The organism is Streptomyces sp. AMJ-169 (assembly GCF_055597585.1).
In genome coordinates, this window is record NZ_JBVLTJ010000008.1 from 1 (window position 1) to 57671 (window position 57671).

General features: G+C 73.7%; 37 protein-coding genes and 1 pseudogene (1 of these 38 running past the window's edge). 11 read left to right on the forward strand and 27 right to left on the reverse strand.

Annotated features, from left to right (window positions below):
• Positions 1-76 precede the first annotated feature (76 nt).
• The 3 genes from ACYUD3_RS20730 to ACYUD3_RS20740 form a co-directional block, all read right to left on the reverse strand.
• The gene (locus tag ACYUD3_RS20730; protein WP_470971992.1) at positions 77-673 is read right to left on the reverse strand and encodes an Rv1733c family protein; all 597 of its coding nucleotides are present in this window, start codon (positions 671-673) and stop codon (positions 77-79) included.
• Positions 674-755: 82 nt separating this feature from the next.
• Complete coding sequence (locus tag ACYUD3_RS20735) at positions 756-1520, reverse strand: ferredoxin reductase (RefSeq protein WP_470971994.1); 765 nt, start codon at positions 1518-1520, stop codon at positions 756-758.
• Complete coding sequence (locus tag ACYUD3_RS20740; RefSeq protein ID WP_470971996.1) at positions 1513-2118, reverse strand: sulfite oxidase-like oxidoreductase; 606 nt, start codon at positions 2116-2118, stop codon at positions 1513-1515. Before ACYUD3_RS20740 ends, ACYUD3_RS20735 begins: the two co-directional genes overlap by 8 nt.
• A 195-nt stretch (positions 2119-2313) precedes the next feature.
• On the opposite strand from ACYUD3_RS20740, the gene ACYUD3_RS20745 reads away from it, so the two are divergent.
• The 4 genes from ACYUD3_RS20745 to ACYUD3_RS20760 all read left to right on the forward strand — a co-directional run bounded on the left by ACYUD3_RS20745 (position 2314) and on the right by ACYUD3_RS20760 (position 5704).
• Complete coding sequence (locus ACYUD3_RS20745; protein WP_470971998.1) at positions 2314-3225, forward strand: NADP-dependent oxidoreductase; 912 nt, start codon at positions 2314-2316, stop codon at positions 3223-3225.
• Entirely contained in the window at positions 3222-4019 is a 798-nt protein-coding gene (locus tag ACYUD3_RS20750; RefSeq protein WP_470972000.1) for a GNAT family N-acetyltransferase, read from the forward strand. The genes ACYUD3_RS20745 and ACYUD3_RS20750 overlap by 4 nt, the downstream gene beginning before the upstream one ends.
• A gap of 75 nt (positions 4020-4094) precedes the next feature.
• Complete coding sequence (locus tag ACYUD3_RS20755) at positions 4095-4928, forward strand: SDR family oxidoreductase (protein ID WP_470972001.1); 834 nt, start codon at positions 4095-4097, stop codon at positions 4926-4928.
• 110 nt (positions 4929-5038) lie between these two features.
• A complete protein-coding gene (locus ACYUD3_RS20760; RefSeq protein WP_470972003.1) occupies positions 5039-5704 on the forward strand; it encodes a phosphatase PAP2 family protein in 666 nt (221 codons plus the stop codon).
• A gap of 7 nt (positions 5705-5711) precedes the next feature.
• Here the strand turns inward: ACYUD3_RS20760 and ACYUD3_RS20765 are convergent, their stop codons facing one another.
• From ACYUD3_RS20765 to ACYUD3_RS20870, 22 genes are all read right to left on the reverse strand, one after another.
• Positions 5712-7016 carry a glutamate-1-semialdehyde 2,1-aminomutase gene (locus tag ACYUD3_RS20765; protein WP_470972005.1) on the reverse strand — a complete coding sequence of 435 codons (1305 nt, stop codon included), beginning with the start codon at positions 7014-7016 and terminating at the stop codon, positions 5712-5714.
• A gap of 1 nt (position 7017) precedes the next feature.
• Positions 7018-7569, reverse strand: coding sequence for a dTDP-4-dehydrorhamnose 3,5-epimerase (gene rfbC, locus ACYUD3_RS20770; RefSeq protein WP_470972007.1), 552 nt, complete (start codon positions 7567-7569; stop codon positions 7018-7020).
• Positions 7566-8774, reverse strand: coding sequence for a polysaccharide pyruvyl transferase family protein (locus ACYUD3_RS20775; RefSeq protein WP_470972008.1), 1209 nt, complete (start codon positions 8772-8774; stop codon positions 7566-7568). The genes rfbC and ACYUD3_RS20775 overlap by 4 nt, the downstream gene beginning before the upstream one ends.
• 313 nt (positions 8775-9087) lie before the next feature.
• Positions 9088-10029, reverse strand: coding sequence for a glycosyltransferase family 2 protein (locus ACYUD3_RS20780; protein ID WP_470972010.1), 942 nt, complete (start codon positions 10027-10029; stop codon positions 9088-9090).
• Positions 10026-11258, reverse strand: a complete 1233-nt coding sequence (locus ACYUD3_RS20785) for a hypothetical protein (protein ID WP_470972509.1) — start codon at positions 11256-11258, stop codon at positions 10026-10028. Before ACYUD3_RS20785 ends, ACYUD3_RS20780 begins: the two co-directional genes overlap by 4 nt.
• Positions 11259-11371: 113 nt before the next feature.
• Entirely contained in the window at positions 11372-12661 is a 1290-nt protein-coding gene (locus ACYUD3_RS20790; RefSeq protein ID WP_470972011.1) for a DUF4910 domain-containing protein, read from the reverse strand.
• On the reverse strand, positions 12649-13674 hold the full coding sequence (locus tag ACYUD3_RS20795; RefSeq protein ID WP_470972012.1) for an NAD-dependent epimerase/dehydratase family protein: 1026 nt from the start codon (positions 13672-13674) through the stop codon (positions 12649-12651). The genes ACYUD3_RS20790 and ACYUD3_RS20795 overlap by 13 nt, the downstream gene beginning before the upstream one ends.
• 3 nt (positions 13675-13677) lie before the next feature.
• Complete coding sequence (locus ACYUD3_RS20800) at positions 13678-14325, reverse strand: PIG-L deacetylase family protein (RefSeq protein ID WP_470972014.1); 648 nt, start codon at positions 14323-14325, stop codon at positions 13678-13680.
• Positions 14322-15098 (reverse strand): glycosyltransferase family protein, encoded by a 777-nt coding sequence (locus ACYUD3_RS20805; protein WP_470972016.1) that lies wholly within the window; start codon positions 15096-15098, stop codon positions 14322-14324. The genes ACYUD3_RS20800 and ACYUD3_RS20805 overlap by 4 nt, the downstream gene beginning before the upstream one ends.
• Positions 15095-16321, reverse strand: coding sequence for a class I SAM-dependent methyltransferase (locus tag ACYUD3_RS20810; protein ID WP_470972017.1), 1227 nt, complete (start codon positions 16319-16321; stop codon positions 15095-15097). Before ACYUD3_RS20810 ends, ACYUD3_RS20805 begins: the two co-directional genes overlap by 4 nt.
• The gene (locus ACYUD3_RS20815) at positions 16318-17520 is read right to left on the reverse strand and encodes a glycosyltransferase (RefSeq protein WP_470972019.1); all 1203 of its coding nucleotides are present in this window, start codon (positions 17518-17520) and stop codon (positions 16318-16320) included. Before ACYUD3_RS20815 ends, ACYUD3_RS20810 begins: the two co-directional genes overlap by 4 nt.
• 3 nt (positions 17521-17523) lie before the next feature.
• On the reverse strand, positions 17524-18708 hold the full coding sequence (locus ACYUD3_RS20820; protein ID WP_470972511.1) for an O-antigen ligase domain-containing protein: 1185 nt from the start codon (positions 18706-18708) through the stop codon (positions 17524-17526).
• 23 nt (positions 18709-18731) lie between these two features.
• A complete protein-coding gene (locus tag ACYUD3_RS20825) occupies positions 18732-20246 on the reverse strand; it encodes a right-handed parallel beta-helix repeat-containing protein (RefSeq protein WP_470972021.1) in 1515 nt (504 codons plus the stop codon).
• Positions 20247-20255: 9 nt separating this feature from the next.
• Entirely contained in the window at positions 20256-22169 is a 1914-nt protein-coding gene (locus ACYUD3_RS20830) for a heparinase II/III family protein (protein WP_470972023.1), read from the reverse strand.
• Positions 22166-24331: a bi-domain-containing oxidoreductase gene (locus tag ACYUD3_RS20835; RefSeq protein WP_470972025.1), complete on the reverse strand. Its 2166-nt coding sequence runs from the start codon at positions 24329-24331 to the stop codon at positions 22166-22168. The genes ACYUD3_RS20830 and ACYUD3_RS20835 overlap by 4 nt, the downstream gene beginning before the upstream one ends.
• Before the next feature lie 52 nt (positions 24332-24383).
• A complete protein-coding gene (asnB, locus tag ACYUD3_RS20840) occupies positions 24384-26282 on the reverse strand; it encodes an asparagine synthase (glutamine-hydrolyzing) (protein WP_470972027.1) in 1899 nt (632 codons plus the stop codon).
• Positions 26283-26285: 3 nt separating this feature from the next.
• Complete coding sequence (locus ACYUD3_RS20845) at positions 26286-27734, reverse strand: Wzz/FepE/Etk N-terminal domain-containing protein (RefSeq protein ID WP_470972029.1); 1449 nt, start codon at positions 27732-27734, stop codon at positions 26286-26288.
• Entirely contained in the window at positions 27731-29029 is a 1299-nt protein-coding gene (locus tag ACYUD3_RS20850; protein ID WP_470972031.1) for a Wzz/FepE/Etk N-terminal domain-containing protein, read from the reverse strand. Before ACYUD3_RS20850 ends, ACYUD3_RS20845 begins: the two co-directional genes overlap by 4 nt.
• Positions 29026-30243 (reverse strand): glycosyltransferase family 4 protein, encoded by a 1218-nt coding sequence (locus ACYUD3_RS20855; protein WP_470972033.1) that lies wholly within the window; start codon positions 30241-30243, stop codon positions 29026-29028. The genes ACYUD3_RS20850 and ACYUD3_RS20855 overlap by 4 nt, the downstream gene beginning before the upstream one ends.
• Positions 30233-31543 carry a nucleotide sugar dehydrogenase gene (locus ACYUD3_RS20860; RefSeq protein ID WP_470972035.1) on the reverse strand — a complete coding sequence of 437 codons (1311 nt, stop codon included), beginning with the start codon at positions 31541-31543 and terminating at the stop codon, positions 30233-30235. Before ACYUD3_RS20860 ends, ACYUD3_RS20855 begins: the two co-directional genes overlap by 11 nt.
• Before the next feature lie 31 nt (positions 31544-31574).
• Complete coding sequence (locus tag ACYUD3_RS20865) at positions 31575-33053, reverse strand: sugar transferase (RefSeq protein WP_470972037.1); 1479 nt, start codon at positions 33051-33053, stop codon at positions 31575-31577.
• A 282-nt stretch (positions 33054-33335) separates the two neighbouring features.
• Complete coding sequence (locus ACYUD3_RS20870) at positions 33336-33875, reverse strand: VOC family protein (RefSeq protein ID WP_470972039.1); 540 nt, start codon at positions 33873-33875, stop codon at positions 33336-33338.
• Between the two features lie 150 nt (positions 33876-34025).
• Here ACYUD3_RS20870 and ACYUD3_RS20875 point away from each other — a divergent pair, with 150 nt between their 5' ends.
• The 5 genes from ACYUD3_RS20875 (at position 34026) to ACYUD3_RS20895 (ending at position 38442) form a co-directional block, all read left to right on the forward strand.
• Positions 34026-34835 carry an IclR family transcriptional regulator domain-containing protein gene (locus tag ACYUD3_RS20875; protein ID WP_470972041.1) on the forward strand — a complete coding sequence of 270 codons (810 nt, stop codon included), beginning with the start codon at positions 34026-34028 and terminating at the stop codon, positions 34833-34835.
• A gap of 157 nt (positions 34836-34992) precedes the next feature.
• The gene (locus ACYUD3_RS20880) at positions 34993-36195 is read left to right on the forward strand and encodes a CaiB/BaiF CoA transferase family protein (protein WP_470972043.1); all 1203 of its coding nucleotides are present in this window, start codon (positions 34993-34995) and stop codon (positions 36193-36195) included.
• A 28-nt stretch (positions 36196-36223) separates the two neighbouring features.
• Entirely contained in the window at positions 36224-37072 is an 849-nt protein-coding gene (locus ACYUD3_RS20885; RefSeq protein ID WP_470972513.1) for a citryl-CoA lyase, read from the forward strand.
• Entirely contained in the window at positions 37069-37749 is a 681-nt protein-coding gene (locus tag ACYUD3_RS20890; protein ID WP_470972045.1) for an alpha/beta fold hydrolase, read from the forward strand. Before ACYUD3_RS20885 ends, ACYUD3_RS20890 begins: the two co-directional genes overlap by 4 nt.
• Before the next feature lie 60 nt (positions 37750-37809).
• Positions 37810-38442, forward strand: coding sequence for a nucleoside/nucleotide kinase family protein (locus ACYUD3_RS20895; RefSeq protein WP_470972047.1), 633 nt, complete (start codon positions 37810-37812; stop codon positions 38440-38442).
• Here ACYUD3_RS20895 and ACYUD3_RS20900 read toward each other — a convergent pair.
• Entirely contained in the window at positions 38411-39310 is a 900-nt protein-coding gene (locus ACYUD3_RS20900; protein ID WP_470972049.1) for a UTP--glucose-1-phosphate uridylyltransferase, read from the reverse strand. The two genes, ACYUD3_RS20895 and ACYUD3_RS20900, sit on opposite strands and share 32 nt — an antisense overlap.
• A 392-nt stretch (positions 39311-39702) precedes the next feature.
• Between ACYUD3_RS20900 and ACYUD3_RS20905 the strand changes: the two genes are divergently transcribed.
• Positions 39703-40479, forward strand: coding sequence for an MmyB family transcriptional regulator (locus ACYUD3_RS20905; protein ID WP_470972051.1), 777 nt, complete (start codon positions 39703-39705; stop codon positions 40477-40479).
• A 220-nt stretch (positions 40480-40699) separates the two neighbouring features.
• Entirely contained in the window at positions 40700-48481 is a 7782-nt protein-coding gene (locus ACYUD3_RS20910) for an amino acid adenylation domain-containing protein (protein WP_470972053.1), read from the forward strand.
• 83 nt (positions 48482-48564) lie between these two features.
• Here the strand turns inward: ACYUD3_RS20910 and ACYUD3_RS20915 are convergent.
• Positions 48565-57671, reverse strand: a pseudogene (locus tag ACYUD3_RS20915) (amino acid adenylation domain-containing protein) (its annotated part continues 778 nt past the right edge of the window); the annotation flags it as partial.

Below are 57671 nucleotides of genomic sequence, written 5' to 3' on the forward strand. Positions count from 1 at the left end.
TGACGGACGGTGCTACCAAAGCAACCTCCCCGTCACAACTGCCGCTTGACAACATCATTAGGAGGTGATACCGAGTTCACGTCCCCCCATGCGTCCACTCCGGCTCCGTCCGCGCCCAGTCCCGTTCCCACTCCGCGAGCCGGTGCCGCAGCGCCGTGCGCCGGAAGGCCGCGTACCCGAGGGCCGCCGCGCCCGCCGCGCCGCCCGCCCCGCACAGGCCCGCCGACAGGGCCTGCTGCCACACCATGGCCGGCGTCGGCGGCGCCGGGACGCCGAGGCCTGAGCGGTCCAGCCAGACCGTGAGCGTCGCACCGGTCCGCGTCCCCGCCGGGACCGGCGCGGTCGTCGTCCGGGGCGGCTCACCGGGCGGTGTCCAGCGCACGCTCACCCGGTACGACTGCTCGCTCCCGCTCTGTGACAGCGCCGAGCCCTTCGGCACCTGGCCCGTGACCTGGGCCCGCACCGCGTGCCGCTCCGCCCGCAGCCGCTGCGCCACCCCCTGCGCCTGCCCGTAGGACCACGCCCCCGCCAGCGCCCCGGCCAGCGGCGCCGCGATCAGCAGCAGCACCGCCAGAGCGAGCGCCGCCCACCCCTCGACGACGTCCGACCGGCGGCGCAGCGGATTGCGCCGCCAGCGCCAGCCGGGCACCCGGGTCCGTGTACGCGCGCCCATACCTTCCAGGTACCCCGTTCGGGGGAGCTTCCCGCACGAAACGCGTATCTCGGCCGGATCGGGACGGGGTCGCGCGGCCCTTTCAGCCGTACCGCTCGATCCGCACCCGCTCCACCGGCTGGCCCGCCTCCACCAGCAGCCGCGAGGCGTGCTCGGCGAACGCGTTCGAGCCGCACACGTACGCCTCCCAGCCGCCCTCCGGCAGCCCGGCCGGCGTGAACAGCGGGGCCAGGTGGCCGGCGTCCAGCCGGCCGACCGGGGTGCCCTCGGGCGCCGTGCGGGTGAAGACCGGGGTGGTCTCCGCGCCGTACTCCCGCGCGTAGATCAGCTCCTCGGGGCCGCGCGCCGAGACCAGCAGGTGAAGGGGGACGGAGAGGCCGCGCAGGCGGCGGTGGCGGAGCATCGACATCAGCGGGACGACGCCGGAGCCCGCGCCGATCAGGAGGGCCGGGCGGTCGCCTGGCCAGGCGAAGAAGCCGCTCAGCGGGCCGCGCACCTGGACCTCGTCGCCGGGGCGGGCGACGGTGTGGAACCAGCCGGACACCTCGCCGCCCTCGACGTGGTCCAAGGTCAGCTCGATGTGCCCGGGATCGTCCGGCGGGGAGGCGATCGAGTAGTGCCGCTGGGCGGTGTAGCCGTCACCGGCGGTCAGCCGCAGCATCAGGTGCTGGCCGGGGAGGTGGCCCGTCCAGCCGGGCACGGCGAAGCGGAACGTTGCCGCGTGCGGGGTCTCGCGGCGGATCTCGGTCAGCGTCGCCGTCTGCCACACGGCCGCCGCGCGGTTGGACACCGCGATCCGGCCGGGGACCGCGAACCGGGTCTCGGGGGCGAAGGCCGTCTCAGTCACCGGAGTACCTCTGCTCCTCCCACGGGTTGCCCCGCGCGTGGTACCCGTTCTGCTCCCAGAACCCCGGCTCGTCGTGGTCGAGCAGCCGGACGCCCGCGATCCACTTCGCGCTCTTCCAGAAGTACAGGTGCGGCACGAGCAGCCGCGCGGGACCGCCGTGCTCCGGCGCCAGCGGCTCGCCGCCGTAACGGAACGCGATCCACGCCTTGCCGCCGGTCAGGTCGGACAGCGGGAGGTTCGTGGTGTACCCGGTGTGCGAGTAGGCGACCGCGTGCGTGGCCGTGCTGTCCGGGCGGGAGGCGGCCAGGAACGTGTCCAGGGAGACGCCCCCGAAGCGGACGCCGAACTTCGACCAGCTGGTCACGCAGTGGATGTCGCCCCGGTACTCCGACTCCGGCAGCGCGTGCGCGTCCTGCCAGGTCCAGGTGCGCTCCTCGGCGACCAGCCCGTCGACGCGGAAGGTCCAGTCGGCGGGCGCGAGGTCCGGGGTGACCTCGGCGGACAGCACGGGCCAGTCGTCGCCCGCGTCGTACTGGCCGGGCGGCAGCCCCGGATTGTGGACGCGGGCGCGCCCGGTGAAGCCTCGGGTGACGTTCATGGCGGGGTGGTGCTCCAGGTGGTGCGGGGTGCGTACGTCAACCGTACGGGGTGCGTCTGTCCACCGTACGGGTCCACGGTACCGGCCCCGCGCGGCCGATCATTAACCGCGTATGAACTCTGCCCGGGCCCGGGAATACCTCCTCACCTGCGGTTCTTGGTGATGGATGCCGAACGCGTAAGGAGAGTGACCGCCATGTCCAAGGCATACGTCTTCACCCGCTACGGAGGCCCGGAGACCGAAGGCTTCGCGGAGATCGAGCCCCCGGTGCCCGGCCCCGGCGAGCTGCTGGTCGCGGTGCGCGCGGCCGGGGTGAACCCGGTCGACTGGAAGCTGCGCGGGGGCCTGCGCCTCTTCGCCGAGCCCGTCTTCCCCGTCGTCCTCGGCAGCGAGGCCGCCGGAGTGGTCGTCTCCGTCGGGGAAGGGGTCACGGACCTCGCGCCCGGCGACGAGGTCTTCGGCAACACCCTGACCGGCGGCTACGCCGAGCACACCCTGTTCCCCGCCGCCATCACGGCCCGCAAGCCCGCCGCCCTGTCCTTCACCGACGCGGCCACCCTCCCCGTCGCCGCCGCGACCGCCTACGACGGCGTCCGCCAGCTCGCCCTCCCCGCCGGCGCGACGCTCCTGATCACCGGCGCGGGCGGCGGGGTCGGCGTGGCCGCCGTACAGATCGCGCGGGCCGGGGGCCTGAACGTGATCGGGCTCGCGAGCGCCGCGAAGAAGGACTTCGTGGAGTCCCTCGGCGCGGTCCACGTCCCGTCAGGCCCCGACTGGACCTCCGCCGTCCCCGGCCCGGTCGACGCCGTGTACGACCTCGTCGGCGGCGAGGTCCTGGAACAGGCCGCCGGACTCCTGGCCGACCGCACCAAGCTGATCACCGCCGGGGCGGCGGAGGAGACGGCCGCCGCGCTCGGTGGCGCCAGGGTGGAGCGCAAGCGGAACACGGCCGTCCTGGAGGCGGTCGCCCAGCTCGCGGTGAGCGGCGCCCTGAATCCGTACGTGACGGCGGTCTTCCCGCTGGACCGCGCGGGCGAGGCGCTGCGCGCGGTGGAGGAAGGGCATGCGCGGGGGAAGGTCGTCATCGAGGTCGGGGAGGGGGAGTGAGGGGCGCGGATTCTTTTGCGGGGCGCTCCGGGGGCGCTCCGGGAGCGCCGCACGACTCCGCTCCGGGAACACGGCACGACAACTCCGCCCCGGAAACGCGGCACGTCCTCGACAACCCCGCCCTCGCCTCCCTCACCGGCCCCCACGCCCACTTCGCCGAGCGCCGAGGCCGCGTCCTGCGCTACCCGCTCGACGTCTCCCCGTGGCTGGCGCTCCCCGACGATCCCGACGCCGCCGACTGGGCGGACCTGGCCGCGCTCGCCGGGCCCGGCGAGGAGGTTCCGTTGTCCGGGTACGTAGGGGAGGTGCCGCCCGGCTGGGACCTGGTCTTCCAGGTGGAGGGCGTGCAACTCGTCGACGACTGCCTCGCCGCCGCCCCCGACTCCGAGGCCGTCCGGTTGGGCCCGGCGGACGTCCCCGAGATGATCGACCTCGTCGAGCGGACCCGCCCGGGTCCCTTCCTGCCACGCACGATCGAGCTGGGCACCTATCTCGGTGTCCGCCGGGGCGGCGCCCTGGTCGCCATGGCCGGCGAGCGGCTGCGCCCGCCTGGATACACCGAGATCAGCGCGGTCTGCACTGACCCGTCCGTACGTGGTCAGGGCCTCGCGAGCCGACTGATCCTCGCTGTGGCGCATGGCATCAGGGAGCGAGGGGAGGTGCCGTTCCTGCACACCGGAGCGGGGAACGTCAACGCGATCCGGCTGTACGAGTCGCTGGGATTCCGGTTGCGGAGGCACACGGCGTTCCTGGCGGCGAAGGCCCCGCAGGGGGTGGCCTCGCTGCGGGGCTGACCGGACTGTCTCTGTCCGTACGCGCCGCGGTCACCGTACGTTGAGGGGGCCATCCGTCCGGATCAGGGAGCCGTCATGGAACAGGACAGCAAGGACGTCGCGGTCGTCATCGGCACCGGCGGCATGGGCCGCGCCGTCGCCCGCCGGATCGGCGGCGGACGCCGGCTGCTGCTCGCCGACCACGACAAGGCGGGCCTCGACGCCTTCGCCGAGCAGTTGAGAGGGGAGGGGCACGAGGTCACCGTGCAGGGCGTCGACGTCGGCGACCCGGAGTCGGTGCGGGCGCTCGCCGCGACCGCCGCCGGGCTCGGGGCGGTGACCCGGGTCGTGCACACGGCGGGGCTGTCCGCCGTGCAGGCGCCCCCGGCGGCGGTCCTGCGCGTCGACCTGCTGGGGGTCGCCCTCGTGCTCGACGCGTTCGGGGCGGTCGTCGCGCCGGGCGGGTCCGCCGTCGTGATCGCCAGCATGGCCGGGCACCTGCTGCCGGCGCCGCTGTCGGCCGAGCAGGAACGGGCGCTCGCGGGTACGCCCGCCGCCGGGCTGCTGGAACTCCCCTTCGTCGCCGCGATCACCGACTCCGGCCTCGCGTACTCGGTCGCCAAGCGCGGCAACATCCTGCGGGTGGGGGCCGTCGCCGGTGCCTGGGGTGAACGCGGCGCCCGCGTCAACTCGTTGAGCCCCGGGATCATCTCGACGCCCATGGCGCAGCAGGAGTTGGCGGGGGAGAGCGGGGACCATATGCGGGGGATGCTCGCGGTGTCGCCCGTGCGGCGGGTGGGGACGCCTGACGACATCGCTGCCGCCGCCTGTTTCCTGCTGGGGGAGGGGGCGGCTTTCGTCACCGGGACGGATCTGCTGGTGGACGGGGGAGTGGTCGCGCGGTTGCGCAACTCGGCTGCGGCGGGCTGAAGTTCGCGGCGGGTGGCTGAGGTGTGCGGCAACTGCCCGTCTTGGCCGCCTTGTTGGTTAGGGTGAACGAGGACTGATTCGGGGCCGGACACGGGCCGGGGGGGCTTCGAGTGGGCGTGGAGCAAGAGGAACAGGCCGTCGCCGGACCGCTGTTGAGGAGCCGGGCGCTCGGGGCGGTCGCGGTGCTGGCCGCGCTCGTCGTCGTCCTCCTCGGTGTCCTGTTCGCCGGGGACAGCGGGCCCAGCGGCCTGGACGCGCGGATCGGGACGGCGGCCGTGGACGGGCTGGGGCCCGCCGGGCGGCACCTCGCCCTCGCCGTGGACTTCCTCGGGGAGCCCGCGGGGGCGGCGCCGCTGGTCGCCGTCGCCGTGGCGGGCTGTCTGCTGCTGCGGCTGCCCCGCGCGGCCGTGCTCCTCGTCGTCTCCGCCGCCGCGGCCGTGGGGGCGGCGACGCTGCTCAAGTCGCTGGTGGGGCGCACCATCCACGGCGACAACCTGTCCTACCCGAGCGGGCACACCGCCTTCCTCACCTCCCTCGCCCTCGTGGCGGCGCTGGCCACGGCCGGCCGGACCGGCCTCGGCAGGGCGGCCGGACCGGCCCTCGCGCTCGGCGCCGCGCTGGCCGCCGGGGCCGTCATGGGCTGGGCGCAGATCGCGCTGGGCGCGCACTACCCGACCGACGTCCTCGGCGGCTGGTGCACCGCGCTCGCGGTGGTCCCGGCGAGCGCGTGGGCGGTCGACCGGGCGGCGGACTCCGGTCTGCGGAAACGAAGTTGACGAAGCGTCAGGCCAGTTTCCGGAACACCGGCTTCACCGCCCGCCCGCCCAGCCACGGTGTCGGATCGCCCGCGTCCAGCGCCTTGCGGTACACCGCGCACGCCTGCGCCACCACGTCCACGGTGTGATCGATGTCGGCGCCGTCCAGCGCGCTGCTCACCACGAACGACGGCGCCAGCACCCCGCCCGCGAGCAGGCACCGCAGGAACAGCGTGCGGTAGGGCTGCGACGGGCGGCCGTCGCCGTCGAGGGTCGCGAAGACCAGGTTGCTGGCCCGGCCCCGGAGCAGGAGGTGGTCACCGACGCCCATACCGGCCGCCACGTCACGGACCCCGGCGGCCAACCGCTCGCCCAGCGCGTGCAGTTGGGCCGTCACCCCCTCCTCGGCGTACGTCGTCTGCACGGCCATCGCCGCCGCCAGCGAGTGCGTCTCCGCGCCGTGCGTCGTCGACAGCAGGAACACCCGCTCGCCCGCGTGCCGCAGCCCGCCCCGCTCCATCAGCTCGCGGCGCCCGGCCAGCGCGGCGACGGCGAACCCGTTGCCCAGCGCCTTGCCGAACGTCGACAGGTCCGGGACGACCCCGTACAGGCCCTGCGCGCCCGCCTCTGACCAGCGGAAACCCGTGATCATCTCGTCGAAGACCAGCACACAGCCGTGCCGGTCAGCGAGCGCGCGCAGGCCGGCGAGGTAGCCCGGCGGGGGCTCGGTGTGGGTGGCCGGTTCGAGGATCAGGCAGGCGATCTCGCCCGCGTGGCGGGCCAGCAGCTCCTCGGTGGCGGCCAGGTCGCCGTACGGGAACGTCACCGTCAGGTCCGTCGCCGGGATGCCCGCCGGCATCGGGGTGGTGCCGATGAACCAGTCGTCCACCGAGAAGAAGGGCTGGTCGGCGCAGAGGGCCACCAGCGGGCGGCCGGTGACCGCGCGGGCCAGGCGTACGGCGGCCGTGGTGGCGTCGGAGCCGTTCTTCGCGAACTTCACCATCTCGGCGGTCGGCACGGTGGCCAGGAAGCGTTCCGCCGCGTCGAGTTCGACGACGGACGGGCGGACGAAGTTGCTGCCGCGCTCCAACTCCCGCCGCACCGCCTCCAGTACCCGAGGATGGGCGTGGCCCAGGCTCACCGAGCGCAGGCCCGAGCCGTACTCGACGTACCGGTTGCCGTCGATGTCCCACACGTGGGCGCCCCGGCCGTAGCTGATGACCGGGGCCAGGTGCTCCGGGTACTGGTCGTCGCCCTTGGCGTAGGTGTGCGCGCCGCCCGGGATCAGGGCGTGCAGCCGCTCGTTCGCCTTCCGCGAGCGTTCGGTGCGCACCTCAGCCCTCCTCGCGCTTCAGGACCTCGGCGAGGCTCGGCGCCTGCCGGTCCCGGGCCGACATCAGCGTCACCGGCAGCGGCCAGGGGACGGCGAGTTCGGGGTCGTCGTAGCGGATCGTCACGTCCTCGGCCGGGTCGTGCGGGCGGTCGATGCGGTACGACACGTCGGCGGGGTCGGTCAGCGCCTGGAAGCCGTGCGCGCAGCCCGCCGGGACGTACAGGGTCACCTGCGTCTCGTCGGACAGCTCGAAGAACGCCCGGTTGAGGTAGGTCGGCGAGTGCGGGCGCAGGTCGACGACGGCGTCGAAGATCCGTCCGTACGAGCAGCGCACCAGCTTCGCCTCGCCCGCGCCGGAGCGCACGTGCAGGCCGCGCAGCACGCCGCGCGCCGAGCGGGAGAGGCTGTCCTGGACGAACGCGTGCGGGTCGAGGCCGGCCCCGCGCAGCACGTCGGCGTCGAAAGTACGGCTGAAGAAGCCGCGGTCGTCGGCGTACGGCGTCGGCTCGAACAGGTACGCGCCGGCTATGTCCTTGACTTCGGTCGCTTTCACGGAACCTCCCGGGGGAACAGGGCCGCGGTCAACGCGGTGAACTGGTCGTCGAGTTGGCGGGCGGCCAGGCGGTTGCGCCCGGCGAGGGTGCGGCGCAGTCCGGTCGAGTTCTTCTCCAACTCCCGGAACTGTCCGAGCAGTCGGGCCGGGTCGACCTCGCGGGCCGGGTGGCAGTACGCGGCAAGGCCCATCCGGGCCATCAGCGCCTCGGTCTTCGCCGCGTAACTGAGGGCGAGCGAGGGGGTGCCGGTCCGCAGCGCGCAGATCAGGTTGTGATACCGGGTCGCCACGACGGTCTCGGCGGCGGCGGTCTCCTTCATCAGGTCGGCGAGGGAGGTGGTCTCGGCGACGGTGACCAGGGGTGAGGCGACGGCGTCGAGAATCGCGTCGACGACCGGGGTGTCGACCCCGTCCCCGGTGAGCAGCCGCACCGGCCTGCCCTCCTCGACCAGGGCGCGGATGAAGGTGGTTGTCCCGTCGAGGTAGCGGCGGTGGATCTCTTCGGCCCGCGCGCGGTCGTCGTTCCCGCCGTGGAAAGCCATGACGCCTACGCAGACCAGGCCGGGGGGTTTCGAGGAGGGGGTGGGGTCCGCCTCCGGTGTCGGCAGTGCGAACGCCAGGTCCGGGTGGACCGTGTCCCCCGCCGTGTCCACTCCCATCGCCCGCATCGCGTCCCGCGACGGGGTGTCCCGGTACGAGCGGTACGTCGCCAGCCGCGCCGACCAGCTCACCAGGGTCCGCACCGGGCGGCTGCCGATCGGTGCGGCGCCGACGCCGACCAGTGCCACCGGCGTCCGCAGCACCCGCCCGCTCGCGCAGAGCAGGAACAGCGCGTACGGGAACCCCCACGGCCGCAGCGGCAGCGTCGCCTCCAGGACGCCCATGCCCGGCACGATCACCACGTCGTGCCGGCGGACCCACGCGGCGGTGCGGAAGGCGTCGACGAACTTGCCGGCGCCCTTCGCCACGACCGCGCGCGCCCGGGACGCGGTCCGGTACTCGCCCCGGTACCAGTGCAGCCGCGTCGCCGGAATCCCGAACCGCGCCGAGACCGCCTCCGGCCCACCGCACAACGCGTCCACCACCGCCTCCGGACGAGCGGAGCGAAGGTACCCGAGAACGGCCTCCAGGGACCCGTCGTTACCGAGATTCCCGGACCCGAGCAGCCCGAACACCCCGACGCGCACCGGCTGTTGGGGCGTCATACGGACCTCCCTCGGCGGCCGGAGCCGAACTGCCTGCCGCACGGCGGGGTTTGAGGCGTCATGCCGGTCGGCCTGCACAACGTCCCGCCGCGCGCCGGGTTTTGAAGCGTCACGCTGGCTAGACAGCCCAACTCCCCTATGCGCGCCGGATTGTGAGGCGTCATGCCGGTCAGCCCACGCAACTCCCTGCCGCGCGCCGGGGTTTGAGGCGTCATGCCGGTCGACCCGCGTAACTCCCCGCCCCGCGCCGGGTTCTGAGGCGGCGATCCGGTCAGCCCGCCCAACTCCCCGACACGCGCCGCCCTTTCAGCCCTCACGCCCGCCTCCCCTCCCGCCCCGCCACCAACGCGTCCACCGACACGCTCAGCGCCGACGGATCGACCGGCGTCCGGTCCTCCACCCGTTCCCCCACCCCCGGCCGCGCCCTGCTCCCCAGCCACGCCGAGAGATGGCCGTAGCACGCCCGCCGGTCCGCCGAGGACAGCGGTGCGCGGCGGATCGCGGCGACGAAACCCCATACGTACTCGGCGAGCAGCCGGGGCGTCGGATGCAGGGGGCCGGCGCGGCGGGGGTCGAGGTTGGCGCAGCGGGCCCGTTTGCCGGGGTTCGCGCGTTCGGCGCGGGTCGGGTGGTCGCGGCGGAAGTACAGGAGTTCCGGGACCTGGTGGAACGGGCCGTACAGGGCGATCTCGGCGACGTACGTGCGGTCCGCGTGGTGGTAGCTGTCCATCGGCTTCACCCGGCGCAGCACATCGGCGCGCAGCACCCCGTAGAAGTCGTCGCCGCCGGGCTCGAACAGCAGACTGCGGAAGCGCTCCGGCGCGCGCGGGGAGTCGGTGGCGAGGGTGTAGTCGTACGGGACCTTGACCCGCCCTTCGCCGTCGATGACCGCCTGGCCGCTGTGGGCGAGGATCATCTCCGGGTGCTCGTCCAGGGCGGCCACGCAGCGCTGGAGGAGGTCGCGGCCGTAGAGGTCGTCGTGCGAGGCCCACTTGAAGAGTTCGCCGCGGGACTCGGCGAGGACCAGGTTGTGGTTCGGGGTGGCGCCGATGTTGCGGGGGAGGCGGAGATAGCGGACACGGGAGTCCTTCGCGGCGTACCGGCGGCAGATGTCCTCGGTGCCGTCGGCCGAGGCGTTGTCGGAGACGATCAGCTCGAAGTCCTCGTACGTCTGGCCGAGCAGGGCGTCGAAGGACTCGGACAGGTACTCCTCGCCGTTGTACACGGGCAGGCCGATGCTCAGCCTGGGGGTCATGGCGTCCTCGCTTCCGGGATGGGGTCCTGAAGGCGCTCGCGCAGGGCGGAGCGCAGTTGCAGCCACCACACGGCCGAGCCGCTGAGGGTCGCGGCGGCGACACCCCAGGCCGAACCGGACGTGCCGGCCAGGGCCGCGCCGCCGAGGCCGCCGCCGACGTAGCAGGCGGAGGCGAACAGCTGGCAGCGCAGGCTGCGGCGGGCCGCGCCGAGCGCGCGCAGCCCGGCCGCCGCGCCGGTGCCGAGCCCGGCGCCCGCGACACCGAGCGTGATGGGCAGGACGAGCGGGGAGGCGGAGTGCCAGACAGCGCCGAGCGCCAGCTCGCCGACCCCGCCGGGCATCAGCAGCAGCGCCCCGCCCCACAGCAGCGCGCCGGCCGCCTGCCCGCCGCCCAGCAGCAGACAGAACGCGCCGAGCCGCCCCGGCGCCCGCCGCAGCACCCGCGCCGCCTCCGGGACGGTCACCAGCGACAGCCCCATCAGCACCGCGAGGAACGGTCCCATCAGCAGCTCGGCCCCGCGCACGGCGCCCACCGCGCCGACGCCGATGACGACGCCGAGCCCGTACGCCCGCAGCTGGCTCGCGCCGCTCAGGCTGACGTTCTCGACCAGATACCGGTACCCGAGGTCACGCTGCTCGCGCAGCCAGCCCCGGGCCCCGGCGAGCCTGGGCCGGACACCGCACTGGAGGCAGCCGTACGCCGCCGCCGCCCACGCCGACGCGCCCCAGGCCAGCACGAAGCCGGCCACACTCCCCGCGCGGGCCGCGACCAGCAGCGCCGGGACCAGCGCGAGCGCCCACACGACGTCGTTGACGAACGCCTTGCGCCCGACGCCCGCCGCGAAGAACGAGAACCGCCAGGCGTCTTGCAGCAGCAGCCCCGGCAGCACCACACCGAGACACGCGAACGCGGGACCCACCCGGCCGCCGAGCGCGAGCCCGGCCACCAGGCACACCGCGCCCAGGACACCGCCGATACCGAGCGCCGTGCCCGACGCCCGCGCCACCGCCCCGCGCCAGGCCGCCTCCGGCACCCCGCTGAACCGGACCACCAGCGGATCGGTGGCCAGCCCGCGCGAGACGTTCAGGACGACGCCGTAGGTGACCCAGGCGAGGCTGAACACGCCGAACGCGGTGACGCCGAGCGAGCGGGCGACGTAGATGCCGACCGCGAAGTTGGAGATGCTGGAGGCGGCCTGGTCGGCGAGGCCCCAGGAGAGGCGGGCCAGGAGGGCGCGCTTGGCGGAGGTGGGGGCGGACGCGGAGTTGGCGCCGGACTCCGGGCCTGCCCCCGCCCCCGACGCCCCCGCCCCGTTCGCCGTCGCCTTCGCGCTCACCCGCCTCACGCCTTGATCAACCCGGCGCCGCACAGCGCCCCCGCCGCGGCGGCCACCGCCTCGAACGCCAGCCCGGACCGCTCGGCCACGTCCAGCAGCGAGTGCCCCCCGTCGGAGAGGCTCAGCACCCACAGCATCGCCAGCTGTGCCTGCTGCGCGTCGCTGCGTCCGCCGAGGGAGTCGTACAGTCCGCGCCGGCCCAACTGCGGTTCGCCGTACGGGCTGAGGTTGACGTACCGGCGGTCGGCGTCCAGCACCGCGAACGCCTCGCGGCACACGGCGAGGGTGTCCGCCATCGCCTCCGGGGAGACGAGGTCCAGGTTGTCGGCCGAGGTGTGGTACTCGGGGTACCCGGCGTACGGGGTCCGGCTCAGCGAGCCCACGCCGAGGTCGAAACCGGGGGAGCAGTACTGGCGTTCGTCGTAGCCGTACGGGGTGAACTCCCTTATGTCGTGCGGGCGTTGGGAGGCCGCCAGGATGTGGCGCAGGACCCGGTCGATCTCCGCGTCGCCTCGCCGGCTCTGTTTGTAGGTGAGTTGACCGGGGTCGCCCGCGCAGGCCAGGACCAGGCCGTGTTTCACCCGGTCGATCCGGTCCGCGTTGCGGGCCAGCCAGGTGATCGCGCCGATCGTGCCGGGCGCGTAGACGAACCGGTAGGTGTAGTACGGCTGTTGCTCGGCCAGGGACCGGGCGAGGAAGGTCGCCACCGCGATGCCGGCGAGGTTGTCGTTGGCGAGCGAGGGGTGGCAGACGTGGGAGGAGACGATCACCTCGTCGGCGCTCTGCCCGGGGATCACGTGCTCGGCGTAGGTGAGGTGGCCGTCGGCGAGCGTGGAGTCGATCCGGACCTCGTAGTCGCCGTCCGGGAGGGCGTCCAGGGTCTGCTGGGCCAGGCAGAAGCCCCACTCCGGTTTGTAGTAGCTGGTGCGGTACGGCACCCACGTCGGGTGCTCGGGGAGGGTGTGCAGGTGCGGGCGGAGTTCGGCCAGCGGCATGGTCGCCGCCACCGGCACGCTGTAACCGAGCACGTGCAGGCTGGACTCGGCGAAGTCCACGACCCGGTTCCCGGCGGCGTCGGCGACGTACGCGTCCCGGATGTTCCACTCCTGCGGCACCGTCCAGTCGAGGACCTGCGTGCCCGTCGGGACCTCGTGCACCTCCAGGGGGACGTACTCGCCGACGATGTCCAAGGTGGCGCGGACCCCGTCGCCCGTGATGCTCCGGCAGAGCGGGTACAGCCGCTCCACCAGCGCGTACATCTCGGAGCCGAACCCTTCCCCGGTCACCGGCGCCACCGCAGCGTCCCGTCCACCGCGCCCGCCTCCGCCGCCGCCCGCAGCACCGCCAGCCGTGTGAACCGCCGCTCGAAGTCCCCCCGGGTCAGCCCGAACTGCCGGTAGGCGTCGGCGAGTTCGAGCGCCCCCCGCTTCACCGTCCACTCGCACTCGAACCCTGGAACCGCCGCCCGGAACCGCGAGAAGTCCACCCGGTACGAGCGCGGGTCGGCGCCCGTCTCCCCGGTGATCCGCACCTCCGAGCCGGCCACCGCCTCCGCGACCTGCCCGGCGATCTCGGCGACCGTGACGTTGTTGACCTCGCTGCCGATGTTGAACGCCCGGTCGTGCACGGCCTCTTGAGGGGCCGTCAGCGCGGCGGTGAACGCGCGCGCGATGTCGGCGGCGTGCACCAGCGGACGCCACGGCGTGCCGTCGGAGAGCACCAGCACCTCACCGGACAGCAGCGCGTGGCCGACCAGGTTGTTCAGCACGATGTCGGCGCGCAGCCGGGGCGAGTACCCGAACGCGGTGGCGTTGCGCAGGTACACGGGGCTGAAGTCGCCGTCGGCGAGCGCGTGCAGGTCGTCCTCGACGCGGACCTTGGACTCCGCGTACGGGGTGACCGGGCGCAGCGGGGCGTCCTCGGTGACCAGGTCGTCGCCGCCGGCGGCGCCGTACACCGAGCACGTCGACGCGTACAGGAACCGCTTCACCCCGGCCTCGCGGGCCAGCCGGGCCAGCCGGACGGAGGCGTGGTGGTTGATGTCGTAGGTGAGGTCGGGGGCGAGGGAGCCCAGGGGGTCGTTGGAGAGGGCGGCCAGGTGGATCACCGCGTCGAAACCGGACACGTGCCCGGCGGTGACGTCCCGCAGGTCCACCTGAACTCCCGGCGGATCGGCGGGAGCCGGGCCCAGGACGCAGTCGGCGAACAGGCCGGAGTCGAGGCCGGACACCTCGTGCCCGGCGGCCGTGAGGACCGGGGCCATCACGGAGCCCAGATAGCCCTGATGGCCGGTCAGCAGTACGCGCACAGGTCAGTCCCCCAGGTCGAGAGTGAGTTTGGTGACGGCGAACGCCTCGGCGTAGCGGGCGTGGCATTCGATGCCCCGGATGCGGGCGAGGCCGCGGAAGGCCTCCGGGTCGTACCAGGGGCGGTGGTGCTGCGAGGGGTAGTGCTCCTGGAGCAGCCGGACCTTGTGCCCGGCGGTCTCGGGGGACAGGGGCTGGTAGGCCGCCGGGCGGCCGAGGTCGCCGTCCCACTTGACGATCTCGTAGCCGAGCACGAGGTGGTCGCGGAACGCGGTGGTCATCAGCTTGGCGAGGCTCCGGTGGTCCTGGTGGGCGTCGTCGGTGCGCGGGGCCAGCACCAGGTCGGGCTCGGTCCGCGTGCGCAGTTCCTCGACGGCGGCCTTCGCCTCGTCCCAGTGCGCGGGCACCCGGCCGTCCGGCAGTTTGCGCACGGTCAGGCGCAGGTCGGCGCCCGGGCAGAAGGCGGCGAGCGCGGCCCGCTCCTCCTGCTCGCGGTCGGTGCCGCCGCCGCACAGGACCAGCGCGTCCACGCGGATCCCCGGCCGCGCCCCGCACAGCGCGAGCAGCGTGCCGCCCGCGCCGATGGCGATGTCGTCGCAGTGCGCGCCCACCGCGACGACCGAGTCAAGGCGCCCCGCGCCGAGCCGGATCACGCCCGCTCCCACAGGGCCCACGGGCGCTCGCCCCTGGCGTAGGCGTCGTCGAGCGCGGCCCGCTCCTTCACCGTGTCCGTCGGCTTCCAGAACCCCCGGTGCTGATGCGCCACCAGCCGCCCCCGCTTGGCGAGTTCGGCGCAGCCGTCGGCCACCAGGTCGCCGTTCTCCGGTATGTGGTCGAAGATCTCCTGCCGCAGCACGAAGTAGCCGCCGTTCTCCCACAGCGGCAGCTCGCTCACCGCCGTGATCCCGCCGACGAGGCCGTCGTCCCCCAAGTCCACGCAGTGGAACGACGACTGGGGCGGGACCACCATCATCGACGCGCCCGCGTCCCGGCCCGCGAACTTGTCGATCATCTCCGGCAGGGGGGCGTCGGTGAGGACGTCGGCGTAGTTGGCGAGGAACATCTCGTCGCCGTCGAGATGCGGCCGAACCCGGCGCAGGCGTTCGCCGATCGGAGATTCGACGCCGGTCTGCACGAACGTGATCGTCCAGTCGGAGATGTCCGTCGACAGCAACTCCGTTCTGCCGTCACGCAGGACGAAGTCGTTGGACGTCGTCTCCTCATAGCTGAGGAAGAACTCCTTGATGTGGTGCGCCCCGTAGCCCAGGCACAGGATGAACTCCGTGTGCCCGAAGTGCGCGTAGTACCGCATGACGTGCCAGATCAGCGGCCGGGGCCCGACCATCGCCATCGGCTTCGGCACGTCGTCGGTGGCGCCGCTGCGCATCCGCATCCCGTAACCGCCGCAGAACAGTACGACCTTCATCGCTCGACCTCGACAATGCTCAGCTCCGGGATGGGGAAGACCAGCCGGCCGCCCCAGTCGTGCACGAAGGACAGCTGCTCGGTCAGCTCGGCCCGCAGGTTCCACGGCAGGACGAGCACGTAGTCCGGCTTGTCCGCGGCGATCCGCTCCGGCGGCAGCACCGGGATCCGGGCGCCCGGCGTGAACCGGCCGTGCTTGTAGGGGTTGCGGTCGACCGTGTACGGCAGCAGGTCGGGCCGCACCCCGCAGTGGTTGAGGAGGGTGTTGCCCTTGCCGGGGGCGCCGTAGCCGACGACCGTCTCCCCGCGCTCGGCCGCCTCGATCAGGAACCGCAGCAGATCCCGGCGCACCTTGGCGACCCGCGCGGAGAACTCGGTGTAGCCGGACAGCTCCTGGAGCCCGGCGGCCTTCTCCCGCGCCAGGACGTCCGCCACCCGCGAAGAGGGCTGCCCCGAAGGACGCGCCCACAGCCGGATCGACCCCCCGTGCGTCGGCAGCAACTCCACGTCCACCAAAGTGAGTCCGCCGCTCGCCAGCGCCCTGGCCGCCGAGGCGACCGTGTAGTACTGGAAGTGCTCGTGGTAGATCGTGTCGTACTGGTTCTCCTCGATCAGCGTCAGCAGGTGCTGCACCTCGATCGAGACCCAGCCGTCGTCGGCGACCAGGGCGCGCAGGCCCTGGGTGAAGCCGGTGACGTCCGGGATGTGCGCGTACACGTTGTTGGCCACCACCAGGTCCGCCGGGCCGTGTTCCGCGCGGACGGCGGCGCCGGTCTCCGGGGTCAGGAACGCGGTCAGCGTCGGCACCCCGGCCTCCCGCGCGGCGGCGCCGACGTTCACCGACGGCTCGACACCCAGGCAGCGCACCCCCCGCTCCACCACATGCTTGAGGAGATATCCGTCGTTGCTGGCGACCTCGACGACGAAGGAGTCCGCGCCGAGGCCCAGCCGCCCGGCGCTCTCGTCGACGAACGTGCGCGCGTGCTCCACCCACGACGTCGAGAAGGACGAGAAGTACGCGTAGTCCGTGAACGTGTCCTCCGGTGTGATCAGCGGCGGCAGCTGCGCCAGCCAGCACTCCGTGCACACCCGCAGGTGCAGCGGGAACGCCGGTTCCGGCAGGTCCAGTTGGTCCGCGGCGAGGAAGCTTTCGCACGGCGGCGTCGCCCCCAGGTCGACGACGCTCGCCATCGCCTCCGAGCCGCAGAGTCGGCATCGTGTCATCTGCTCGCTTGCCCCCCACTCGGTCTCGTCCGGCCCGCGATCGCGGACCGGTACCCCTCCACCAGGCGCTCCAGCCCGACAGCCGGACTGAAGCCCCGCTCGTACCGGAGCCGGGCCGCCGGGCCCATCCCCTGCTCCGCCGTGATCCGGCGCAGACAGGAGGCCAGCGAGGCGGCGTCGCCCGGCTCGTGCAGCAGCCCGGTCACCCCGTCCTCGACGAGCTCGACGAACGCGCCGTGCCCGGCGGCGACGACCGGCACCCCGGCCGCCATCGCCTCGACGACCACCAGCCCGAACGCCTCCAGCCACGTCGACGGCGCCACCACGGCCACCGCCCGCGCGATCGCCGCCCGGCACCGCTCCGGCTCGTACAGACCGGCGTATCGCACGTCCTCGCGGCCCGCCGCCCAGGCGGCCACCTCCCCCTCCAGCGGCCCCGTCCCGGCGATCAGCAGCGGTACGCCCGCCCCGCCGCCGGCCGCGAGCCGGTCCCAGGCCGCCATCAGCAGCCGCACCCCCTTGGCCTCCGCGAGCCGCCCCAGGAACAGCAGATGCTCCCCGGGACCCGTGCGGCGCTCGACGGGGTCGGGCACGAAGTTGTGCTTCACACCGAGGCGTTCGGCCGGCAGCCCGGCCCGTACGAGGACGTCGCGCTGCGCGGCGGAGATGCAGAAGAACCGCTCCACCCCCGACCACCACCGCCGCCGGTTCACCGACAGGCTCACCGCGAGCGGCACCGTGGCCAGCCGGGAACCCCGGTAGCAGCCGTGCCGCACGGCCGGCAGCGGCGACGCCCCCACACACTCCGTGCACGGCCGGCCCGCCCGCTGGAGCGTGCCCGGCGGGCAGACCTGCGTGTAGTTGTGCAGCGTCGCGACGGCGGGCACGTCCGCGTCGGCGCACGCCGCGAGTACCGCAGGGGACAGCAGCGGGAACACGTTGTGGACGTGCACCACGTCCGGGCGCAGCGTCCGCAGCCGGGCCGCCAATCGCGCCCGCACCGCCGGGTTCCACGGCACGAGCAGCGGGACCGCCGCCTTCCCCAGCAGGGACCGCCCGGCGATGTCGTCGCTGCGCCGCTCGAACAGCTCCACCTCGTGCCCGGCCCCGCGCAGCAGCGCCACTTCCTGGTCGACGACCCTGTTCTCCCCGCTCGGCTGCGCGGAGCCGTACCGGTTGTGCACCACGAGGACACGCACGGCTCACCCCACCTCCGGATCGACGGGCGCCGCCAGCAGCGACGCGGCCACGGTCAGATGCAGCAGATACGGCGAGGCGTCACCGAGCCCCGCCTCCGTGTACGACGCGATCGCGCAGTACCCGACGAGGAACACCGCGCAGGCCCGCGCCAGCGACGGCGGACGCAGCAGCGCGACCCCGGCGAGCACGGCCATGAACCCCGCCACCAGGACCACGCCGGTCAGCCCCTGCTCGTTGAAGACGGCCAGCCAGCTGTTGTCGATCGGCAGCCCCCCGAACGACTTGTCGCCCAGGCCCACCCCGAACAGGTACTCCAAGGGCGTGCAGGGCGCCGCGAGCAGCGCGTCCCACACCTTCGCCCGCCCGGTGAGACTGCTGAAGTTCTCCTCGCTCTGCCCGCGCAGGAACCACGCCTGGAGCAGCGACCCGAACCCCACCGCCGCCACGCCCGCGCACAGCACCGCCCACGAGAAGAACCGCCGGGCGGCGGCGCTCGTCAGCAGCAGCGAACCGATCGCCAGCACCAGCCCCGCGAGCAGCCCCAGCGTGGCCGTCCGGGTGTGCGTCAGCGCGAGCAGGACCAGCGACGGCACGACGACGAGCGCGGCGCTTTTGCGGTCGGTGCGGCCCCCGAGCAGGAGCAGCACGGCGAGCCCGATGATGACGGCCGCGTACTGCCCGATCTGCGGCGGCGTCAGCGGCCACAGCGCGCCGACCAGCCGCCCCCCGTACAGATCCGGCAGCGCCGCGCCCGGCGAGACGAGCAGGCCCGCCGCCACCGACAGCAGCACCGCGAAGTACATCCGGATGTGCAGCCGCACGAACGTCATGTCACCGTCCCACCAGCGGCTCAGCAGCCACAGCGTGCCGACGAACAGCGCCAGCCGCGCGCACCGGAACAGCGCCCCGAACCCCGACTCCAGATGCGCGCTGGAGATCACGCTCGCCACCAGCAGCAGCGTCAGCAGGAACAGATAGGCGCTCGTCCGCACCCGCAGCCGCGGATTGAGCAGCAGCGCCAGCGCGAACGCGGCGGCCAGCGAGCCCATCGTGACCATCTGGATGAGGGAGCGCGGCAGCGGGACGATGGTCTTCGCGCCCGCCGAGCCGAGGGTGTTGAGGACGAGCAGGGCCCAGACGGCGCCCACGAGCCTGGGCGCGTGCCGCTCACCCGCCCCGGTAAGCACGTCCGGGCCGGCCTGAGTGTGCGTCAACTCCCGCCCCCCGCCCGGAATCCGCTCCCCGCGTCCTGCCGGTACGGCGCCCCCCGCCACTGCCCGGCGTCCAGCACCCGGCCCTGGTCGTGCGCGACGAACGTCCACGGCCCGACGTACGTGTTGTCGTACCACCGGTTGCCCTGCCCGGTGGTGATCGCCTGCGCGACCGCCTCCCCCTTGTACGGCGACCAGTCCGGGTACGTCCCGTAGTTGGAGAGCACCGCCATCCGGTCGCACTTCGCGGCGCAGCCGACCACCGACTTGTCCAGCAGGAAACGGTTGCCGTGGATGTCGACGCGCTGTGTCTTCCAGCGGCAGTCGGAGTACAGCGGCGCCTTGGCGATCCCCGGCTGGGCGCAGCGGGCGGTGTCCTTCACCAGCAGCGTGCAGTCCCCGGAGGAGGTGTTGGCGGGGCTGTTGCAGAAGCGGTCGGCGTTCTCCCACAGGGTGATGCCCGACCAGTTGTCCTCCAGGGTGTTGCGGGAGATCTCCAGCTTGTCCGTGCGGGCCTTGACGCGCGGTTCGCCGCCGGACTCGGAGATGTAGACGGTCGCGAACGGGAAGGAGTCGCCCTGCTCGGCGGCCTTCCTGCCCTCCACCCAGTTGTTGCGCCGGATCGTGTTCCCCCGGATCACCGCGTTGTAGCTGGTCTCGTAGATCAGCGCGGCCCCGTCGTTGGACTCGATCACGTTGTTCTCGATGAGGAAGTCGTTGTTGTTGGTGTCCGCCCACAGCCCGGTGCCCTTGTTGCCGTGCACCCAGTTCCCGCGCACGTCGGCCCCGTCCACCGCCCAGAACTTGATCCCCCCGGTGCAGCCGCACCCCGGCTGCCGCCGCTCCCAGTCCCCGGTGTTGTTCCCGGTGATCTCGTTGCCCTCGACCACCAGCCCCGTGATCTTGGCCCCCGACTTGTACGCGTTCATGCCGTACTGGCCGTTGGCGCGCAGGCAGTTGGCGCGGACCTGCTGGCGCACGCCCGCCATCAGCCCGGCGCCGGAGTTGTTCTGGATCGTCGTGTGCTCGATCACCCATCCGTCGGCGGAGTCGTGGTTCACGACCCCTTCGTCGTGCGGCGCGACGAACCCCTGCACGGTCAGCGAGCGGACGGTGACGTCACGGGCGCTCCCGCCGAACGCGTACTGGTTGACCTTCCGCCCGTCCAGCACCGCGCCCGGCGCGCCGACGTACACGTCCCCGTCCTTCGGGACGACCTGGGCGTAGCGGTCCGCCTCGAGGGTGTGCGTGCCCGGACGCAGCCAGAACGTGGTGCCCGGCGGGCTGTCCTTCGTCTTCGCCGCCAGATCGCCGGACACGGCCGGATCGACGGCCACCGCCCCTTCCGGCGCCGTCTTCGGCCCGCCCGAGGGCCGGTCGCAGACCCGGGCGACGGCCGTGGCGGGCGCGCCGGACGACGGCTGCGTCCGCGCGCCCGGCGTACCGCCACCGCTGTCGCAGCCGGCCACCGCCAGCAGAACGAGCGCCGACGCGACCGCCGCCCATGCCTTCATCCGGCCCCCCTAGCCCTGGAACCTGAGGACGGTCGTGAACTCCCGTACCCCGTCCGTGAATCCGCTGCCGACCAGCACGGTCGCGGGCACCTTCCGCCCGAACCCGGCGGAGTACCACCCCAGCGGCGGATCGCTCTCCCCCCGGTGCGCCCGCCACCCGAGCCCGCCCGGCAGTTCGAGCACCGCCGAACGCCCCTGCGCCCAGGCCAGCTCGGCCCGGTTCCCGGCCAGTTCGACACGGACCTCGGGCCCGAGGTGGAACGCCATGCGGACGCCGGCCCGGCGCGGCCCGCGCACCTCGTCGACGATCCTCAACTCCTCGCCCGCCAGCTCCACTCGGCGCCGGTGCGTGAAGGGCCGGTAACCGTCGTGCTCGGCGCTCCAGCGGTTCGGACCCGCCTCCAGGACCCGGCTGCGGGCGTGCCGCGTCCACAGGAACGGGCCGCCGGACACCGACTGGTCGGCGCCGTCCAGTTCGAGCGTGTTGTGCGCGAGCGTCGAGCGGAAGTAGCGCCGCCAGGCCGGCTGCCCGTGGTAGCAGAACGTCCCCGGGTCGGCGAGCACGTCGACCCCGTCGCGGCGCACCTCCACCGACAGCGCGTCCGCGTGCGCGTGCGCCGCGATGGACAGGAACCCGTGCGGCCCGCCGTCGCACCGGCACCAGATCCCGCCGGGGCCGCGCAGGACCGTCAGCCCCGCGTCGGCGAAGTGCCCCGGCCTGGTCGCCGGACGGCTCCTCGCCGCGTACGGCTTGATCAGCGCGGCCAGCAGGGGCGTGCGCACGTCCGTGCCGGTGACCTCCGGCCACCAGCCGAGCCGGCCGAACACCGCGTCCCCGGTGGCCAGCAGCGAGCCCCAGCGGTCGGTGCCGTCGCCGTCGACGACCAGCCCGTACCCGTCGTCCGCGTCGCCCTGGCGGGGCGGGCGCAGGCGGGTGTCGACGACGGCCGCGAGCGCGTCCGTCATCCGCAGCAGGACCAGCCGGACCGGGGCGGGGACCTCGACGCCCGCGAGGTCCGCCTCGGCGACGGCGGCCAGGCCGAGTTCCAGGACCAACCCGTGGTACTCCGTGGCCAGTTCGCGGTTGAGGCCGGACAGGAAGGTGTTGGCGCGCAGGTGATGGTCCAGGGAGCGCAGGGCGTCGGCGCGCCAGCGGGCGGACGCCGGGAACCAGCCGAACGCGCAGGACGCGGCGAACTGCCCGGCGGCCTCGGCGATCACATGGTTGTTCGCCGACGAACCCCGGCTGGGGAACGCGGCCAGCCAGCGCTGGTGGTGCCAGATCTGGCCCAGCGCCACCGGGTTGCCCTCGAACAGGGCGGGCGCGCCCGGCCAGCCGTCGAGGAGCCGGCGCACCCACACCCACGACAGCAGCCGGACACCCAGCTCGATCCCGCTGGTCCAGTGCACCCCGCGCAGCGGCGCGTTCGCCGCCCACCACGACCGCAGGTGCGCCGCGACCCGCTCCGCGTACCGCTCGTCCCCGGTGACCGCGTAGGCGGCGGCGAGCACGGTCAGGTACTGGTGCCGCGACAGCTCCCAGATCTGCTTGACGTCCCCGACCGTGTCCTCGTCGCGGTACGGCACGTCGAAGGCGTACCCCCAGGGCGCCCGGCGCCCGGTCTTCGGGTCGTACCACCAGTCCGGGTCGGTCAGGTCGTCGCGGACCACCCCGAAGTACTCGGCGTGCCCCGCCATCAGCCGGTCCGCCTCGGCGAGCAGCCGCTTCACGGCGTCCGGCGCCGCCGACGCGAGCGTCCCCGGGGGCAGTACGGCGGTGAAGCGGGCGCCGGTCACGACGGGGGCGTCCGCCCGCGCGGAGCGCCACCGCCGCCTGCGCACCGCGTCCGCCGCCCGGCCCCCGGCCTCCTGGGGGCCCATCCGCGACAGCCGGCGCAGGTACCAGCCCGCGCCCATCGTCATCGGGCCGCCGCCAGCGTCACCGGCGCGCCGCTCGCCAGCGCGGCCGGCACGGCGAGGGTCGCGGCCGTGGTCGCGGCCAGCGACTCCAGCGGTATCGGCATCGGGCCGCCGCCGCGAACGGCCTTGACGAACGCGGCCAGTTGGGCGGACTGGCCCTTGTCCCGGGCCTTCGGCAGCCGTGAACTCACCCACCGCTTGCGGTCGTGCACCGAGGCGCGCACGAAGTCGTCGAGCCGCAGCGCGCGGCCGTCCGCGATCAGGTCCAGGGTCTCCTTGGGGAACCCGGACGGGCCGGTGGTGACATAGCTGAGGGCGGCGGTCGAGCCGTCCGGGTAGCGCAGGACGACCTGGAGGTCGTCGCCGCCCGGTGTCGTCGTCGCGTGCACCGAGACCGGGTCGGCGCCCAGCAGCCAGCTCGCCGTGTCGACGAAGTGCCCGCCCTCACCCGTGAACCGCGAACCCTCGGAAGCCTGCCGGAGGTACCAGCTGCCGTGGTCCAGGCGGCCCGCGTTGACCAGATAGCGCAGGCTCGCCGGGCCCGAGCGGGCGCCGAACCGCGCCTTCGCCTCGCGCAGCAGCGGCGCGAACCGCCGGTTGAAACCGACCTGCAACCGGTCGTTGCCGGACTCCTCGACCGCCGCGAGCACCCCCGCCAGCTCCTCCTCGGTGAGCGCGAGCGGCTTCTCGACGAACACCGCCTTGCCGGCCAGCAGCGCCCGGCGGGTCAGCTCGGCGTGCGAGCTGTGCCGGGTGACGACGAACACCGCGTCCACGGACCTGTCGCCCAGCACCGCGTCCAGGTCGGTGGTCGCCGCGGCGAAGCCGAACTTGCGCCGCGCGTTGGCCCCGGACAGCGCGGTGGTGGTGACGACCGTCGACAGCTCGACACCCTCACGGCCGGTCAGGTGCGGCAACAGCATCGACGTCGCGTAGTTCCCGGCACCGACGAACGCGAGCCGCACCGGAGCCCCGGCCGGCCGGGCCTTCTTGCCGCCGGCCCTGGGCACGGTCACCGTCACGGGCTGCGGCGCCACCGCCTGCCCGGGGTAGCGGAACAGCACGGCGACGGCCTTCAACTCGCCTTCCTTCAGGCGCCGGTACGTCTCGACCGCGTCGTCGAAGCCGGCGATGTGCGAGACCAGCGGCTCCACGTCCACCCGGCCCCGGGCGAGCAGATCCAGGAAACACGCCAGATTGCGGCGCTCGGTCCAGCGGACGTACCCGACCGGATAGTCCCGGCCCTCCAGCTCGTACTCGGGGTCGTAGCGCCCGGGGCCGTAGCTGCGGGAGAAGCGGACGTCCAGCTCCTTCTCGTAGTAGGCGTTCCACGGCAGGTCCAGGCGGCACTTGCCGATGTCGACGACCCGGCCCCGGTCCCGCGCGAGCCGGGCGGCCAGCTCCACGGGCTCGTTGCTGCTCCCGCCGGCCGCCAGATACACCTGGTCCACACCGTGCCCGCCGGTCAGCTCGGCCACCGCCGTCCCCACGGCCGCCGACGACGGGTCGCCGCAGGCCACCGCGCCCAGCCGGGCGGCGAGTCCGCAGCGCGCCGGGTCGGGGTCGGCGCCGACGACACGCACCCCCGAGGCGGTCAGCAGCTGCACCACCAGCTGGCCGATCAGCCCGAGGCCGATCACCAACGCCACGTCCCCGAGCTGCGGTTCACCCCGGCGCACCCCTTGCAGGGCGATCGAACCGACGGTCCCGAACGCCGCGTGCCGCGCGGCGAGGCCGTCGGGGACCGGGGCGTAGAGGTTCTTCGGCACCCAGTTCAGCTCGGCGTGCAGCGCGTGCTCGTTGCCGGCGCAGGCCACGAGGTCGCCCGCCTTCACGTCGTCGATCCCCGCGCCGACCTGCTCGACCACCCCGCACAGCGAATAGCCCAGCGGCGTATAGGAGTCCAGCTTGCCCATCACCTTGCGGTAGGTCGCCGGCACACCGTTCGCCGCGACGCTCTGGACGACCTTGGCGACCTGGTCGGGGCGCGAGCGGGCCTTGCCCAGCATCGACATGCCGGCCTCGGAGACCTTCATCAGCTCGGTGCCGGTGGAGATCAGCGAGTAGGCGGTGCGGACCAGGACACCGCCCGGCTTGCAGCCCGGCACCGGCACGTCGAGCACCGCCAGCTCGCCGCTCTTGTAGTTCTGCACCACTTGTTTCACCCGAAGCCGTCCTGTTCTGTAGGCGGTCTGTGTGTCTTGACGCGGGGCGTCTTCACGCGGCCGGAGGTTCGGTCGCGGCGCGGTACCAGTGCTCCAGGGTCAGCACGTGCCACAGGTGCTTGGAGTAGTCCTTCTGCCCGGCCGCGTCCTCCGCGACCAGCCGCGCCAGCGCCTCCCGGCGCAGGAACCCGGACCGCACCAGCACCCCGTCGTGCACCACCTCGCGCACCAGCGGCGCCAGATCCCGGCTCATCCAGGCCCGCAACGGCGCGCTGAACAACCCCTTCGGCCGGTACACGATCTCCCGGGGCAGCACCGAGCAGGCAGCCTCTTTCAGGACGGCCTTGCCCTGCCGCCCCACGATCTTGCGGTCCCCGGGCACCGCGAACGCCGCCTTGACCACCTCGACGTCCACGTACGGCACCCGCACCTCGGTCGACGCGGCCATGCTGGAGCGGTCGGTGTACGCGAGGTTGAGACCCGGCAGGAACATCCGGGCGTCGGCCAGGCACATGCGGTTGACGAAGTCGTCGAGGCCGTTGTCCTGGTAGACGTCCGCGTGCTCGCCCAGCACGTCGTCGACCGTCCCGGCGAGGTCCGGGCTGATCAGGCCGAGCAGTTCGGCCCGGTCGTAGAGGGTGTAGCTGCGGCGGAACGCGGTCTCCTCGGGGAGGTCGGCGAAGGAGAGGAAGCGTTTCGCGAAGCGCACCGAGCGGTAGCCGCGGCGGGCCGTCGCGACCGGCAGCCGGTCCACCGCCCCCGACAGACCGCGCCGCAGCGGGCGCGGCACGCGCTGGTAGCGCAGCGCGAGGAGGTTCGCGAAGTGCTTGCGGTAGCCGGCGAACAGCTCGTCGGCCCCCATCCCCGAGAGCATCACCTTCACCCCGGCCTCGCGGGCGGCCGAGCAGATGAGGAACGTGTTGATCGCGGCCGGGTCGCCGATGGGCTCGTCCAGGTGGTACGTCATCCTCGGCAGCAGGTCGAGGATGTCCGGCGCGATCTCGATCTCTTTGAGGTCGACGCCGAACCGGGCGGCGACCTGCCGGGCGTAGCGCAGGTCGTCCGGCATCGCCTCGAACCGGGCGTCCTCCGCGCGGAATCCGATCGTGTAGGCGGAGATCCCGGGCCGGTCGCGGGCCGCCAGCGCGGTCAGATAGCTGGAGTCGAGGCCGCCGGAGAGGAACGTCGCGACGGGGACGTCGGAGAGGAGGTGGCGGCGGGTCGAGTCCTCGATGACGGCCGCGAGGTCCGGGGGCGCGCAGTGCCGGGCCTCGGCGGCGACCTCCTTGAGGTTCCAGTAGGTGCCCCGCCGCACGCTCCCGTCCGGCCGCAGCCGCAGCCAGCTCCCCGGCGGCAGCTTCCGCGCCCCCCGGTACGCGCACCGCGAGTCCGGCACCCAGTAGTACAGCAGCGACGCCACCAGCGCCGCGTGGTCCACCTCCAGGGAACCCACCGCGGCCAGCGCCTTCAGCTCGGACGCGAACACCACGCCCCCGCCGCGCTGGAGGAAGAACAGCGGCTTGACGCCCAACTGGTCGCGGGCGAGCACCAGTTCACCGGTGCGCTCGTCGAAGATCCCGAACGCGAACATGCCGCGCAGCCGGGGCAGACAGTCCGTGCCCCAGCGCCGCCACGCCTCCAGCAGCACCTCCGTGTCCGACGTCCCCCGAAAGCGCGCCCCGGCCGCCGCCAGCTCGGCCCGCAGCTCGGGGGCGTTGTACAGCTCGCCGTTGTAGGTGAGGGCGAGCCCGCCGGAGACCATCGGCTGGGCGCCGGTCTCCGACAGGTCGACGATGGCCAGCCTGCGGTGCCCGAGCTGCACCTCGCCGGCCCCGGCGGGGTGGCCGTAGCGGCCCGACCCGTCCGGACCGCGGTGGGCGAGGACACCGGTGAGCCGGTCCGTCACGGCCTTCCCGTCCGGCCATAGGTACGTGCCTGCGATGCCGCACATGTGCTACCGAGCCTCCTGGTCGCTGTCCGGTACCCGCGCCGCCCACAGCGGCGGCCGGCCGGCCCCGTTGTGCCGGACGGGCCGTTCGCCGAGCTCACGCGGGTCCCACAGCGTGCCGTCGGTCCGGTCGCGCGGATCGGGGTCGATCAGGACCACCCCGGCCACCTCGATCCGCTCCTCGGCGAGGTGCCGCGCCACGGTGTGCAGCCAGGCGGCGCTGCCGTGCCCGGCCCGCACGACCAGCACGGCCCGCGCGCCGAGCTGTCTGAGGTCGCCCCACGCGGTGCCGGGCGCCAGCGAGCCGACGCCCAGCTGATGCTGCCCCGCCGACACGGTCACGGTGATGTCGGGCCGCCGCCGCGCGAGCCGCTGTCCGGGCAGCGCGTCGACGACGGTCACCGGGCCGTCCGCCGCCAGCGCCCCGGCGAGGTCCAGCGCGATCGCGCTCGCACCGCGCGCGCAGCCCAGCTCCAGCAGCGACACCGGACCGCCCGCCCCGCGCGCGGTGCGGGCCAGCGACGCGGTGAGCCGCTCGCGCGCCGCCCTGGCCCGGCGCCGCCGCCACAGCCGGGGCGCGCGCCGGGGCAGCTCCGCCGTGACCGAGGCGCCGAGGTGCGCGGCGATCTCCCGGCGCAGCACGGGCCGGTCGGCGACGACCACGGTGACCGCCGCCAGCGCGAGCCCCAGGACCAGACCGAGGACGGCCCCGATCCCGGCGTCGGTGACGGCCGCCTTGGCCAGGGAGCGGCGCACCGGGCTCGGGGCGTCGACGATCTGGGTGCCGGCGATCAGCTGGGGCGTGCCGACGCCGGCCTCCGCCGCGCGCTGGCCGAAGTCGGTGACGCGCGCGGTGAGATCGGCCCGGCGGGCGTAGAGCGACTCCAAGTCGGCCGCTTTCGGGCCGCCTTGCGCGGAGCCGGCCTCGATCTGCCGGTTGACCTGGGTGAGTTCGTCCCGCATCCGGGCCTGCTGGGCGAGCAGCGCCTTGGCCTCGGCGTCCGCCGCGTCCTGGATGCGCTTCACGTGGTCGGCGACGAACGCCTCGGCGAGGGCCTGCGCGCGGGCCGTCGCCTGGGCGTCGTCGGCGCCGGTCACGGTGATCTGGAGCAGGTTGTTGGTCAGCCCGGCGCCCGTGTAGTCCCGCATGAAGTCCTCAGGTTTCACACGGGACTTGAGGGACTTCAGGGCCTGTTCGGCGATCCGCGTGGTCTGGAGCAGCGCGACGTCGGTGCGGATCAGGGTCCCGGGGTCGTTCGGCTGGTCCTGCTGGTGCGCGACCAGCACTTTGGTCACCGCCGTCGGGGGCGGCGGTATCAGGACGGCCACCCCCGCGCCCGCGCACAGCCCCAGCGCCGCCGTGGCACACCACAGGCGCCGCCGCCTGCGCACCGCGACCACCAGCGACTGGAGGTCGAGCAGCGGCGACGACTGGGGTGTCGTACTCGTCGTCACCCGGAACCTCCCACCGAGGCGGTCTCCCGGGGGCGGGACGGGGACGGGCGGGCGGTGGAGGGGGCGGTGAGGACGACGCCGGCGAGGGTGTGGCCGGCGTCGGCGCAGGCCTCGGCGAGGGCGGTGAGTTCGGGGGCCGTCCACTCGCCCGGGGTGAGGACGACCAGGGCGCCGGACTCGCCGGCGGCGTCCGGGACCGTCGGACGCGCCAGCTCGACCTCCGCGGGACGCAGCTGCGGATCCCCCTCGGCGGCCAGCTCCTCGGCGGCCCGGCGGGCGAGGACGTCACCGGCCGGGACGACGACCAGCAGCCGGTGATGATGCCGGAGGCGGGCGCGCACCCGGCGGTAACGGATCTGCCGGGCCGTCTCGTCGGCGGCTTCCAGGACGGGCACGTCCCAGCGGATGTCGGCCCCCACCAGCCGGCGCAGCCGGCCGCCCGGACGGCGTACGGTCTTGCCGGCGGGCACGTCGAGCGTGCCCAGCGCCACCGTGCCCAGCGCGGCGGCGATCTCCGTCTCGCCGCGCAGCCGGCGGCTCACCCGGGCGGCCGTGAGGTGGCCGACGACGGCGAGCAGGAAGAACGACAAGGCGCCGCCCGCGATGAGCTGAACCCTGGTCGGCGGGGCCTGGCCGGACGGGCGGGGCGCCGGGCCCATGACGACCATGGCCGCCTTGCCGGCGGTCGGTCCGGTCTCGTCCAGCTTGTTGACGGCCTCCTGGAGCGCGGTGCGCAGCTTCGCCAGCTCGGTGCGGGTCTGCACGCTCTCCACGCTCTGCCCGGGCCCGGTGGCGTCGGCCAGCTCGGTGATGCGCCGGCCCGTCCGCACGATCAGCTGCCGCAGCTCCTCGGGGCCCGCCGTCGCCCCAGGGTCGCCGCTGTCGCCCGCGAGCCGCGCGGCGAAGGCGGTGAACTGCCGGGCCACCTGGTCGGCGAGCCGCTGCGCCCGCTGCGGCGACCCGGCCGTCCCGGAGATCTTGACGATGTTCCCGTCGGCGGCCGTCGCGCTCACCTGGGTCTGCAACTGCCTGCCGCCGACGCCCTCCCACTTGAGGGCGTCGGCCGCGCGGTCGAGCACCACCGAGCTGGTCGCGATCTCCGTCTGCGTCAGCAGCTCCCGCTGCTCCCACGCCCCCGGCAGCAGGACCTGCGCCGACGCCGTGTACTGCGGCGGGAACAGCAGCGACAGCCCGTAGCCGGCGAGCGCGCCGAGCACGGTCAGGAGGGCGAGCAGCCGCCGGCGGCGACGGACGATCCGTCCGACCGTGACCAGGCGTATGGTCTCGTCGTTCAATGGCGCGGCCTCCGCCCCGGTGCACGGTCGCGGCGGGCGGCGGCGTAGGCGGCGAGCAGCGCGGCCTGCGAGTTCGTCCAGGACAGCGGTCCGCCGACCCGCTCCTGGCCGAGCTTGCCCATCCGGGCCCGCCGGTCGGGGTCGTCGAGCAGCAGCGCGATCAGTCCGGCGAACTCGCTCTCGTCGTTCGCGGCGGCGTACAGGGCCGCCTCACCTGCGGAGACCCGCGCCTCCTTCAGGTCGAAGGAGACGATCGGGCGGCCCATCACCATGTACTCCAGGACCTTGTTCATGGTGGAGACGTCGTTGAGCGGGTTGCGCGGGTCGGGGGACAGGCACACGTCCGCCGTGGACAGGTAGCGGGCGAGGTCGGCGTCCGGGACCCGGCCGGTGAACTCCACCTGGTCGCTGAGCCCGAGCCGCTGCGACAGCTCGACCATCGCGTCGAAGGTGTCACCGCCGCCCACGAACACCGCGTGCCAGTCGTCGCGCCCGACCTCGTCACGGAGTCTCGCCAGCGCCCGCAGCGCGTAGTCGACGCCGTCCTGCGGGCCCATCACCCCGAGATAGCACAGCAGATGAGGCTTGCCGCGCTTCAACTCCGGCTCCGCCGGGACGGGATGGAAGCGGCCGGTGTCGGGCGCGCTGCGCACCACGAACACGTCCGCCGGACTCCGGCCGCCCCGGCGCACCGCGACCTCCCGGTAGCTCTCGTTCGTGGCGAGCACGACATCGGCGGCCCTATAGGTCAGCCGCTCCAGCGCGCACACCCCCCGGTACAGGAGGTCCTTGCCGCGCCCGAACCGCGACAGATACAGCTCCGGCACCAGGTCGTGCTGGTCGAACACGAACCGCGCGCCGCGCCGCTTCAGCCACAGCGCGGGCAGGAACAGCAGGTCGGGCGGGTTGCAGGCGTGCACGACATCGACCGGCCCCACCTTGCGGGCCAGCCGGAACGTGTGCCACAGCGCGCTCCCGTACTCCCGCAGATAGCCGGCCGGGCCCCCGGTCGCCGCGCGCAGCGGGTAGCGGTGGAGGCGCACCCCGTCCAGCACGGTCTCCGCCTCCGTGTCCCGCTTGGTCCCTCGGGGGCAGATGACGTGCACCTCCCAGCCCGCGTCGCGCAGGGTCGTGCACTCCTGCCACACCCGCCGGTCGAAGGGCACCGACAGGTTCTCCACGAGGATCAGCGCGCGCTTGATGTCACCAGGCAAGGCCCACGTACCCCGGTTCGGCCCGGCGCGTCTCGGCGTCGGGGAGGCGGACGAGGTCGACGATCACCGGTTCGCCGCCGTGCGGGAGCGCCGCGAGGACGTCCGGGTCCCGGGTGCCGACCAGGATCACGTCGGCGTGCTCCAGGACCTCGGCCACGGAGTCCGCCAGGAGCTGCGCGAGATGCGGCAGCCGGTTCTCGATGTACTCGCGGTTCGCGCCCAGCAGCCGGGACAGGCTGACGTTCGCGTCGTAGATCTTCAGGTCGTAGCCCTTGCCGAAGAGCCGTTCCGCCAGTTCGACGAGGGGGCTCTCGCGCAGGTCGTCGGTGCCGGGCTTGAAGGACAGCCCGAACAGCCCGGCCCGCCGCTTCCCCGTCCGCTCGACCAGCTCCACCGCCCGCTGGAGGTGGTCGGAGTTGGAGGGCAGGACGTGGGCGAGGATGGGGACGGAGACGTCGGCGCGGTGCGCGGCGTGCACCAGGCTGCGCAGGTCCTTGGGCAGGCAGGAGCCGCCGAACGCGAAGCCGGGACGTAAGTAGGCGGGGCTGATGTTGAGCTTGCGGTCGGCGAGGAAGACGTCCATCACCTGGTGCGAGTCGACGCCGAGGGCCCGGTATACCGCGCCCAGCTCGTTCGCGAAGCCGATCTTCAGCCCGTGGAAGGCGTTGTCGGCGTACTTGACCGCCTCGGCCGTCGGCACCGGCACCCGGAACACCTCGCCGGGCAGCCCCTCGTACAGCGCCGCCACCACGTCGCCGCCCGCCGGGTCGAGTTCGCCGATGACCGTCTTCGGCGGGTCGAAGAAGTCCCGCACGCTGGTGCCCTCGCGCAGGAACTCCGGGTTGACCGCGACCTTGATCTCCACCCCGGTCCCGGCGTGTTTCTCCAGGATCGGCACCAGCAGGTTCAGACAGGTGCCCGGCAGCATCGTCGAGCGGAAGACGACGGTGTGCCGCCCGCCCCGCTCGGCGAGCGCCGCCCCGATCTCCTCGGTGACCCGCTCCAAGTAGGCGGTGCACAGGCTGCCGTTGGGCTCCGACGGGGTGCCCACGCAGACCAGCGACACCTCGCTCGCCCCGATCGCCTCGCGGACGTCGCCGGTGGCGCGCAACGCCCCCGAGCGCACGCCCTCGGCGACCAGCTCGCCGATCCGCTCCTCCACGACCGGGGCCCGGCCGCCGTTCACCAGATCGACCTTCACCGGGTTCACGTCGACGCCGACGACGTCGTGCCCCATCCCGGCCAGGCATGCGGCCGACACACAGCCCACGTACCCGAGCCCGAAAACGCTGACTCTCATCTCCCGCTCCTCCCCCCGAAGTTGCCGCGCATCAGTAGGCCCCCTGTCCGTGCAGCACCGCACGCAGCGTCTTCCACAAGATCACCGTGTCCAGGGCGAGCGACCAGTCCTCCACGTACCGCAGATCCAGCCGGACCGCCTCCTCCCAGGACAGGTCGCTGCGCCCGCTGATCTGCCACAGGCCGGTGAGCCCCGGCTTGACCAGCAGCCGGCGCCGGATGTCCGGGCCGTACGCGGCCGACTCCTCCGGCAGCGGCGGGCGCGGACCGACCAGCGACATCGAACCGGTGAGCACGTTGAAGAGCTGGGGCAGCTCGTCGACGGAGTACCGGCGCAGGACCGCGCCCACCCGGGTCACCCGGGGATCGCGGCGCACCTTGAACAGCAGCCCCGCGCCCTCGTCGAGCGCGGCCAGCTGTGCCCGCGCGCCGTGCGCCCCGGCGACCATGGTGCGGAACTTCCAGATCGTGAACTCGCGGCCGTCCTTGCCGACCCGGCGCTGGCGGTAGAAGGCGCCGCCCCGGCTGTCCGTCAGCACGAGCAGCGCGACCACCGCCATCAGCGGCGCGAACAGCACCAGCAGGAGCGCCGCGCCGGCCCTGTCGACGATGCCCTTGACCGCGCGCCGGCCCCCGGTGAACGTCGGCATGCTGACCCGCAGCAGCGGGATGCCGAGCACCGCGTCGATGTGCAGCCGGGGCCCGGCGACCTCCATCAGCACGGGCGCCACGACCATCTCCGCGTCGCTGCCCTCCAGGTTCCAGGCCAGCTTCTGGAGCCGGTCCGGCGACCAGTGCGGGTCCGAGGTGACCGCGACGACCCGGTAGCCGCCCTGGTGCACATGGCCCGCGACGTCCGTGAGCCGGCCGACGACTGGCACCCCGTCCAGATGGTCACCGCTGAGCACGGGCCCGTCGGTCGTGCACACCGCCTCCACCCGCCAGCCCAGATGCGGGAACTTACGGGTGCGGCCGATGAGATCACGCATGGTGGCCGGGGACCCGGCGGCGAGCACTGGTCTTAAACACCGGCCCTGCTTGCGCTGTTTGTGCAGCCACAGCCGCAGCACGTACCGGGCGGTCATGGTGGTGAGCAGGATCGCCGGGATCGCCACGAAGATCCACAGCTTGATGTTGCGGGAGGCGAGCGCTATCCCGCCGAGCGCGAGGACGACGGTCGCCATGAACACCGAGCGGCCGAGCCGGCGGAACTCCTCCGCCCCCTGCCCGAGCACGGCCGGCGTCCACGACCGGCTGACCGCGAGCGAGCCCAGCACCAGTAACTCGGTGCCGAACGCCAATATCCCCCATTTCTCATGCCAGTTGGCCGCGTCCCGGGCTCCGAAGAGATTCCCGATCGACGCCACCACACAGGCGGTGGCCACGGTGTCGCTGGTGATGACGGTACGGCGGTACCGGTGTTCCCAGTCGAGCGCGGGCTGTCCGATGTCCCCGCCCGCCGGACGCCTGCGCGCCGGCGGAAACGGGCTGACCAATCCCCCTTGCCGCACAGAACCCCCCCAGGTTCCCAGTGGTTCGACGCTGTCGTTCGCCTCGCACTGTGCTCCCCCCCCCCCCCCGGGAGGCCCCCGCCTCCCGTACCGTCCCCTCCCGTCGGGGCCCCCACCCCGGCTTTACCTGATGGCGGACCCACGGACCATTACCGGTCGCCTCGGGTCCGAACGCCTGAAGCACGGTCAATCTAGACCATCGGGCCCAGCCTGTAGAGAAGGTGTGGGGAATTGGTGCGCAAGTTTTGAGACGGAATCCAACAGCCGTCGACCACTGGCTCCTCAGCGGTAGATGTTGTTGCTGGTGTGCTCCCCCTCCAGCCAGGACGCCAGCTCCGCGCGGGCCGTGCGGCGGCGCTCCGCGTCGGACTCCTCGATGCCGGGCGCGTCCAGGGTGAACTCCAGCAGCAGGCCGTTGGGGTCGCTGGTGTAGAGCGAACGGCAGTAGCCGTGCTCCAGGACGTACGTCTCCTCCGGGCGCCAGCCCGCCTTCTCCAGGCGCTGGGCGATCGCGTCCTGCACCTCCTCGGTGACCTTCAGCGCGATGTGCTGGAACGGCGAGTGCGGCATCCGGGGGCCGAAGCGCTCCTGGTCGGCGGGGTCGGCGAACTGGAAGAAGGCCAGCGCGCTGCCGTCGCCGAGGCCGTAGAAGGTGTGGCAGTAGGTGCGGACCGCGCCGAACAGCTCGTCGGACTCCTTCCAGGTTGCGATCAGCGGCAGGCCGACGAGGTCCTCGTAGAAGGCGCGGGTCGCCTCCTGGTCGCGGGTGACGTAGGCGTTGTGGTGCAGACGGGAGGGGAGTGCCGGGGCGGCTTGAGTCATCGTCGACTCTCCTTCGGGGGTCCCAAGTGTGCGGACATGTGTCCGCTGTGCGGTCACTCTCGTTACCCTGATACGGGAAACCCCCGCCGTCAACCCTCCGTGGGCGGCGTAATCTGGACGCCCAGTCGAGCGACCTGAGAGGCACAGCAGATGCCGCGTACGGGCACCGGGCCTGATTTCATCGAAGCGCTGGCCCGCGGGCTGGAGGTGATCACCGCCTTCGCCCCGGGGCGGCCGGACATGTCCCTGTCCGAGGTCGCGACGGCGACCGGCCTCGCCCGCCCCACCGCCCGCCGTATCCTCCTCACCCTCGAAGAGCTCGGCTACGTCCGCGCCGGCGAGCGCGGCTACGCCCTCACCCCGCGCGTCCTCGACCTCGGCACGGCCTACGTCGGCTCGCTCGGACTGTGGGACGTGGCCCGCCCGCACATGGAACGCCTGGTCGCCCGCACCCGCGAGTCCTGCTCCGTCGCCCAGCTCGACGGCTCCGACATCGTGTACGTCGCCCGGGTCGCCGTACCGAAGATCGTGACCCTCTCCGTGCAGATCGGCACGCGTTTCCCCGCGCTCCAGACCTCGCTCGGGAAAGTGCTGCTGGCCGCGCTGGAGCCGGAGCGGCTGGAACGGGCGCTCGCCGAGCCGACCCGGTCCGGGCTGACTCCCTTGTGGAGACCGGGAGTCGACGAGCGGGACGGGGTGCTGCGCGAGGTGCGGGCGCGGGGGTGGGCGCTGGCCGACGAGGATCTGGCGCTCGGCATCCGCTCGGTGGCGGTGCCGCTGCGGGACGGGGAGGGGCGGGTGGTCGCGGCGATCAATGTGAACGCGCACGCGGCGGAGACGTCCGTGGAGCGGCTGCGGGAGGAGCATCTGCCGCTGCTGTTGCAGACGGCGGGGGAGATCAGCGGGGATTTCGCGCGGCTGTCGGGGGTGCCTCGGGCGGTGGTGGCGGTTCAGGGGTGAGGTTCGGGGGCTTCGGGGGCTTCGGGGGGTGAGCTTCGGCGCTGTGTGGCGGGGGCTCGCTCCTCGACGTGAAGGGGGCTCGCCCTGGGCGGTCCCCGCGTGCCACAATCCGAAGTCGGCGGACAGATGTCCGCTGTGCGGTCGGAGGGATGGTTCCATGGAGACACCGGAGATACCGGAGACGCCGGCGACACCGTCGGCCCAGGGTGGCGGCCCCCTCTCCGGGCTGCTGGTCGCCGACTTCTCCCGGGTCCTGGCCGGCCCGTACGCGACCATGCTGCTGGCCGACCTCGGCGCCGAGGTCGTCAAGGTCGAGGCGCCCGCCGGGGACGAGACGCGCGGCTGGATGCCGCCGACGCGCGGCACCACCTCGACGTACTACCTCGGCGTCAACCGGGGCAAGCGCTCCCTCGCGCTCGACCTGCGCGACCCCGAGGACGCCGGCGCGGCCCGCGAACTCGCCCGCCGGGCCGACGTCCTGATCGAGAACTTCAAACCGGGCGCCCTCGCCAAGTACGGCCTCGACTTCACCGCCGTCACCGCCGCCAACCCCGGTGTCGTGTACGCCTCCATCACCGGCTTCGGCCCCGGCGCGGGCTCCCACGTCCCCGGCTACGACCTGATGGTCCAGGCGATCTCCGGGCTCATGAGCCTCACCGGCGACCCCGAGGGCGAGCCCTTCCGCGCCGGGATCTCCGTCTTCGACGTGATGGCGGGCAACCACGCGGTCATCGGCATCCTCGCCGCCCTGCGCCACCGCGACCGCACCGGCCAGGGCCAGCACGTCGAGGTCAACCTCCTCTCCTCGGCCCTGTCGGGCCTGGTCAACCACAGCTCCGCGTACGTCGCCGGCGGCACCGTCCCCTACCGGATGGGCAACGCCCACCCCAGCGTCTTCCCCTACGAGCCGTTCCCCACCGCCGACCGCGACCTCATCGTCGCCGCCGCCAACGACGGCCAGTTCCGGCGCCTGTGCGAGGTCCTCGGCATCCCGGAGACCGCCGACGACCCCCGCTTCGCCCGCAACCAGGACCGCACCGCCCGCCGCGAGGAACTGCGCCCCCTGCTCGTGGAACGGCTCGCCACGCGCGGCGCCGCCGACTGGTTCGAGGCGCTGGTGGCCGCCGGGGTCCCGGCCGCGCCGATCAACACCATCGACGGGGGCTTCGCGATGGCCGAACGGTTCGGGCTCGACCCGGTCGTCGAGGTGGGGGAGGGGGAGCGGGCGGTGCCCATGGCCCGCCATCCGATCGGCTTCTCGGCGACACCGGCGAGATACGAGCTGCCGCCGCCGGAACTGGACGAGCACGGGCCGGAGTTGAGGAAGTGGCTGGAGACGGGGGAGGGCGACCGTGACTGAGCAGCAGCCCGGGATGAAGTCGGACGATATGGCCAGCGAGCCCTCGGTGCAGCCGACCCCCGGCCACCCCACCGCCTCCACCCCCGCCTACCCCACCGCCCTAGGCGCCTCCACCCCCACCACCATCACCCTCCTCGGCGACGACCTCGCCGCCGACATCATGGGCACCGTCGGCTTCGGTGAACTCGCCTACCGCCTCGCCACCCAGCGCCGCCCCACCCCCGGCCAGGTCCGCGTCTTCGAAGCCGTCCTCGCCGCCCTCGCCGACCACGGCTTCACCCCCACCGCGATCGTCACCCGCCTCACCTACCTCTCCGCCCCCGACTCGGTCCAAGGCGCCCTCGCCGCAGGCCTGTTGGGCGGCGGCTCGCGCTTCCTCGGCGTCACCGAGGACACCGGGACCTTCCTGCACGAGGTTCTGGCACACCACCAAGGCCCGCTCCCGGGGACCGACGCGGAGTGGGACGAGCTGGCCCTGGCCACCGTACGCGCGCAGAAGGCCGCCGGACGTCTCGTGCCCGGCCTCGGCCACCACGTGCACAAGGGCGGCGACCCCCGCACCCCGCGCCTGATCCAGATCGCCGAGGAGGAAGGACAGTTCGGCCCGCACCTCGCCCTGTTCGCCGCGATCGGCCGCACCCACCCCCAAGTCCTCGGCAGAACCCTCCCGTTGAACGGCGCCGGAGTCTGCGGAGCCGCCCTCGCCGACCTCGGTCTGCCGATCCCGCTGCTGCGCGGCTTCGCCCTGCTGGCCCGCACCGCCGGGCTGATCGGCCAGCTCGCCGAGGAGATGCGCAACCCGGTCGCGAACGACATCTTCCTCTCCGTCGACCTCAACAACCGCCCCGTCGCCCCCGACCCCTGGAACCCCCGGTGAGCCCGCCCCCCGGCATCCTGTTCGTGCACGGCGCCCACCACGGCGCCTGGTGCTGGGACGAGGTCAGGAACCGGCTCCCGGACACCCGCACCCACGCCGTGGACCTCCCCCTCACCTCCTTCGCGGACGACACCGCCGCCGTCCGTACAGCCGTCCGCGCAGCGGCCTGGCACGGTCCTGTGCTGCTGGTCGCGCACAGCTACGGCGGGCTCCCGGTCTCGGCGGGCGGGCACGCCGCCGACCGGCTGGTGTACATCGCGGCCCGCATGCCCCGCCCCGGCGAGTCCCCGGCACAGCTGACCCCCCGCTGGAACGACCCCGCCTTCCCCGCGGCCGTCCACCAGGCGGACGACGGTACGGCGACCCTGCTGCCCGCCGCCAGGGAAGCGCTGTACTCCGGCACACCGCAGCCGCACGCCGAGCACGCGGCGGCCCACTGGCGCCCGATGCGCAGCCGCGTACCGGACGAACCCCTCACCGACCCGGCCTGGCTCGCGGTCCCCAGCGCCTACGTCGTGTGCGCCCGCGACCGGACCGTACGCCCCGAAGCGCAACGGGAGTGCGCCGCGCACGCCGTCACCCGGCTCGAACTCGACTGCGACCACTCCCCGTTCTACTCGGCCCCCGGCGAACTGGCCCGCTTCCTGGGGGAACAGACGGCCCTCCTCGCCCAGTAGGCTGCCCTACGGCCCGAGGCCCAGCCCGCCTACGCCCACCGGCCCGACGACGGGGAGCCCATGACGTACGACGACCTCCTGCACCGGGCCGCCGCCCTGGTCCGCCCAGGACGCCGGGCCGTCCTCGGGATCACCGGCAGCCCCGGCGCGGGCAAGACGACCCTCGCCGAACGGCTGGTCCGCGACCTCGGGGAGAGCGCCGCGCACGTCCCGATGGACGGCTTCCACCTCGCCGACGCCGAACTCGACCGGCTCGGCCGCCGCGACCGCAAAGGCGCCCCGGACACCTTCGACGCGGCCGGCTACGCGGCCCTCCTGCACCGGCTGCGCTCCGGCGAGGACGGCATCGTCTATGCCCCCGGCTTCGAGCGCGGCCTCGAACAGCCCCTCGCCGGCGCGCTCCCCGTCTTCCCCGAAGCCCGACTGATCGTCACGGAAGGCAATTACCTCCTCCTCGACACCGCCCCCTGGCCCCGGGTCCGCCGTGAACTGGACGAGGTCTGGTTCTGCGCCCCCGAGGAGAAGGACCGCGTCGCCCGGCTGATCGCCCGCCATGAACAGTTCGGCAAGTCCCATGAGGCGGCGGTCAATTGGGCGCTGGGGACGGATCAGCGCAACGCCGACCTCGTCGAATCGACCCGGGGGCGCGCCGACTTGACCGTCACGGCCGCTCAACTCCCGCCGCCTCAGTGACCGTCCGCCGCACGATCGCCCCCTGCTCCGGGTCCGCGAGGGCGAGGGCGGTCTGGGCGGTGAGATAGCCGGCGGGGTTGCCGGTGTCGTACCAGCGGCCCTCGACCACCTGGCCGTAGAGCGGGCGGGTGGCCGCGTACGCGTTGATGGCGTCGGTCAGGAAGATCTCGCCGGTGCGGTGCCCGTACCAGCGCCGGGTCAGCTCCCGTACCTCGTCGAGGACCCCGGGCGTGATGACGGACCCGCCGATCGCCGCGTACGCCGACGGGGCGGCGGCCGGCTCCGGCTTCTCGACCAGGCCGGTGATGCGCAGCCGGCCGCCGCCGAGGTCCTCCTTGACGACCGGCACCCCGTAGGCGCAGGCCTCTTCCGGGGCCATCGGCAGCAGGGCGACCACCGGGCAGCCGGTCCGCCCGTACGCCTCCACCAGCTGGCGGGCGCGCGGGACCTCGGCGGTGAACACGTCGTCCGGCCACAGGACCAGGACCGGCTCGTCGGTGTCCCGGGCGCCGTTGAGTACGGCCGTGCCGGTGCCGTAGGGGCCGTCCTGGTAGAGGTAGGTGATCCGGCGGCCCAGTTCGGCGACCTCCTCCACCGCGTCGGCCTGGGCGTCCTTCCCGGCCGCGCGCAGCCGGGCGGCCAGCGCGGGGTCGGGGCGGAAGTGGTCCTGGATCAGGGACTTGCCGGCGGAAACCACGACCGTGATGTCGGTGATGCCGGAAGCCGCAAGTTCCCTGACGGTGTGTTCGATGACAGGGCGGCCCGCGACCGGCAGCATCTCTTTCGGGATCGCCTTGGTCAGGGGGAGCAGCCGCGAGCCGAGCCCGGCGGCGGGGATCACGGCCTTGCGGAGGGGGAGGACGGGCACGGCTGCTCTCTCTCGGTTCGGCGTACGGCGCGCGGTGCGCGATGGGTGCCGACGCTACCAACCCGGGCCCCCGGCGCCCCGCTCCGGCATCGCGGACGCCGCACAGTGACCTTTCCCAAAGCGAGCCGAACACTCTAGGAAAACGTTTGAAGTCTTCGTTACTCTTCGGACCAGAGGCGCGGAAACCCCCGACCACGACTTCGCCTAGCTGTGCTCCGCGCCTTTTCGGTCCGTCCTTGTCAATCCGTCCTTGTCAATCCCCTGTTTCCCCCCACTGGCCTTCCTGACGGTTTTTCTCCCTGCTGTCCGGATCTCGGCACCGATTGGCATAAACCGGCCAATGGCTGAACCGGCCGCAGGAGACCGCGGGCTGGCCCGCCGCTAGGAGAGCGATGGAGAACAACGAAGAACTCGGTGACTTTCTGCGGGCCCGCCGGGCCCGGCTCACCCCCGGGGACGTGGGCCTCGATCCGGGTTCCGCGCGCCGCCGGGTCTGCGGGCTGCGCCGGGAGGAAGTTGCCCGGCTCGCGAACATCAGCGCGGATTATTACAGCCGGCTGGAACAGGGGCGCCGCATCAATGTGTCCATGGAGATCCTGAACTCCGTGGCCCGGGCGCTGAAACTCACGCCGGAGGAGTCCAGGTATCTGGCGCAGCTCGCTTTCTCACCGGTCACCCAGCCCTCGGACGGCACGAGCCCGGTCTATGCGGACACCCCGCTCACCGTGGCCCGGATGGAGATGCCGGCCGCCACCTTCGACGCCCGCCTGGACGTGGTCGAGATGAACGACCGCTTCAAGGAGCTCGTGACCGAGATAACCGAGCTCCCGGACGCGCGGATCAACACGGCGCACGCCATCTTCTCGATGAAGCAGCGGTTCGATTCCGCGGCGGACTGGGAACACTCCGCCCGGCAGATCGTCGCGCTGCTGCGGCGCAACATCAGGATATCCGGCCGGGACGCGAAATCGGATTCACTCCTCAGGAGTCTCCAGGAAGTGTGCCCCGAATTCCGCAGGATATGGGACGAGTATCCGATCTGGCAAGGCGGCCGGTATTCCTTCAAAGTGGCCGACCCGTACGGCCAGAATGTCGAGGTGGCGGGTGAGGTCTATTTCGTCTCCGACTTCTCTCCGATGACCTTGGTCGTGGTGAACGCCTCCACATGACCCCTCGTTGATTATCGACCGGCCGCGGCCCCTATGTCTCGGTGCCGGTGAACCTAGGACGTGGGGTCCTAGGTTCACCGTGGTCTGCGCGATACCGCCCGCCGCGTGATCTCCTGACGGGGGAACGGGCCGTGTGTCGCGGGACCCGGCCACTGGCAAGGCGGACCGACACCCTCTCCGGCCCTTCCGCAGGGAACCGACTCGACAGAGGGAACCGCATATGCCGAAGCGCCACGAAGCGAACTGGAATCTGCTGCCCGGGCAGGTCGCCCTCTGGAACGCCCAGCAACTCGACCCGCAGAGCGCCGCCTACAACGGCGCCCTCTCTTTCGAGATCCACGGCCCCGTGGACGTCGGCCACTTCACCGAGGCGGTACGCCGGGGCATCGCCGAAGTCCCCCTGTATCACGCCCGGTTCCCCGCCGAGAACGGCCGCCCCCGCCAGCTCGTCGACCCCGACCCCGACTGGGCGCCCCGCTTCCTCGACGTCAGCGCCGCACCCGACCCGCGCGAAGCCGCCGAGGACTGGATGCGCGGCGACGCCGAACAGCCCCTCGACCTCGCCGCCGGACCCCTCTTCACCGAGGTCCTCTTCAAGGTCCACGACGCCCATTACGTCTGGTACCGGCGCGGCCACCACATCCTCCTCGACGGCCAGTCGGAGCAGATGGTGACGGCCCGTATAGCCGGCCTGTACAACGCCCTCCTGCGCGGCGAACCCGACACCGGCACCCCCCTCGCCTCCACCGAGGCCCTCCTCGCCGAGGACGAGGCCTACCGTGCCTCCGAGGACTTCGAGAAGGACCACGCCTACTGGCTCGACGTGCTGCGCGACCGCCCCGAGAACGCGGGCCTCGGCAACCGCCACCGGCCGCTGGAGAAGCGCTCCGTCATCCGCCACACCCACCGCCTCGCCCCGAACCGCGAAGCCGCCGTCCGCGCCACCCTGGAGCGCTACGGCACCAGCCTCGCCCGCCTCACCGTCGCCGCGAGCGCCGCCTACCTGCACGGCATGACCGGCCAGGAAGACCTCGTCGTCGGCATCCCCTGCCCCGCCCGCAGGCGCCCCGGCAGCCCGGCCGCGAACGCGCCCGGACTCACCGTCAACCTCCTGCCCGTCCGCCTCGCCGTCCACCCCGGCATGACGCTCGCCGAACTCGTCGGCCAGTGCGCCACCGCCATCCGCGGCGCCCTCCCGCACCACCGCTACCGCTCCGAGGAACTCGCCCGCGAACTCGGCGGCGTCGACGGCTCCGCCCCCCTCTTCGGCCTCGTCGCCAACGTCTTCGGCCGCGCCGACCCCGACTTCGGCGGCGCCCCCGTCACCTGCCGCTACCTCGCCTACGGACCCGTCGACGACATCGCCCTCTACGTCATCGACACCGGCGCCGGCGAGGGAGAAGCCGTCCGCGGTCTCGAAGTCGTCCTCGAAGCACACGGAGGCCGCTACGACGACGCCTCCGTGCGCGCCCACCTCACCCGCATCCTGGGCCTCTTCGACCAGTTCACCACCCTGAACCCCGAACTCCCGGTCAGCGCGCTGGAGTTGACCGACGCGGAGGAGCGGCACCGGATTCTCGTCGAGTGGAACGACACCGCCCGCGACGGAGACCCGGCCACCCTGCCCGCGCTGTTCGAGGAGCAGGTCCGCAGGACCCCGGACGCGCTCGCCGTCGTCCCCGCGCGAGGGATGCCCGGGGACGCGCTGACCTACGCCGGGCTGGATGCCCTGGCCGAGCGGTGGGCCGGGGCGCTGCGCGGGCGGGGGGTCGGGGCCGAGACCGTCGTGGGGCTGTGCCTGACGCGGTCCGTCGAGTGGGTGGCGGCGCTGCTGGCCGTCACCAAGGCGGGCGGGGCGTATCTGCCGCTCGACCCCGGATATCCGGCGGACCGGCTGGAGTTCATGCTCGCGGACGCCCGGCCGGCGTGCGTTCTCACCACCGGGGATCTGGTGGACCGGATCGGGGCGGGGCATGAGGTCGTCCTGCTGACGGACCTTGAGCAGAGCGACGCGAGCCCTACGCAAAACGCCCCGAGCCAAAGTTCCCTGAGCCAAAGCGCCCCCAGCCCCGCGCAGACCGCCCCCCTGGACGTCCGCCACCCCGCCTACGTCATCTACACCTCCGGCTCCACCGGCCGCCCCAAAGGCATCGTCGTCCCGCACACCGGCATCGCCGACTTCGCCCGCACCATGGCCGAGCACCTGCGTGTCGGCCCCGGCGACCGTGTCCTCCAGGCCAGTTCGCCCAGCTTCGACGTCTCCTTCATCGAGACGGCCGCCGCTCTCCTGCACGGCGCCACCCTCGTCGTCGCGCCCCCGGGGCAGCTCGCGGGCCCCGAACTCGCCCAGGTCCTCGCCGACAACCGGATCACGCACGGCTATGTGACCGCGACCGTCCTGCGCACCCTCCCCGAGGACGGCCTGCCCGATCTGCGCGTCCTCGCGACGGGCGCCGAGGCCGTGTCGGGCGAGTCGGTCGCCCGCTGGTCCCCGCACGTCGCCCTCCTCAACATCTACGGCGCCACCGAGACCACCGCCGACGCCGTCTGGAGCGACCCGATGACGGGCTCCGACACCCCGCCGGTCGGCCGCCCCGTCCGCAACACCCAGGTGTACGTCCTCGACCGCGACCTGCGCCCGGTCCCGGCCGGCGTCGCGGGCGAGGCCTACCTGGCCGGCAACCGGCTGGCCCGCGGCTATCTGAACCGGCCGGGCCTGACCGCAGAGCGCTTCGTCGCCGACCCCTACGGCCCCCCCGGCTCCCGTATGTACCGCACTGGTGACCTCCTGCGCTGGAGCACCGACGGCGTCCTGGAGTTCGTCGGCCGCTCCGACTTCCAGGTCAAGATCCGCGGCTTCCGCGTCGAACTCGGCGAGGTCGAGGCGGCGGTGGACCGGCTGGCGGGCATCACGCAGAGCGCGGTCGTCGTACGGGAGGACCGGCCCGGCGACAAACGGCTCGTCGCCTACGTCGTCCCCGAGCCCGGCGTCGATGTCCAACCGCTCGCGCTGCGGCGGGAGTTGGGGGCGAGTCTGCCGGAGTACATGGTACCGGCGGCCGTCGTCGTGATGGCGCGGCTGCCGCTGACGGTCAACGGCAAGCTGGACCGGCGCGCGCTGCCCGAGCCCGACTTCGGGGAGCTGGTGTCGGGGCGGGCGCCCGTCTCGGAGGGGGAGGAGGCGCTGTGCGGGCTGTTCGCCGAGGTGCTGGGACTTGAGCGGGTCGGCGCCGACGACAGCTTCTTCGAGCTGGGCGGGGACAGCATCGTCGCCATCCAGCTGGTGTCGCGGGCGCGGGCCGCCGGGTGGGTGTTCTCCGCGCGGGACGTGTTCCAGCACCGCACGGTCGCCGCGCTGGCCGCCGTCGCGCGCCGCGAGGGACCCCGCACCGGAGCCGCCGCCTCCGACCTCCTCGCGCTCACCGCGGCCGACCTCGCCGAACTCGGCCCGGGCCACGAGGACTTGCTGCCGCTCACCCCGCTCCAGCGGGGCATGCTGTTCCACGCCTCCTACGAGGGCGAGGGAGCGGGCGAGGACGTCTACACCGCGCAGATCGTCCTCGACCTCGCCGGAGAGATCTCGGCGGACGCCCTGCAAGCGGCCTGCCGGGCACTCGTCGCCCGCCACCCGAACCTCCGCGCGGGTTTCCGCACCCTGTCCTCGGGCACGCAGGTGCAGACCGTGGCCCCGGAGGACGGCAGCCACTGGTCCGTGGCCGACCTGCGGGGCGCCGCCGACGACGAGCAACAGCGCGTCCTCGCCGCCGAGCGCCGCCCGTTCGACCTCGCCGCCCCGCCCCTGCTGCGCTTCTGCCTGCTCCGACTGGCCGACGACCGCTACCGTTTCGCGCTGAGCCACCACCATGTCCTCCTCGACGGCTGGTCGATGCCGGTCCTGCTGCGCGAACTGTTCGCGCTGTACGGCGAGTCCGCCGACCTCCCCGAGGTCACCCCCTACCGCGCCTACCTGGAGTGGCTGGACCGCCAGGACGCGGCCGGCGCGCGCGAGGCGTGGGGCCGGGCCCTGGCCGGGATCGAGGAACCCACCCTCCTCGTCCCGGACACGGCGGCCGACCGGCGCGTGTCACGGCAGCCGGAACGCCTGGAGGCCGGCCTCCCGGAGGAGACGGCCCGGCGCCTGAAGACCTGGGCGCGCTCGCGCGATCTGACGGTCAGCACCGTCCTGCAAGGCGCCTGGGGGCTGCTGCTGGCCGCCCTCACCGGCCGTGACGACGTCGTCTTCGGCACCACCGTCGCCGGCCGTCCGCCGGAGCTGCCCGGCGTGGAGTCGATGGTCGGCCTGTTCATCAACACCGTCCCCGTCCGGGTCCGCGTCACCCCGGGCACGGACTTCCAGAGCCTGTTCGCCGCCGTCCAGGACCAGCAGAGCGGCCTCCTCGACCACCAGCACCTCAGCCTCTCCGACCTCCAGCACTACACCGGCCTGCCCGAACTCTTCGACACCCTCGTCGTGTACGAGAACTACCCGCTGGACCCCGCCCAACTGCTCAGCCCCGCCGAGGGAGTCCGGATCACGGGGCTGTCCGCGCGCGACGCCACGCACTACCCGGTGGCCGTCACCGTCCTCCCCGAGGACACCCGTATCGCCGTCCGCCTCGACCACCGCCCCGACCTGATCGGCACGACCGCCGCGCGGACCCTGCTGGAGCGGTACGTGCGGGTCGTGGAGCAGGTGACCGCCGCGCCGGACACGCCCGTCGAACGGCTCGACCTCCTCGGGGCCGGCAAGCGCCGGGAGCTGCTGGCCGCCTCCGGCACACCCCGGGAGCTGCCCGCCACGACACTCACCGCGCTGCTGGCGCAGCAGGCGGCCCGGACGCCGGACGCCGTCGCGCTGATCGACAGCTCCCGGAGGCTGACGTACCGCGAACTCGACCAGCGGGCGGACCGGCTGGCCCGGACCTTGCGGGCGCGCGGGGTGGGGCCCGAGACCTTCGTGGGCGTGTGCATGCCCCGCTCGGCGCTCCAAGTCGTCGCGCTGATCGCCGTGTTGAAGGCGGGCGGCGGCTATCTCCCGCTCGACCCCGCGCACCCGGCGGACCGCCTCGCCGGGATGACGGCCGACGCGCGGCCCGTGTGCACGGTGACGGTGCCGGAACTCGCCCACCTCGTGGACACGCCTGTCGTCCACTACGACGACCAGGAACCGTCCGCCGAACCCCTCACGGACACCGGACTGCTGCCCGGCCACCCGGCGTACGTCATCTACACCTCCGGCTCCACCGGCACCCCCAAGGGCGTCGTCGTCCCCCACGAAGGCGTGACCCACCTCCTGCGCTGGGCCCAGGAGACCTTCCCCGCCGCGGACCTGGCGCACGTCGTCGTCTCCACCTCCTTCAACTTCGACGTCTCCGTCTTCGAACTCTTCACCCCGCTGGTCTCCGGCGGCACGGCCGAGATCGTCGCCGACGCCCTCTCCCTCGCCGAGGACCGGCCGGGCACCTGGGCCCCCACCCTGGTCAGCGGCGTCCCCGCCGCCGTCAACGCCGCCCTCGCCGCCCGCAGCGGACCGTTCCCGGACACGCTCCGGCAGATCGTCCTCGCCGGCGAGGCCCTCACCTCCGGCAGCGCCCGCGCCGCCCTGGCCGCCGCCCCCGGCGCCCGCGTCGCCAACATCTACGGACCGACCGAGGCGACCGTCTACGCCACGGCCTGCCCGGTCGAGGACCGCCACCTCGACGGGACCGGCGTCCCGATCGGCCGCCCGCTCACCGGCACCCGCGCCTACGTCCTCGACAGGGCCCTGCGCCCGGCCCCCGCCGGCGTCACCGGCGACCTCTACCTCGCCGGACCGAACCTGGCCCGCGGCTACCTCAACCGCCCGGCCCTGACCGCCGAACGCTTCGTCGCCGCCCCCTACGGCCCGCCCGGCACCCGCATGTACCGCACCGGCGACAAGGCCCGCTGGAACGGCCACGGCGAGATCGAGTACCTCGGCCGCGACGACCAGCAGGTCAAGGTGCGCGGCTTCCGCATCGAGCCCGGCGAGATCGAGACCGCCCTGACCGGCCACCCGGCGGTCGGCCAGGCCGCCGTGATCGCCCGCGACGACCGCCTCGTCGCGTACGTCGTCCCGGCCGCCGCCAAGCCGCTCGCCGCGCCCACCGGCGACCCCGCCCGCTCCCGGCGCCACGGGGACCTCCCCGCCGCACTGCGGGAACACCTGAGCCGGCGGGTGCCGGAGTACATGGTGCCGGCGGCGGTGATCCTGCTCGACTCCCTGCCGCTGACGGTCAACGGCAAGCTGGACCGGCGCGCCCTGCCCGAGCCCGGCTTCGGCGGGACGGCGGCGGGGCGGGCGCCGGTGTCGGAGGGCGAGGAGGCCTTGTGCGGGCTGTTCGCCGAGGTGCTGGGGCTTGAGCGGGTCGGTGCCGACGACAGCTTCTTCGAGCTGGGCGGGGACAGCATCGTCGCCATCCAGCTGGTGTCCCGGGCCCGTGCCGCCGGGTGGGTGTTCTCCGCGCGGGACGTGTTCCGGCACCGCACGGTCGCCGCGCTCGCCGCCGTCGCCGAGCGGGAGGCGAAGGCCCCGGTGGAGGCGGTCGCGGACGCGGTCGGCGAGGTGCCGCTGACGCCCGTCGTCCGGCGCCGCCACGAACAGGGCGGACTGCCCGAAGGGTTCGACCAGGCGGTGGTGGCGCTCGTGCCGGCCGGGCTGGCGGAGAAAGAGCTGGGCGAGGCGTTGCAGGCGGTCGTCGACCGGCACGGGATGCTGCGCGGGCGGCTCGTCGAGGGCGACGGCGGGACGTGGGCGATGGAGGTACGGCCCCAAGGGAGCGTCGACGCCCCCGAGTCGCTGGCCCGGGTCACCTCCCCGGCGGACTTCGAGGACGCCTCCGCCGCCGCGCGCCGGCGCCTGGACGCCGTAGCGGGCCGCATGCTCCAGGCCGTCTGGCTCGACAACGGGCCCGGTGAGTGCGGGAAACTGCTGCTCGCGGCGCATCACCTCGCCGTGGACGGGGTGTCCTGGCGGATCCTCCTGCCCGACCTGCGGGCCGCCTGGGAGGGCGAGGAACTGCCCTCGTACGGGACGCCGTTCCGGCACTGGGCGCGGCAGCTTGTCGCGCGCGCCGGGGAGCGGGAGGGCGAACTGCCTTTGTGGACCGGCATGTTGGAGGCCCCCAACCCGCCGCTCGCCCACCGCCCCCTCGACCCGCGCCGCGACACCGTCGCCACCCACCGCGTCCTCGACATCACCCTCCCCGCACAGCTCACCGAACCCCTCCTCGGACCGGTCCCGGCCGCGCACCGGGCCACCGTGAACGACGTCCTCCTGAGCGCCCTGCTGCTCGCGGTCGTCGACTGGCGCACCCGGCTGCGCGGGGACGCCACCGGCTCGCTCCTCGTGACCATGGAGAGCCACGGCCGGGAGGAGACCGACGCCGCCCTCGACCTCACCCGCACCGTCGGCTGGTTCACCAGCACCCACCCCGTCCACCTGGCCCTGCCCGGCGACGGCGTCCCCGACCTCGACGCACCCGCCGCGCTCAGCCGCACCGTCAAGTCCGTGCGGGAACAGCTGCGGACGATCCCCGACAACGGCCTGGGCTACGGAATGCTGCGCCACCTCAACTCCCGTACCGCGCCCGCCCTGCGCGCCCTGGAGGAGGCCAACCACCCGCACGTGTCCTTCAACTACCTCGGCCGGCTCGGCGGCGCCGAGCGGGAGTGGGACCTCGTGGCGGGGGAGGAGGGCTTCAGCGGCGGGGAGAACCACCGGATGCCGTTCACGCACACCCTCGACATCAACGCCGTCACCCGCGTCACCCCGGCCGGGCAGCAGCTGTCGGTGACGTGGGTGTGGCCGGGCGACCTGCTGTCGCGGGAGGCCGTGGAGGACCTGGCGCACACCTGGCGCAGGGCGGTGACGGCCCTCGTCACCCACGCCGACGACCCCGAGGCGGGCGGACTCGTCCCCTCGGACCTCTCCCTGCTGTCGCTGACGCAGGAGGAGATCGACGAGCTGGAGGCGGAGCTGTAGCCGGCGCATGAAGGAGGCCTCCCACCCGGAAAGGTGGGAGGCCTTTTCTCTTGGTGCACTCAGGAGGCCGACCCTTGCCGCCGTCAGCCGGTCAGCAGACCGGAGATCCGCTCACCCACGGCCCCCATCACCTCCGGACCCCCCATCTCGCTGTGCTTGCAGGCGAGTTGGGTGTTGTCGACCGCGCCTGTCACGTACGGCCCCCAGGCCGCCCCCGGCGCCCGGCCGGCCGTCGGCCCCGCGTCCGCCGCGAAGAACACCACGTCCCCCCGGAAGACGCCCGGCGTGTGCGCGAGCCCGAGGAGGAGGTTGTTGCGGTAGACGGCGACGACCCGCGCGGCGGCCTCCTCGGTGAGGTCCCCCAGCGTCCGGCCCGCGCCGAGCGGGATCCGCCCGGCGTCGACCGCGGCGACGACGGTCCGGGGATCGTCGTGCACGCCGATCTCCACCCCGAGTTCGTCCGACAGCTCCCGCAGGACCCCGTCCTCGGTCAGGACGGTGTCGTCCGGCTCCGGGGGATAGGAGTCCAGCATCGCCAGCAGTGCCACCTCCTCGCCCGCCGCCTGGAGCAGGCACGCCATCTCGTGCGCGACGACTCCGCCGAAGGACCAGCCGAGCAGGTGGTAAGGGCCGCTCTCCTGGACCCCGCGCAGCTGCCGCACGTAGTCGGCCGCCATCTCCCGCACGTCGCGGGGGAGTTCGCCGTCGCCGTCGAGGCCGCGGGACTGGACCGCGTACACGGGGTGCTGGGCGGTCACCCGGTCGGCGAGGGCCGTGTAGGTCCAGCCGAAACCGGCGCCGGGGTGCACGCAGAACAGCGCGGGGCGTTCCCCCTGGACCCGCAGCGGCAGCAGGACCTCGGCGGCCTCCTTTGTACCGGCCTGCTCCCCGATGCGTACGGCGAGGGCGGCGGCCGTGGGCGCGTCGAACAGGGCGCCGACGCCCACCGTCGCGCCGAGCGCCGTGCGGACGCGGCTCATCAGCCGGATCGCGAGCAGGGACTGGCCGCCCAGCTCGAAGAAGTCGTCGTCGGCGCCGACCTCCGTACGGCCCAGGACCTCGGCGAACAAGGAGCACAGGAGTGCTTCGCGCGGGGTGCGGGGCGGGCGGCCGGCGGCGCGCGGTCCTGCGGGTTCGGGGAGCGCGGCGCGGTCGACCTTGCCGTTGGCGGTGACGGGCAGGGCGTCGATGAGGGTCAGGACGTCGGGGACCAGGTGGCGCGGCAGGGTGCGGCGCAGGTCCGTGCGGACGTCGGACAGGAGGCGGTCGGGGTCGGCCCAGGTGCCGCCGGCGGCCGGCGCGGGCGCGACCGCCTTCGGCCGGTCCGGGCGGATCGCGTACACGGTGACCAGCGAAGTCCCCTCCAGCTGCGCGGTGTTGTCCACCGTCACCGCGAACCCCCGCTCCCGCAGCAGGCGTTCGACACTGGCGAGCCGTCCCTCCTCGTCGTGGACCTCCGCGACGATCTGCCCGATGACCGGCCAGTGCGCGTCCTCGATGCCCAGCAGGACGTCCAGTTCGCTGCGCTCCGCGTCGATCTTCAGCAGGTCCACGCGGTCGACGCCGGTCTCCCGGATCATCTGAGACAGCGTGCGCAGCTCGCAGGGGACCCGCTCCGAGCGCAGCCGGGCGGTGAGGAGCTCGTCGAGGAGCTCCCGCTCCCCGTCGCCCGCCGCCAGCTCCCGCGCGGTGTACGTCTCGACGGTCGCCCGGTCCTCCCGCGCCGACGCGTACCGGCCGGACAGGATGGACACCTCCGGGTAGTACGTGAACTCGGCGCTGCCCTCCCGCTCGGCGATCGCGTACGGGTGGGCGCGGATGCCCGCGTCGTGCAGTTCGGCGTTCAGCTCCAGCAGCCCGAAGACGTCCGGCATCGGCTCGAAGCAGTGGATCACGCTCCCCGGCGCCTGGGCCGCCACGGACAGCGCGAACATCCCGATGTGCGCCCCGACGTCGAAGACACAGGCGCCGTCGGGGAGTTCGACACCGCCGCGCAGATACTCCCGCGCCGCGAAGATCTCCTCGTACAGGAACTCGGCCTCGGCGCGGCCCCGGCAGAACACGCTCATGCCGTTCGGCAGGCAGACGCGGGAGACGCCCGCCGTGCGGCCGGAGCGCTCCAGCGCGCGCAGCCGGCGCACGGCCGACGCGGTGGTCTCGTCCGGGACGACATAGCCGGCCAGCCGGTCGCCGCCGGCCGTGACGACCGCCGCCCCCACCGCCGGGTGCGCGAGCAGGGCGCTCTCGACCTCGCCGAGCTCGATCCGCATACCGCGCACCTTGACCTGGTGGTCGGTGCGGCCGAGGTAGACGAGCTGCCCGGCGTCCCAGCGCACGACGTCACCGGTGCGGTACATACGGGCGCCGGGCGGCCCGTACGGGTCGGCGGTGAACCGCTCCGCCGTCAGCGCGGGCCGGCCGAGATAGCCCTGGGCCAGCTGCACCCCGGCGAGGTACAGCTCGCCCGCCACGCCCGGCGCCACCGGGCGCAGCGCCGGGTCCAGGACGTATACGCGGGTGTTCCACACCGGGCGGCCGATCGGGACGCCCGCCGTGCCCGGCGCGATGGGGGCCGCGGTCACGTCGACGGCGGCCTCCGTCGGGCCGTACAGGTTGTGCAGCTCGGCCGGGAGCGTGCGGTGGAAGAGGTCCGCCAGCGGCGCGGGCAGCGCCTCCCCGCTGGCCAGGACCCGGCGCAGCCCGGTGCACGCGGCGGCGGCCGGCTCCTGGAGGAACGCCTGGAGCATCGACGGCACGAAGTGGACGGTCGTGACCCGCTGTGCGCGGATCAGCGCGGCCAGATACCCCGGGTCGCGATGCCCCCCGGGCCGGGCCACCACCAGGGCCGCGCCGGTGATCAGCGGCCACAGGAACTCCCACACGGACACGTCGAAACCCGCCGGGGTCTTCTGGAGCACCCGGTCGTCCGCCCCGAGCTGATAGGCGTCCTGCATCCACAGCAGCCGGTTCACGATGGCCTCATGGCTGACGACGACCCCCTTGGGGACACCGGTCGACCCCGAGGTGTAGATGACGTACGCCGGGTGCCCCGGCCGCAGTTCGCCGTCCGTGAGGGCGTCCCCCGGCAGCGCGGCGACGGCGCCGGCGGTCTCGGGGGCGTCGAGGAACAGCAGGGGAGCGCCGGTGCCGGGGGCGGTCCCCTCGGTGGTGAGGACGAGCGCGGGGCGCGCGTCGCCGGTCATGAAGGCGAGCCGGTCCGCCGGGTACTCGGGGTCGAGCGGAAGATACGCGCCGCCCGCCTTGAGCACGGCCAGCAGCGCGACGACCAGCTCGACGGAGCGCGGCAGACACAGGCCCACGACGCTCCCGGGGCCGACCCCGAGCCCGCGCAGATGCCGGGCGAGCCGGTTCGCGCGCGCGTCGGCCTCCGCGTAGCTGAGGTGTGCGGCGCCGTCCGTGAGGGCCAGGGCGTCCGGGGTGCGCCCGGCCTGCCGGCGCAGGAGGTCCGGCAGGGTCAGCGGGGGCAGCTCCCGGACGTCACCCGTGCCCAGCGCCAGGGCCCGGCGGTGCTCCCCGGCCAGCAGGACGTCGGTGTCGCCGACGCGGCGGTCGGGCCGCGCGGTGAGCTGGTCGAGGAGGAGCGCCAGGCGTTCGGCGAGCGCCTGGGCCGTCTGCGCCGTGTACAGGTCGGTGGCGTGGACGAGGGAGAGGTCGATGCCGTCCGGGGCGCCGTCGGCGGTGAAGGTCTCGGCGAACCGGAACTCCAGGTCGAACTTGGCGCGGACCCCGCCCGGCGCCGGCTCGTCCGGCGGGACCTCGGCCAGGGTCAGGCCCGGCAGCGAGAACCCGCCGCTCTCGGCCGAGGTCAGGCTCAGCACGGTCTGGAAGAGCGGCTGACGGGCCCTGGAGCGGGCCGGGTTGAGGATCTCCACCAGCCGCTCGAACGGCAGGTCCTGGTGCGCGTACGCGGCGAGGTCCGACGCGCGGACCTGGGCCAGCAGTTCGCGGAAGGTCGGGCCGGACGTGAAGTCGGCGCGCAGGACGAGGGTGTTGACGAAGAAGCCGACGAGGTCGTCCAGCGCCTCGTCGGTGCGCCCCGCGACCGGGGTGCCGAGCGGAATGTCGTCCCCGGCGCCCAGCCGGTGCAGCAGCGTGGCCAGGGCGGCGTGGCAGACCATGAACAGGCTCGCCCGCTCCCGCCGGGCCAGGGCCGCCATCGCCCGGTGGGTCCGCGCGGGCACCCGGCACGAGACGAGACCGCCCGCGTGGGAGGCGGCCGGCGGACGCGGGTGGTCCGTCGGCAGCGCCAGCTCGTCGGGGAGCCCGGCGAGCGCCTTCGTCCAGTGGCCGACCTGCTCGGTGAGGAGACTGCCCGGGTCGTCCTCGGCGCCCAGGAGCCGCCGCTGCCAGAGGGTGTAGTCGGCGTACTGCACGGGCGGCGCGGGCCGGCCGGGCGCGCCGCCGCCGGTCCGGGCGGTGTAGGCCGCGGCGAGGTCCGCGAAGAGCGGGCCCGAGGACCAGCCGTCGCCCGCGATGTGATGCAGGGTCAGCGCCAGCACGGCCGTCTCGGGCCCGGTCACGAACAGGCGGGCGCGCAGCGGGACGTCCCGGGCCAGGTCGAAGGGCTCGTCGACGGCCCGCGCGACCAGACCGGGCACGTCGGCCGGGTCCGCCGACGCCACGGTCAGCTCGGGCGCCACCCCGTCCAGCACCCGCTGGTAGGGCTCCCCGTCCGCGACGGGATACACGGTGCGCAGCACCTCGTGCCGCTCACCGAGGTCACGCAGCGCCGCCCGCAGCGCCGCCACGTCCACCCGGCCCTCGAGCCGCACCACGAACGGGATGTGATAGGTCGCGTTGGGCCCTTCCATCGCGTCCAGGAACCACAGCCGGCGCTGCGCGTACGACAGCGGCACGACCTCCGGCCGGGGCACCCGCGTGAGCGCGGGCCGCCGCCGGGCGCCCGGGTCGAGCCGGTCCGCGAGCAGCGCGGGCGTCGGCGCCTCGAAGAGCGCGCGGATGGCCGCCTCGGTCCCGGTCTCGGTCCTGATCCGGCTGATCAGCCGGGTCGCGAGCAGCGAGTGCCCGCCGTGGTCGAAGAAGCTGTCGTGCACGCCGACCCGTTCGGCGCCGAGCACTTCCGCGAAGAGCGTGCAGAGGGTGGCCTCCAGCGGCGTGCGCGGCGCGTCCTGAGCCGCCTCGTACGCCGGCGCGGGCAGCGCGCGCCGGTCCAGCTTCCCGTTCGGGCTGAGCGGCAGCCGCTCCAGCACGACGAACGCGGACGGCACCATGTGGTCCGGCAGCACACCGGCCACGGCGCGGCGCACGTCACCGAGGTCGACGTCGGCGCCGGGCGCGGGGACGACGTACGCGACCAGCCGCTTGTCGCCCGGCCGGTCCTCCCGTACCGTCACCGCCGCCTGTCCGACCGCCGGCTGTGCGGTCAACGCGGCCTCGATCTCGGCCGGTTCGACGCGGAAGCCGCGGATCTTGACCTGCTCGTCGGAGCGGCCCAGGTACTCCAGTTCGCCGTCGGGCCGCAGCCGGACGGTGTCGCCGGTGCGGTACATCCGGGTGCCGGGCGGCCCGTAGGGGTCGGCGACGAACCGCTCCGCCGTGAGGCCGGGGCGGCGCAGATAGCCGACGGCGAGAGGGGCGCCCGCGAGATACAGCTCGCCCGCGACACCGGGCGGTACCGGGCGCAGGAACCGGTCGAGGACCAGCGCCCGCGTACCGTCGACCGGCCGGCCGATGGGCACGCCGGGCCCGTCGAGATGCGACTCCCGCACCCAGCAGGCGGTGGCGTACACGGTCGCCTCGGTGGGGCCGTAGATATTGGCGATCCGCGCGCCCGGCACGGCGGCCGTCAGCTCGCGGACCAGGGCCGACGACAGCCCCTCACCGGCGAGGACGATCCGCCGGACACCGGCGGGCAGCGGCCTCAGCTGCTGGGCGGCGGCGACGGCGGAGGGGACGCCGCTGATGAGGGACGGCGGCTGGGAGGGAGCCCCACCGCTCGGAGACCGGTTGTCGCCCAACGCCAGGACATTCTCCGCGAGTTCGACGCTCCCGCCCCGCACCAGCGGCGTGAACAGCTCGAACACCGACACGTCGAAGTTGAACGACGTCGACACCAGCACCCGCGCCAGCTCGTCCGCCCCGAACGCGCCGCCCGCCCACTCCAGCAGGTTCACCACGCTGCGGTGCGCGACCACGACCCCCTTCGGCCGCCCGGTGGACCCCGAGGTGTAGATGACGTACGCCGGATGCCCGGCCGTCAGCCCGGTGTCCGCGAGGCCGGAGCCGTCGCCGGTCCAGGTGCCGGGCAGCAGGAGCACGGCGCTGCCGGCGGGGAGCCGGCCGGCGAGCGCGTCGGTGGTCACCACGCACACCGGGCGGGCGTCCTCGACCATGAACGCCAGCCGCTCGGCCGGGTACTCCGGGTCCAACGGCACGTACGCGCCACCGGACTTGAGCACCGCGAGCAGTGCGACGACATGGTCGGCCGAGCGGGGGAGGCAGAGGCCGACGAACGCGCCGGGGCCGACGCCCTGTTCCCGCAGCGAGCGGGCCAACTGGTTGGCGCGCGCGTCCAGTTCGCGGTACGTCAGCTCCCCGGGCCCGGCGACCGCGACCGCGTCCGGGGTCCGCCGGACCTGCTCCTCGAAGAGGCCGGCCACAGTCCCCTCGCGGACCGTGTCGTCGTGCTCCTCAAGGATGTGCTCGCCCTCCAGCAGCGTGTCGACGCGGCCGAGCGGCAGGTCGGGGTCCGCGGCGAGCTGGGTGAGGACGCGGGTCAGGCGGCGGGTGAAGGTCTGCGCGGTGGCGGCGGTGTACAGGTCCTCGGCGTAGATGAGGGTCGCGTCGAGCCCGTCGGGCGTGCCGTCGGGGGTGAACCGCTCGGTGAACTGGAACTCCAGGTCGAAGCGGACCGACCGCTCGTCCTGCGGCGCGGCGGAGACGGTGACGCCGGGCAGGTCCAGTGCGGGCCGGTCGGTGCTCAGGAGGTTCAGCATGACCTGGAAGAGCGGGTGCCGGCCGGTCGAGCGGGCCGGGTTGAGGATCTCCACCAGCCGCTCGAACGGCAGGTCCTGGTGCGCGTACGCCGACAGGTTCGTCTCGCGGACCTGGCCGAGGAGTTCGCGGAACGTGGGGTTGCCGGAGAGGTCGGTGCGCAGGACGAGGGTGTTGACGAAGAAGCCGACCAGCGGGGCGAGCGCGTCGTCCGTGCGGCCGGCGACCGGGGTGCCGAGCGGGATGTCGTCCCCGCCGCCCAGCGCGTTCAGGAGGGTGGCGAGGGCCGCCTGGAGGGCCATGAAGAGGCTGGCGCCGCTGCCGTGCGCGAGGTCCGTCAGCGTCCGGTGGGTCTCCGGGGCGACCGTGAACGTGACGAGCCCGCCCCGGTGGCCCGGGACCGCCGGGCGCGGGCGGTCGGCGGGCAGCGGGAGTTCGTCGGGCAGCCCGCCCAGCGCCTCTTTCCAGTAGGCGATCTGCGTGGCGAGGACGCTGTCCGGATCGTCCTCGGCGCCCAGCAGGCGGCGCTGCCACAGGGTGTAGTCGGTGTACTGCACCGGCAGCGGCGTCCAGACCGGGGCGGCCCCCTGGCGGCGGGCCGCGTAGGCGGCGCTCAGGTCGGCGCAGAGGGGGGCCGTCGACCAGCCGTCGGTCGCGATGTGGTGCAGCGTCAGGGCGAGCGTCGCCCGCTCGGGCCCGGTCACGAAGAGGGCCGCGCGCACCGGGATCTCCCGGGCCAGGTCGAACGGCGTGCCCGCGGCCTCCGCGACCAGCGCGGGCAGCTGCGCCGCCGAGGCCGCCACGACCGGCAGCCCCGGCAGCGTGTCCAGAACCTGCTGCCGGGGCTCGCCGCCGGCCGCCGGATAGACGGTCCGCAGGATCTCGTGCCGCTGGACCACATCGCCCAGCGCGGCCCGCAGCGCCGCATGGTCGAGCGGCCCGCGCAGGTCGATGACCAGCGGGATGTGGTAGGTCGCGCTGGGCCCCTCGAACTCGTCGAGGAACCACAGCCTGCGCTGCGCGTACGACAGCGGCACGACGTCCGGGCGCGGCTGCGCCACGAGCGCGGGACGGGCCTCGCGCGCCGGGTCGAGCCGCTCGGCGAGCAGCGCGACGGTGGGCGTCTCGAAGAGCGCCCGGATGCCCGCCTCCATGCCGGTCTCGGTGCGGATGCGGCTGACGAGCCGGGTCGCGAGCAGCGAATGCCCGCCCCGCGTGAAGAAGTTGTCGTCGACGCCGACCCGTTCGACGCCGAGGACTTCCGCGAAGAGCGTGCAGAGGGTGGCCTCCAGCGGGGTGCGGGGGGCGCCCTGGCCCGCCGACGGGGGCCGGTCCAGCGTGCCGCGCGCCTTGGCCTGCTCGTCGGCGCGCCCCAGGAACTCCAGCTCGCCCCCGGCGGTGCGGCGGACGAGGTCACCGGTGCGGTACATGCGGGTGCCGGGACGGCCGTAGGGGTCGGCGACGAAGTGCCGCGCGGTCGGCCCCGGCCGGTCCAGACAGCCCCGGGAGAGCTGGGGGCCCGCGAGATACAGCTCGCCGGCGACTCCGGCGGGCACCGGCCGCAGCGCGCCGTCGAGGACGTACGCGCGCGACGCGGCGATCGCGTCCCGCGTGACGGCCGTCCCCTCCGGCCGCCCCGGGGCGTAGCCGACGTACGCCGGGTGGCTTCCGTGGACGGCGGCCTCGGAGGCGGTGTCCGGTATCAGCTGCCGGCGTTCCGCCGCGTCGAGGATGTCGAGCCGTCCGACGGGCGTCGCGGGCGCGGCGGCGATCTGCTCCAGGACGCGGACGAGCCGCCGCAGCAGGGTCTGCGCGGCGGCCGTGCCGATGAGGTCGGGGCGGTGCGCGAGGCGCAGCTTGAGCCGGCCGCCGTCGGGTTCGACGGTCACGGTCGCCGGGTAGTGCGTGGCGCTGTGGATCGACGCCCCGTCGACGCGCAGGCCGGGGGCGGGGCTGTGGAACTCGCCGGGGTCCAGCGGGTAGTTCTCGTACACGAGCAGGGTGTCGAAGAGCTCGTCGAGGCCGGTACGGCCCTGGAGTTCGGCGAGCCCGAGGTGCTGGTGGTCCAGCAGGGACTCGTGCTGCCGCTGGAGCGCGGCCAGCACGTCCTGCACCGCCGCCGCGGGCGCCGCGCGCAGCCGGACCGGGACGGTGTTGATGAAGAGGCCGACCATGGACTCGACGCCGGGCAGCTCCGGCGGGCGGCCGGAGACGG

Excerpts from the sequence above, each read along its gene's own strand:
- ACYUD3_RS20730 (WP_470971992.1), bottom strand. The coding sequence starts at position 673 with ATGGGCGCGCGTACACGGACCCGGGTGCCCGGCTGGCGCTGGCGGCGC.
- ACYUD3_RS20740 (WP_470971996.1), bottom strand. The coding sequence starts at position 2,118 with ATGAACGTCACCCGAGGCTTCACCGGGCGCGCCCGCGTCCACAATCCG.
- ACYUD3_RS20745 (WP_470971998.1), top strand. The coding sequence starts at position 2,314 with ATGTCCAAGGCATACGTCTTCACCCGCTACGGAGGCCCGGAGACCGAA.
- ACYUD3_RS20755 (WP_470972001.1), top strand. The coding sequence starts at position 4,095 with ATGGAACAGGACAGCAAGGACGTCGCGGTCGTCATCGGCACCGGCGGC.
- ACYUD3_RS20775 (WP_470972008.1), bottom strand. The coding sequence starts at position 8,774 with ATGACGCCCCAACAGCCGGTGCGCGTCGGGGTGTTCGGGCTGCTCGGG.
- ACYUD3_RS20780 (WP_470972010.1), bottom strand. The coding sequence starts at position 10,029 with ATGACCCCCAGGCTGAGCATCGGCCTGCCCGTGTACAACGGCGAGGAG.
- ACYUD3_RS20805 (WP_470972016.1), bottom strand. The coding sequence starts at position 15,098 with ATGAAGGTCGTACTGTTCTGCGGCGGTTACGGGATGCGGATGCGCAGC.
- ACYUD3_RS20810 (WP_470972017.1), bottom strand. The coding sequence starts at position 16,321 with ATGACACGATGCCGACTCTGCGGCTCGGAGGCGATGGCGAGCGTCGTC.
- ACYUD3_RS20825 (WP_470972021.1), bottom strand. The coding sequence starts at position 20,246 with ATGAAGGCATGGGCGGCGGTCGCGTCGGCGCTCGTTCTGCTGGCGGTG.
- ACYUD3_RS20830 (WP_470972023.1), bottom strand. The coding sequence starts at position 22,169 with ATGACGATGGGCGCGGGCTGGTACCTGCGCCGGCTGTCGCGGATGGGC.
- asnB (WP_470972027.1), bottom strand. The coding sequence starts at position 26,282 with ATGTGCGGCATCGCAGGCACGTACCTATGGCCGGACGGGAAGGCCGTG.
- ACYUD3_RS20860 (WP_470972035.1), bottom strand. The coding sequence starts at position 31,543 with ATGAGAGTCAGCGTTTTCGGGCTCGGGTACGTGGGCTGTGTGTCGGCC.
- ACYUD3_RS20870 (WP_470972039.1), bottom strand. The coding sequence starts at position 33,875 with ATGACTCAAGCCGCCCCGGCACTCCCCTCCCGTCTGCACCACAACGCC.
- ACYUD3_RS20875 (WP_470972041.1), top strand. The coding sequence starts at position 34,026 with ATGCCGCGTACGGGCACCGGGCCTGATTTCATCGAAGCGCTGGCCCGC.
- ACYUD3_RS20880 (WP_470972043.1), top strand. The coding sequence starts at position 34,993 with ATGGAGACACCGGAGATACCGGAGACGCCGGCGACACCGTCGGCCCAG.
- ACYUD3_RS20885 (WP_470972513.1), top strand. The coding sequence starts at position 36,224 with ATGGCCAGCGAGCCCTCGGTGCAGCCGACCCCCGGCCACCCCACCGCC.
- ACYUD3_RS20895 (WP_470972047.1), top strand. The coding sequence starts at position 37,810 with ATGACGTACGACGACCTCCTGCACCGGGCCGCCGCCCTGGTCCGCCCA.
- ACYUD3_RS20905 (WP_470972051.1), top strand. The coding sequence starts at position 39,703 with ATGGAGAACAACGAAGAACTCGGTGACTTTCTGCGGGCCCGCCGGGCC.
- ACYUD3_RS20910 (WP_470972053.1), top strand. The coding sequence starts at position 40,700 with ATGCCGAAGCGCCACGAAGCGAACTGGAATCTGCTGCCCGGGCAGGTC.